Below are 52279 nucleotides of genomic sequence, written 5' to 3'. Positions count from 1 at the left end.
TTTGTGGAGCGGATCGATGCCCGCGCGCACCGGGCGCTGGTCCACCACGGCGGTGAACTCCACGTCGCTCCCCGTCACCTGCACCTTCTTCAGGTAGAGCGGCTTGCCCTCCTTGTCGAGCACGCCCACGTCCAGCCAGTCGGCGAGCTTCAGGGGCGACTCGGTGCCCGTGCCGGTGGCCTCCATCTTCTGCGCGTGGGCGGTGACCTTCACCTCGAACTTCCCGCCGGCCAGCTCGGTGTACGTGGCCTTGAGGGCGCGGTTCTCGTAGAGGGTAATCCGCTCGAAGAAATCGCCGATGAGGTACTGCAGGTGCTCGGGGGTCACGGCGCGCAGCTCGGCGAGAAACTCCGGCGAGTTCGTGAAGGGCGGCTGCTGGAAGGCCTTCTTCTTCAGGTACGAGGCCAGGGCGCGGTTGACGTTGTCCTCGCCCACGTAGTCCTGCAGCGCGTACATCACCAGGCTGCCCTTCTTGTAGTGGACGTAGGCCTGGTTCTCCACGCGCATCAGCGGCATCTCGCGTTTGCGCTCGAAGGCGCGCCCCTGCAGGTAGCCATCCAGCTCGTAGCGCAGGAAGCGGCCCATCTTCTCCTCGCCGTACTTCTTCTTCATCACCATCAGCGCCGAGTACTGGGAGAGCGTCTCGGCCATGAGGGTGGAGCCCTGCACGTTGCCGCCGATGACCTGGTGGGCCCACCACTGGTGCGCCACCTCGTGGGCCGTCACGTAATAGGGGTAGTCCACGTCCTCGGGGTCCTTCGGGTCCACCTTGGCGATGAAGCCGATGCTCTCGGAGTACGGAATGGTGTTGGGGAAGGACTGGGCGAAGGAGGCGTAGCGGGGGAACTCGAGGATGCGCACCTGCCGGTGCTGATAGGGCCCGAAGTTCTTCGTGTAGTAGTCGAGCGAGTCCTTCACCGCCTGAATCATCCGCTCGACGTTGTACGCGTGGCCCGGGTGGTGGAGCACCTCGATGGCCACGCCGTTCCACGCGTCGCGCTTCACCTCGTAGCGCGCGGAGAGGAACGAGTAGAAGTTCAGGATGGGGCTGTCCATCGTGTAGTGGAAGTAGCGGCGGCCGTTCTGGGTCCACTCGCGCTGGAGGTAGCCGGGTGCCATGGCGATCTGGTCCGGGGAGGTGCTCACCGTGGCCTCGAACGTCACCCAGTCCGAGTCCGAGGCGATGTACGTGTTGCGCCGGGCCTCGAGGTCGTTCACGTCGGCCATGCGCTGCACCTTGGGCGCGAGCCCCTGCTTCTTGCGCGCCTGATCATCGCTCAGCTCGTAGTCTTCCACGTAGCCGAGCCTCGGCAGGAGCGTGCTGTGCAGGAAGGTGCCGTTCTCCACGAGCGCCGTCTGCGCGCCGCTGTTGCGGAAGCCGTGCGGCTCCAGGCCCAGCTCGAACTGGAGCTCGGCCGAGGCCCCCGGCAAGAGCGGCGTGGGCAGCGTGTAGGTGAAGAAGCCCAGCCGCGTGTCCTGCTCGGAGGGGGACTCGGCGCCCGCCACCGCCAGCCGGTACACCTTCACCTCGGTGGGCAGGTTCACGTAGACGGTCTTCACCGGCTCGGCCGTCTTGTTGACGAGCCCGAAGGTGCCCCGGGCGCGCATGCGCGGCTCCTCCGGGAAGAGGTCCACCGCCACCTTCACCGAGACGATGCGCGGCTGCGCCACCTTCGCGAGCGGCTTGTAGTGCTTCTCGTAGTCGGCGGCCTCCGCCTGCTGCTCCTTCTCCGGCTTGAAGGGGTTGAGGCGGTTGGTGTTGTGGAAGATGAAGGCCCCCGCGGCCAGGGCGCCCACCACGGCCACGGAGAGACCCACGCGCACTGGCAATGAAGCCCGCGCGCCGGCCAGCCGCAGCCGCCAGTGGGCCTGGCTCTCCGTGCCTCGTACCCAGAGCAGGTGCGTGACGAAGGCGAACGCCAGCGCGACGAGGGCCCAGTACGCGCGAAACCACACCATCTGCGCGAGGAAGGGCCCGTAGCCATTCATGTCCGAGTAGGTGGCCGAGGGCGAGCTGCCGTAGTTGTAGAGGTTGTGCTCGAAGCCGAGCGCCGAGGCGAACTGGCTGGCGAGCAGGTAGAGCACCATCACGAAGTGGCCCACGTACTTGTTGTCCACCACCACGTGGACGAGCACCGCGAGCAGGCACAGCAGCCACAGGTCCACCAGCCGGAAGCCGAAGAGGTCCGCGACGTAGAGGCCGGGCTCCAGGTGGGTGTAGCCGTGGAAGAGCTGCACCAACACGCCGCACACGAGCAGCACGGCGCTGAGCAGCACCTGCACGCCCATGAGCGCCAGCAGCTTGGAGAGGAAGGGCAGCCACCCCGGCACGGGCAGCGCGTCGTAGAGCTGGTGCATGCGCGCGTCGCGCTCGCGCCAGATGAGCTCGCCCGAGTAGAAGGTGATGATGATGAGGTGGAAGAGGCCGAAGCCACCGCCCACCACCTCGAGCACCATGTACGTCACCGGATAGACGGAGGTGCCGTAGATGGCGCCGAGCATGCGCGAGGTGCCGAAGACCATGATGACGCCGGCCAGCACCATCACCAGGAAGTAGACGTTCTTCACCGTCTCCTTGAGGTCCAGCCACGCCAAGCGCGGGAGCAGCCGCAGGAAGGTGGCGCCCCGGAAGTCGCGCGTGACGGAAGGCGACGCGAGCGGCGCCCGAACGGCGGCGGTCTCGGCGGAGGACTCCGCGCGGCCGCCCGCCAACGCGTGGGACCGCTGGAAGCGCAGGAGCGTGAAGCCGAGCATGGCGGCGCCCAGGCCCACCCAGAAGAGGCGGTTGAGGAGGAGCCAGCCCTCGAGCGGCACCAGACGGACGTTCTTCTCCGCGGGCGTCCAGTACTCCATGGACATGCGCAGCGCGTTCATGCCGAAGGGGTCCAACAGCGAGGCCAGCCACTTCGTGTCCAGCTCGCGCAGCAGGTTGCCGGAGATGAGGTAGCCCACGAGCAGCACCACGCTGGTGACGTAGACGGGGAGCATGCGGCGGGTGAGCGCGGCCATGCCGAAGAAGAGCGCCCCGGTGAAGAAGACGTTGGGCAGGATGCTGATGAAGTAGGGCCACAGGTACGAGCCGGGCACGGTGGGGCCCACCAGCTCCTCCTGCAGGAAGGGCATGGTGGCGCCGAAGCGCGCGCCCAGGCCGATGCTCGAGAAGATGAGGACGAGCGTGAGGAAGGCGCCCAGGAAGCGGCCGAGCAGGTACTGCGTGCGCGAGATGGGCGTGGTGAAGAAGAGCGGGTGCGTACCGTGGGCGAAGTCCTGGTGGACGGACTGGCCCATCACCCCACCGGTGACGCTGACGCCGCACAGGCCCAGCATGGTGAAGACGTTGACCAGCGTGAAGGGCGAGTTGGCGAACACCTTGCCGCCGGCGCCGACCACGACGTTCTTGAAGGCGCCGCCCGCCGCGTTCATCGCGAGGCAGGCGAGCGCGAAGAAGACGCCGAAGTACACCCAGGTGGACAGCAGCTTGAGCCGCTGGCGCAGCTCGAAGAGGGCAATGGAGAGCATGGGTGGCGCCTCAGCTCGCGGTGGCCTGGAGGGAGGGAGCGGCCTCGTGCGCGAGGTGGCCCTTGATGGCGGCGAAGTAGGCGTCCTCGAGGTCCGCCACGGCCGGCGAGAAGGAGGCGTCCGGAGCGCTCGCGCTGAAGACGTGCACGAGCGTGCGGCCCATCAGCAGCCGGTGGGAGATGACGGGCAGCTCGGCCTGGAGCTTGGGCAGCTCCGCCTTGTCCACGAACTTCTTCCAGATGCGGCCCTCGAGGCGGGAGATGATGTCCTCGGGCGCGCCGGTGAGCAGCACCTTTCCCCCGTTGAGCACGGCCATCTGCGGGCACAGGTCGCGCACGTCCGAGACGATGTGCGTGGACAGGATGACGATGACGTCCTGGCCGATTTCACTCAGCAGGTTGTGGAAGCGCACGCGCTCCTCGGGGTCGAGGCCCGCGGTGGGCTCGTCCACGATGAGCAGCTTGGGGTTGCCGAGCAGCGCCTGGGCGATGCCGAAGCGCTGGCGCATGCCGCCGGAGAAGCCGCCGAGCTGCTTGCGGCGCGCGTGGTGGAGGTTCGTCTGGTGCAGCAGCGCGTCCACCACCTGCTTGCGCTCGCGCGCGCTGGAGATGCCCTTGAGGGTGGCCAGGTGGGAGAGGAGGTCCTCGGCCGTCACCTTCGGGTAGAGGCCGAAGTCCTGGGGCAGGTAGCCGAGCACGCGGCGCACGGCGTCCTTGTCCTTCAGCACGTCGATGCCACCGAGGAAGGCACTGCCGCTGTCGGCCTCCTGGAGGGTGGCCAGGGTGCGCATGAGCGTGGACTTGCCCGCGCCGTTGGGGCCGAGCAGTCCGAACATGCCGGGCTTGATGGTGAGCGTGACGTCCTGGAGCGCCTGGGTGCCGTTGGGGTAGCGCTTGGACAGGTTCTGGATGCGGAGCTCCATGAGCCCTCCGAAGTGAGGAGGGCATCATGACATCACGGGTTGAGACGGACGATCTCCTCGTTGAGTGCGCCGGCGAAGCCCACCCAGGCGAGGTACGGCGCCATCATCCACGCGGCCCCCGGGTCCACCTTGCGCGCCGTCGCGGTGTACGCGGCGAGGCTCACCCCGAGTGCGGCGAGGTCCGCGAGCGCCCACCGCTTGCGATGCTGGCTGAAGAAGAGCGGGGTCCACAGGGCGTTGAAGCCGAGCTGCATGCCCCACAGCGTGAGCGCCCACGAGCGCTTGGGCCCGGCGGGCCGGTTCCACACGCGCCACGCGGAGAAGGACATCAATCCGTACAGCGCCGTCCACACCGGCCCGAAGACCCACGCCGGCGGCTGGAAGGGAGGTTTGCGCAGCCGCTTGTACCAGAGCTGCTTGCTGCTCGAGGCACGTCCGCCCAGCAGGGCCGAGCCCGCGGAGAGCGCCCCGAAAGCGCCCAGGGCCAGCAGCGACTCCTTGCGCAGGGACGGATTGCTCAGGTTCGTCAGCGAAGGGCTGTCCAGGTTGTATGGCTCACGCATCGTGCGTTTCCCCCATCGCAATACCGTGCGGAGCTGGGTGCCCCCTCTCCCGGGAGGGAGAGGGGATATGTCCGCGAAGCTTCCTGTCGGGAATCAGGCCGGGGCTCCGGCGGCCTCTTCGCCGACCTTCGCCTCGAGCATCGTCCCCGCCACCAGCCAGCTGCGCACCAGCGCCAGGTGCTCCTGCTCCGCGTCCAGCGCCTGCTGGAAGTCCTCGGCGATCTCGTTGTGCCCCAGCTCGCGCGCCAGCTGGATGAGCAGCTCCCAGCTCGCGTTGTCCACGAGCTCGGCCGTCAGCAGCCCGTCCAGCGCCTGCAGCAGGTTCACCCGCGGATCCACCAGCATCTTCGGCACGCCTTCGGACATGTTCGCCTGCAGCTCCGCCGCGGGCGTGAGCGCCGTGGGGTCTCCCCCCAGCTTCTCGATGGTGTGCTTCACCAGCGCGAAGTGCGACAGCTCATCCCGGCGGATCTTCTCCAACTGCTCCCGCGAGGGCCCGCCCTCCCACGTGCCGAACACGTCCAGCTTGGACAGGGCCGCCTCGTACAGCCGCACGCCGGTGCGCTCGAAGCCGGCGCGCTGGCCCAGCTTGTCGATGAAGACCGTGGCCCGGCTGCCCTTCATCAATTTCACCGCCGCCTTCACCATTCCCTTCGGCGTCGGCGGTGGCACCGAGCCCAGTCCGTCCACCTCCCGCGAGAACTCCTGGCGCACCTTCCAGATGGCCGAGGCGTCTCCCTGGCTGCTCGGTGGCCGCTGCTCGGCGCCCTCTATCTCCTTCTTGCTCTGCACCGGGTGGGCGGTGATGCCGGTCCGGTTCAACCCCATCTTGCTCGCCTTGCGCTCCATTATTGGATCCTCCCTTCGGCCACGGTGCCCACGCGCTCGGCCTCATCCGAGAGCTCGGTGCCCGGACGCCAGCGGTAGCCCGCGGAGGCGATGTCCGACGGCGAGCCCTCCGAGTTGATCATCTCGCGGTAGCGCAGCGTGCGCTCGTGCTCCTCGGCGCGCGGCACGAACCCGGTGCCCTTGGCGCTCAGGCCCTCCTCGTCGCGCAGCACCTTGCGCACGAACTCGCGGTGGGTGTCGTAGCCGATGGGCTCGGGCAGCTCCCTGGGCAGCACCTCGGCCGGGTCGCGGCCCTCGAGCTGCTGGAAGAGCCCCATCACGTAGTGCAGGTGTCCCAGCTCGTAGTCCAGGAAGCGCTGCCACACGTCCTTGAGGACGGGGTTCGACTCGTAGTGCAGGCAGCTGTAGTAGTTGTAGACCTCGTTGGCCTCGTGCAGCAGCCACTTCTCCACCCACGACTCGTCCGGGTCGCACAGCGACTCGTACTGCGTGACGTGCTGCTCCTCGATGGAGGCGATCTCCGCGTAGAGCATGCGCGCCACCGGGTCCGTGAACATGGGCCCGATGTTCATGTAGTAGGTGTGAACCTGGTTCTCGGCCGAGACGATGGTCAGCGCGTTGAGCTTGCTGATCGCATCCGCGGCGCGCTTGTCGTAGGACCGGCGCACGTCGTCCAGCGGGTGGCGGTGCTCGAGCACCGTGGGCCGCCCGGGGATGATGTCCGTGTAGCTCTGGATGATGTAGTTGGGGTCCCTGCCCGTCAGCCGGTCGTACAGCGCCGAGTAGCGGTAGAGGTGATCGAAGTCCTCGAGCATGCCGAAGCGGTAGGTCTGCGCGAGGTACGGGTCGGGCTCGTGCTGGGCCACGCTCGCCGTCACCTCGATGGCCGTCTGCTCGTAGCCGAGCGTGGTCTCGAGCGGATTCTGGTTCGGCGGGTTCATCCAGTTGACCAGCGTCTGCTGGTGCTGCTCCACCCGGCGGATGAGGGCCAGCGACTCGCGCAGCTCGCGGTTCATCCGCGCGCAGGCATGGCTGAAGCGCACCGACTCGGATTCGATGCCGTTCATCAGGATGACGCGCACCCGCGTGAAGGCGTCGTCATCCAGCTTGCTGAAGGTGCGCCGCGTGAGGTCCTTCCAGGTGAACTTCTGGCGGTCCAGCGGGACACCCTTCTCCTTGAATAGATCCAGGGCCACTTCCAACTCCTTTGAGTTGCTCGGGGGTCATGGCTGGCCGGATGGTCTCCAGGCCCCTCGGGTTCGCCGGTAAAGCTCCGACTCACCTCCAGGGGCGGCAATGGACCCGGGATAGATGCGGCCATGGAGCCGGGCTCCTCCGCCTGGGGTACACGAGGGGCTGCGACGGAGTGCCCGCCCGGACGCTCCACGGACGGCCGGGCACGAAAAAGCCCGCCGGGTCATGAGGACCCAGGCGGGCTGGCGAAACCGCGGTGCGAGCGAGCGCGGCTAGTTCTTGCTGTCGTCGCCCTTGTCGTCGCCCGACTCGTCCTCGAGCTCGTACTTCTTCACCTTCAGCACGGGGTTGAGGCGGTAGGCGCAGGTGCCGGTGCCGGACAGCTTCTCCGAGTCCTTGAGCTTCAGGCTGATGACGGCGTGGTGCTTGCCACTGGCCTCGATCTTCATCGCCTTGAAGATGCCCTCGATCTTCACGCCCGGGTTGATGGCGCTGGCGGGCACGATGAGATCGCACACGGTGCCGTCGGTCTCCTCCACGGCGCCCGCGATGCGGTACTTGTCCGAGCCCTCCGCCGCGGTGCCCTTCAGCTTCAGGCGCATCTGCGTGATCTTCCCCTCGGGCACGGCGAGGTCGCCGAGCGGCTTCGTCGCGTCGTTGCGCACCGTCATGAGATCGAAGGAGTGCTCCTCGGACGACACCTGCTCCCAGTGCTTGGAGGAGTCCTCGATCTTCGAGCCCTCGACCTTGTCGTCGTCGGCCTCGTCCGTCTTGGTGGCCACGTCCTCGACGTGCACCCAGATTTCGCTGACGGTCACCGTGACCGACTTCACCGTGGTGAGGTCCACGGACTCGCTGAGCGAGGAGCGGACGGAGGAGAGCGTGGTGTTCTCGGCCGCGTCATCGCTGTTGATGTCGAGGCTGAGCGAGCCACCGCCACAAGCGGCGAGGAACAGCGGGGCAACGAGCAGAAAATTGCGCTTCATGTGAATGGTCCTTCCTACGAGTCCGGCCCTGAGACGGGAAAAGGACCCGGCCATTCATCGTCCGGCCACGGCCCCGGGGGTACCCTCCACGGGGCCAACGTGGGCGGATGTCAGCGCGTGACGGCCTGGCTGAGGGCGCGGTGCACGGCCTCGAGTGCCTTGCGGGCCTCGAGCAGCTCGGCGCGTTCGGCGGTGAGCGAGGCCACCTGCTGGGCCAGCACATCACGCTCGCCCTGGAGCGAGTCCACGGCGCGGCGCAGGGCGGCGGTCTCGTCCTTGGCGGACTCCAGCTCGCTGGCGAGCCGCTCCTCCTCGAAGAGGCTGTCGGCCAGGGCCTTCTTCGCCTCGGCGACGGCGGCCTCGAGCGTGGTGCGCTCCTGGGCGGAGGCCTGCATGGCCTGACGCGCCTCCTGAAGGGAGAGCAGGGCCTCGTCGCGCTCGCCCTCGAGGGCGGCCAGCTCGCGCTCGAGATCGGCCAGCAGCTTTCCCCGGCCCTCCATCTCGGTGGCGAGCCTGCGGGCCTCGTCCATGCGCAGACGGGCCTCCTCGGTGGCCTTCTCCGCCTGGCGCCGCGACACCTCCAGCTCCTGGGTGAGCGAGAGGTTGAGGCCCTTCACCTTGGTGAGCTCGGTCTGAAGCGCGGAGATGCGCTCCACCGCGCGCAGGCCCGCCTCGGCGACGCTGGCCGGCAGGGGCTCGGGGCGCGGGTTCTCGCGCACCGCCTTGAGGCGCTCCTTGAGGCGCTCGCGGCGGGCGGTGGTGTCCAGGTCCTCGCGGGGCGAGGCCGGCGTCTGCACCTCCACCTCGTCCTCGGGCGCCTCGGCATGGGCCACCGGCGCGGCGCGCACCGGAGCGGCGGCCTCCACGGCGCGAGGCTCCGGGAGCGAGGGCGCGCGCAGGGCGGCCTCAATCACCTCGGAGGCGGAGGGGCGCGGGGCACGGGCGCGCTCGATGCGGGCACGCACCTCGGCGGACAGGTCGTTGGCGGCGGCCACCGGCTCGGGAGCGCGGACGGGCGCGGCGGAGGCCACCGGCTCGGGCTCGGGCTGCTGGGCCACGGGCTCCTGGGCGAGGGCCTGCTCGGGCTCGCGCGGCTCCTCGGGCGCGGCGGGGTCGACGACGCCGGTGAATGCTCCCAGACGGAGGCGCGGCTTGGCGCGGGACACGTTCTGTTCGAAGGCCTTCTTCATGGGCGAGCCTGAAAGCGGAAGAGGAGGAGGGGGACGTCAACCGGCCTGCTGCGCACCGCTATCGCTACCGGGAGTCGCGCCCACCCGCAAGCGCGGAAGCACGTTCTGGATGAGGGCCTCGATGTCGTTGGCCCCCTTGGAGTTGGGGTCGGCGACGAAAACGGGCCGGCCCTCGCTGGAGGCCTGGGCGAACTTGGTGCACTGCCGGATGATGGTGGGCAGCAGGTACTCAGGGTAGTGCGTCTGGAGGGCCTCGAGCGCCTCCTTCGCCAGCTTGAAGGTGGCGTTGAAGGAGTTGACCACGATGAAGACGTGGTCCAGCACGTGGTTGAGGTCCTCCTCCAGGCTGTTCACCGTCTCGAAGAGCAGCTTGAGGCCGTGGAAGGAGAGGAAGTCGGCCAGCACCGGCACGAACAGGTCGTTGGCCGCCATCAGCGCGTTGAGGTTGAGCAGGCCGAAGGAGGGAGGCGCGTCGAAGACGATGACGTCGTATTGGGCCTCCACCTCCTTGAGGGCGTTGCGCAGCTTGAACTCGCGCCCCGACATGGGCATCAGCGCCAGGTCCACCGTGGACATGGTGAGGTTGGACGGGACGAAGTGCAGGTTGGGCAGGGCGCTCTTCTGGATGACCTCGCTCATGGGCGCCTTGCGCACCAGGACGTTGAGGAGCGTCTTCTCGAAGTCCTCGCCCTCGAAGCCCAGGCACTTGGTGGCGTGGCCCTGGCTGTCGAGGTCGACGATGAGGACGTTGTAGCCCAGCTCCGCCAGGCGCCAGGCGTAGGAGGTGGACAGGGACGTCTTGCCCGTGCCGCCCTTGAAGTTGAGGAAGAGCTGCTTGCGGCGGCCGAGCGACGGCGGGAAGGCGCCCAGCTGCGAGCGCAGCGCCCACACCTCGGTGCCGGAGTAGCTGTCCTGCTTCAGCGCCGAGGCGATGGACTTCGGTGGCAGGCCGAGCATCTCGGCCACCTGCTTGGAGCTGTACGTCGGCGCATCCATGAAGAACCCTTCGTCGAATCCCGGGGGGGGCGCATACCTTGCCTCAAGCGGCGAAGTATTTGAGCCCCCTCCTTATGATCGCCCCCCTGGCCACCAGCAGGGCGAGCGCCTCCTCCGCCAGCTCGGGGGGTGCGGAGATACCGGAAGCCAGCTCCCCGAGCGAGCGGCCCCGGATGGCGGCGCGAATCTCCGACATGAGGGGGCCGCACAGGGCCTCGGCCGGAGAGGCCGGCGTGCGCGAGGTGGGGCGCGGGGCGGGCTGGGTCGCCGCCTTGGCGGGAGCGGCGGAGGTGGCGGCGAGCCGGACGGCCTGGGTGGAGCTGCGCACGGGCGCGGCGGCCGGAGCCGGAGCGTGGTGGGCCGAAACGGGAGCCGGAGCGCGCGGCGCGGGAGCCGGGGCGGGCGCGGGGCGCACGGGCGCGGCGGCTACTGGAACCGGGGCCGGAGACGGGACGGACGCCACGGGAGGCTCCACGGCGGGGCGCGCGGGAGCCCTCGGCATGAGCGAGGCGCGCACGGGCTGCACGGGGAGCCCGGCGAGCCGGCGGATTTCGCGGCGGCGGCGGCCCTCGTCCATGTCCACCACGGCGGAGACGTCGTGGCCGAGGATGCGCGAGAGGCTCTGCGAGGCCGAGCGGCGCACGCGCACCTCTCCATCCTTGAGGGCCTCGAGCAGCAGCGCGCGGGCGTGCTCCCCACTGCCGGCCCCGAGCGCCAGGGCGGCGAGGCTGCGCACCTCGGGATCCGGGTCGTGAATGGCCTCCTCGCCCAGACGGCGCGCGTTCTCCCCTTCCAGGCCGAGCGCGAGCAGCGAGGCGCGCCGGCGCACGGAGCGGTCCGGATCCTTCACCGCCTGCGCGAGGTGGGGCGCGGCCTCCTGGGGCGAGAGGGCCAGCAGCGCCTTGAGGGAGGCGATGCGCACCTCGGGCACGGTGGAGGACAGCAGGGGCGACACCACCGAGGCGCCCTGCTCCTTGCCCACCTCGGCGAAGGCGGCGAGCAGGGCCACCTGCACGGTGGCGTCCTTCTCCGCGTGCAGCGCGGTGGCCAGGGCGGGCGCGGCGGCCGGCTGGCCCAGGGCCTTGAGGCGCTCGGCGGCGCGCACGCGCGAGGTGGCATCCGGCGCCGACAGCTCGCGCACGGAGAAGCCGAAGAGCGACTCGTCACCGCCGCCCGAGAGCTCCGCCAGCTGCCCGGGGCTCACCGCCAGCCGCCCCTCCAGGAAGAGGCGCTGCGCGTGCTGCATCACGGGCGACACCCCCGCCGTGGAGGCCACCCTCGCGAGCGCGGGAGCCGGCTCCACCTCGGCGGTGCGCGGCGGCTCGGACGGCGCGGGCCACGGATAGGCGGGAGCGGACACCACGGGACGCTCGAGCGCCTCGCTGCGCAGCTGCGAGATGAAGGAGGCGAGGTCGATGCCCAGGCCGTCCTCGTCGTCCTCCTCGCGCTCGCGGTCCGAGGTGCGGATGCGGCTGGCCTCCAGCAGCTTGCCCAGCAGCTGGCTGCGCTCGGTGCGCAGGGCCTGGTTGAGGCGGGTGAGCTCCTCGCGATCGGCGCCCATGCGGCCCACGCGGACCTCGAGCTCGGCCACCTCGCGCCGCAGCACCAGCTCGCGCTCCTCCGACAGCGACAGCTCACGCCGCAGGTGCTCCAGCTCCTCGCGCGTGGACGTCAGCTCGTGGTGGAGCTGCTCGGCACGGGCCTCGAAGTAGACAATCTTTTCGAGTGCGCTCTTGAGCAGCGCGTCCGGACGCTCGTCGCTCACAGCCTGACCAGCCCTCCCTACCGGGGCACGCCTGGAGCCCTGGCGCGCCTGGGAACGCGGGGGACTCCGGTACCCGGGGACCCCCGGGAGCCCGCCACCCTATGTCAGAATGTGATGATAGGTAAACCCCTGAAATAGTTGGGACTTTTCCGCCGCGCCCCCCCTCGGGGGTTGACAATCGCGCCGGAGCCGATTTCTCGGGCCTCCGAGCGATCGCGGCCTTCCCTCCCCCTCCCCTCCCGCCCGGCGGCCCCCTGGACGGCCCGGCCTCCAGCCCCCGGCGGGATGTCGATTCATGGCCGACTCCAAAAGTTATCCGCTGACACGTTACTCCTGGAGTCATATAACCCAGGGAGTCAGTGGACGGAGCCGAGGAACAAGCATGGCGTCGAAGACTACTTTTCCAGTCAAGTCAGAGCAGACAACCCATACCCGGCGTACCCCACGTGGCGGGAAGGAATCCCCGGATCGGGGCAAACGAGAGGCGAAGCTGAAGTTGTCCAAGGCCCTGGGAGACGGGGCCCGCAAGGCGCGGCAGCAGGCGGGGCTGACCCAGGCGGACGTGGCCGAGCGCATCGGCGTGGCCACGGAGGTGTACGGGCGGCTGGAGCGGGGGTTGCTGATGCCGAGCGTCCCCACGCTGCGCCGGTTGTGCGTGGCGCTGCGCCTGCAGGCGGATGTGCTGCTGTCGCTCGGCACGGGCATCCCCCCCCCCTGGGCCGAGCCGCTCCCCCCGCCCGAGAAGGAGGGGCCCCAGATGCGGCGGCTGATGCGCCATGTGCGCAAGCTGAACCCCGCGCAGCTCCGGGCCCTGTCCATGGTGGCGGCCACGCTGCTGCGTGAGGGCTGAGCCACCCCGTCCCCCTGTCCCGGCCAGCCCCCGGTGGGCCCTCCTGGAGGAGGGACTCGCCGGGGGCCTGGGTGGTCCGCCACGTCCGGAGCTATGCTCCCGCGCCGTGCGCTCCGCAGAAGGACTCGACGACTACCTCCGCGACCCCGTCGGCCGCTACCTGATGGGGGAGAGCTTCCTGCACTGGTACGCCTCGCCCGAGGTGTGCGGCTTCACCGTGTGGGGCCGGCCGGGGGAGGCGCAGATTCAGCGGCTCACCCAGGTGTTGGACGTGGAGCTGGCGCCCGCGGCGCCCCACGTGTCGCTGGTGGACGCGCGCCGGGTGGAGGCCCCGGACGCCAACGGCCTGGCCGTGCTGGTGAAGTACATGGCGCCGCGCATCTCCGCCTTCTCCCAGACGGTGAAGCGCCAGGCGCTGGTGCGTCCCGAGGGCATGGCGGGCGCGGTGGTGGGCGGCTTCTACAGCCTCGTGAGCTCCGGCTACCCCACGCGCGCCTTCGCGGACCCGCTCGAGGCGCTCGCCTGGCTGGGCCGTCCCCCGGACGAGTCGCGCGCCCTCATGGACGAGCTCAACGATCTCGTCACGCGGCTGATGGGCCAGTCGCCGCTGCTCAGCGAGCTGCACCGGGTGCTGCGCCACCGGCTGGTGGACGCCACCCTCGCGGACGTGGCGCGGGAGCTGGGCATGTCCGAGCGCACGCTCCAGCGCCGCCTGCGCGAGTCCGGCACCTCCTTCCAGTCCGAGCTCAACACCGTGCAGGTGCGCATCGCCCAGGCCCTGCTGCTGGAGAGCGATGCGAAGCTCACCGCCGTGGCCGTGGAGGTGGGGTGTGCCTCGCTCCAGCACTTCAGCAGCCTCTTCCGCAAGATGACGGGCGAGTCCCCCAGCGCCTGGCGCGCCCGGCACCGCAAGGCGGGCTAGTCGTCCCCGGACCTGTCTGGCCTCCTGCGCGGCGCGCGTAGGGCCGGGCATGACGCGTGCTCTTCCTCCCGGCGAACCCCTCTATTACCGACCTCACGGCGGGCCTCCACCTCGAGCTCCCTGGCGGCCCGCCCGGCCGTCAGGGCCCTCTCAGGCCGCCGCCGCCGCCGCGAGCTCCGCCACCGCGGGCAGTACCAGCACGAAGCGCGCGCCGCCCTCGGGACGGTTCTCCGCGTGGAGCGTGCCCCCGGCGCGGCCCACGTACTCGCGGCACAGCGCCAGCCCCAGCCCGGTGCCCTTGCCCGGCGGCTTGGTGGTGAAGAAGGGCTCGAAGAGCCGCGCCTGTACCTCGGCAGACAGCCCCGGGCCGTTGTCCTCCACCTCCAGCCGCACCGTGCCCTCCACCCGCCGCGCCCGCAGCAGGATGAGCGCCCGGCGCGCGGGCACCGCCATCTCCACCGCGTCCGCCGCGTTGAGCAGCAGGTTCACCAGCACCTGCACCAACCGCCGCTGCCCCAGCCTCACCGGGGGCAGTCCCGGCGCCACGTCCAGCGACACCTCGCCCAGGCTGCGCAGGCGCACCGACGCCAGCCGCTTCGCCTCGCACATGGCGTCCTCGGCCAGCCCCTCCTCCGCCGACTCCCCCGTCTCCTCGCGCGAGAAGCGCCGCAGGTCCATGACGATCTGCTGGATGCGCAGCACGCCCTGCTGCGTCTCCGCCAGCACGTCCGCCAGCTCCGCCCGGTCCAGCACGGCCTCCTCGCACAGCAGCTCCTGCTGGAGGAAGCCCAGGTTGGACTTCACGAAGGCCAGCGGGTTGTTCACCTCGTGCGCCACGCCGGCCGCCAGCTGCCCCACCAGCACCAGCCGCTCCACCTCGGCGCGCTCGCGCTCGGCGCGCACCCGGCGGCGCTCGCTCTCGGCCAGCTGCTCCAGCACCGCCAGCCGCTCGCGCTGCGCCTCCAGCACATGCCGCTGCGCCGCCGCCTCCGTGTCCCGCATACGCCGGTACGTCTGCGCCGCGAAGTAGGCCAGCACCCCCACGATGCCGAAGCCCGCGACCTGCAGCGCCAGCTTGCCCCACGGCATTCCGGCCAGCACGTCCAGCACCGCCACCGTCACCACCGTCGCCACGCTCCCCAGCACCGTGGGCACGCGCGTGTCCGGGGTGAACATGGCGATGAGCAGGGGCACCGCGGCCAGCAGCGGGAAGTAGGGACTGTCCGGCCCCCCGGTGAAGTGGATGAAGCCCACCGACGCCACCAGGCTCACCAGCCCCGCGTGCACCCCCGCCAGCCTCGGGGAGAGCCAGTCGCGGCTCATCCCCAGGCCCAGCACCACGAAGCTCGCGCTCCAGCCGCATTGCAGCAGCACGAGCTCCCCCACCACGCGCCCCGACACCACGCAATAGGGCACCGCGGCCACCATGAAGAGGGCCGCGCAGACGAAGTAGTTCTTCCTCTTCACCCGGAGCAGCGCCTGCAACTCGGAGGAGTCCGCCGTCATCGGGGGCCGACTGTAACACTCCGGCCATTCCCCGGGTGGGGACGCGCCACCCCTCCGGAGAAGTCGGACCCCCAAAGGCCCCAGGGGGCCGGCACGCTCAGTCCGCGTAGGCGCGTTGGGCCGCCGGGCGCGCCAGGTGCCGCTGCATATAGGACTGGAGCCCGGGGAAGCCGGCGAGCGCCCCGAACATGTTGGCGAAGGAGAGCGTCGCGCTCACGAGCACGTCCGCCACGCTGAAGCTCTCGCCGACGATGAACTCGCGGCCGCCCAGCTCCTGGTCCAGCACGCGCAGCGCCGGCTCCAGCTGCTGCCGGGCACGCTCCGCCAGCGCCGGCTGACGCTCGGCCTCGGGCAGGAAGCGCGTGTGCTGGGCGAGCGTGACGATGGGCGGCTCGAGCGTGGCCAGGGAGAACATGCACCACTGGTAGTACTCGCCCCGGTCGTGCGTGCCGGGCGCCGGGGCCAGCTTCTTGTCCGCGTACTTGTCCGCCAGGTAGAGGCAGATGGCGCCCGACTCCAGCAGCACGCCGTTCGAGTCCTCCAGCGCGGGCACCACGCCGAGCGGGTGCACCTTGAGGTACTCGGGAGACTTGTGCTCGCCCTTGCGCAAATCCAGCCGCAGCAGCTCGTAGGGGATGCCCAACTCCTCAAGCACCCAGCGGGGACGGTGACCGCGGGTGAACTGGCTGTAGTAGAGCTTCATCATGGCTTCTCCGTGCGCCGGCGCGAGAGCCGCCGCGTCTGGCCCAGGCGGATGCCGCCGGGGGTCCCCTTCTTCGCCGAGCCCGTGCCCCCAGACAAGATGGGATCCGGGCACACCGAGCGCAGCCGGCACCCGCGGCACTCGGCCCCACTCCACACGGACTCGTAGAGCGCCGTCACCCGGTCGATGACGTCGAAGTCCTCGGTGACGAAGCCCATTTCGAAGTTGCGTACGTCCTCGCCCTTGGCCCCCAGCCCGGCCCCAGTGAGGTTGGCGCTCCCCAGATAGGCCCACGCCCCGTCCACCAGCACCGTCTTGAAGTGCACCCGCGGGCACACCTTCAGCTCCAGGCCGCCCTTCACGAGGCGCGAGCGCTTGTCGAACTCCGCCCGGAAGGGCCGGCTCGGCAGCTCCGCGTGCAACAGGCGCAGCGCCACCCCGCGCGCCGCCAGGGCGTCGAGCACCTCCAGCAAGGGCACGAAGCGTCCGGCCTGCTCCACGTACATGGCCTTCACGTTGGCCGTCGAAATCCACACCGACTCGCGCGCGTGCGCCAGCTTGCCCAGCACCACTTCCCGGTACAGCGCGCCGCCGTCGAGCAACTCCGCCTGGATGGACCGCATACCCACATCCTCGCACATCCCCGGAGGAGGGGCGAGCTTCCCCAGGGCGGGGCGGGAGCTGACTCCGGGTCATTGACAACTGACCGGGGCTCACTTAATTGATGACTCATGGTCAGCAACAGCGCGAAGCGGGCGATGCCGCAGCGGGCGCGGAAGGAAGAGGACAAGGAGGCGCGGCGGCGCCAGCTGCTGGACGCGGCGCTCGAGCTGTACCGGGCCACCTCGTATGCCGAGGTGAAGATGGCGGACGTGGCGGAGCGGGCGCGGCTGGCCAAGGGGACGGTGTTCCTCTACTTCCCCACCAAGGAGGCGCTCTTCCTGGCGCTGCTGGAGGAGCAGCTCTTCGCCTGGTTCGCACGGCTGGAGGAGACGCTGGCGCGGGGCGAGGGCCGGTGGACGGGGGCGCGGGTGGCGCGCACGGTGGCCGAGTCGCTGGAGGGCGAGGAGCCGCTCACCCGGCTGCTGGCGCGGCTGCAGACGGTGCTGGAGCAGAACGTCACGGCGGAGCAGGTGCGCGGCTTCAAGGAGCGGCTGCTGGAGGCGGTGGTGCGGGCCGGCGCGCTGGTGGAGAAGCGGCTGTCCTTCCTCGAGCCCGGCGAGGGCGTGCGCTTCTTCCTCCATGCCCACGCGCTGGTGGTGGGCCTGCGGCAGATGGCGGACCTGGCCCCCGTGGTGCGCGAGGTCCACGAGGCCGCCCCGCATCTCGAGCCCCTGCGCGTCGACTTCATCCGCGAGCTGACCGAGGCCCTCGCTGGCCTGCTGCGCGGGCTCGAAGCGCGCTGAGCCCCGAGGCAGGAGCGCGTCCAGGCGTGAACATTCCCATCGCCCCTCCCCGGCCCGTTGGCTAGAGAATGACGTAGAGCCCGGGAGGGGCACGGTCCGAAGCGAAGCGAACCCCAGAGGAGACGAAGCGATGCGCGTGGTGAGCATGGACGAACAGGCTCGGAAGAACCCCTTCCAGGAGACCTTCGAGCGCCTGCGGGCCCGGCGCTGGGAGCTGGCGCAAACGAGCGCCAGGGAGAGCATCGCGCGGCTCAAGAAGCTGCGCAGCACGCTCGTGGAGCGGCGCGAGGCCCTCTACCAGGCCATCCACCAGGACTTCCGCAAGCCGGCGGCCGAGGTGGAGAGCAGCGAGATGTTGATGGCGCTGGTGGAGCTCGACCACGCCATCAAGCACCTGGGCAGGTGGATGAAGCCGCGCAAGGTGGGCACGCCCGTGCTGCTCACCGGCACGCGCAGCGAGGTGCGCTACGAGCCCAAGGGCGTGGTGCTCATCATCTCGCCGTGGAACTACCCCTTCCAGCTGGCCATCGCACCGCTGGTGGGGGCGGTGGCGGCGGGCAACTGCGTGATGCTCAAGCCGAGCGAGAAGACGCCGCACACGGCCGCCTTCATCGAGCAGCTGGTGCGCGACGTGTTCGACCCGTCCGAGGTGGCGGTGGTGCAGGGCGGGCCGCAGGAGAGCCAGGCGCTGCTGGAGCTGCCCTTCGACCACTTCTTCTTCACCGGGGGCCCGCGCGTGGGGCGCCTGGTGATGGAGGCGGCGGCGAAGCACCTGGCCGGGGTGACGCTGGAGCTGGGCGGCAAGTCGCCCGCCGTGGTGGACGAGTCCGCGGACCTCAAGGTCGCCGCCGAGCGCATCGCCTTCGGCAAGTTCCTCAACGGCGGCCAGACGTGCGTGGCGCCGGACTACGTGCTCGTGCCCGCCGCGAAGGAGGAGGAGTTCCTCACGCGGATGCGCGAAACCATCGAGCGCTTCTACGGAAAGACGGAGGACGCCCGGAAGGCCAACCCGGACTTCTGCCGCATGGTGGATGACGGGCAGTTCAACCGGGTGAACCGGCTGATGGAGCGCTCGGTGCAGGGCGGGGCGCGCGTGGTGGTGGGCGGCACGGTGGACGCGGCCAGCCACTACATCGCTCCCACGGTGCTCGCGGACGTGAAGCCCGAGGCCCCCATCATGGAGGAGGAAATCTTCGGCCCGGTGCTGCCGGTGCTGCGCTACGAGCGGCTGGACGACGCGGTGAAACACATCCGCTCGGGCACCAAGCCCCTGGCCATGTACATCTTCAGCCAGGACCGCCGGGCGGTGGACAGGCTCCTCTCGGAGACCTCCGCGGGCGGCACCTGCGTGAACACGACGATGATGCACTTCTCGCACGCGGACCTGCCCTTCGGCGGCATCGGCGAGAGCGGTGTGGGCAACTACCACGGCGAGTATGGCTTCAAGACCTTCAGCCATGAGCGCGCCGTGCTGCGTCAGGGGCCGCTGTCGTTCCTGCACACCTTCTTCCCGCCCTACACGCAGAAGGCGAAGAAGATGGGGCGCATGGCCAGCCGTCTCTTCGAGTAGAAAGGCGGCGTGCTGACCGTCGACCCCCACCCGCTGCTGGACGTGGTGGCCTTCGAGGCCACCTTCCCGTCTGCCCTGTCCGCCTCGCCCTCGCCCGAGTGGCTGGTGGCGCTGCTCGAGCCGGACGCGCCGGCGCCCCTGAGCGCCGATGACGCCGTGCGCGGTGCGGTGAGGGACTTGCTGCGCCACGGCGGTTACAAGCCCACGGGCCGGGGCAAGCCGGCCTCGGAGTACCTGGTGCGGGCCGCGGGGGAGGGCTCGCTGGGCTCCATCAACGCCGCGGTGGACGTGTGCAACGCGGTGTCGCTGCACAGCGGACTGCCCATCAGCGTGGTGGACCTGGACCTGGCGAAGCCGCCCCTGCGCATCGGCCTTGCTCCCGAGGGCGCCTCGTATGTCTTCAACGCCTCGGGGCAGAGCATCGACCTGGCGGGCCTGCTGTGCCTCTTCGACGCCGAGGGCCCCTGCTCCAACGCGGTGAAGGACGCGCAGCGCACCAAGACGCGGGGCGACACGCGCCGCACCCTCACCGTGCTGTGGGGGACGAAGGCCCTGGCCGGACGCACCGAGAAGGCCTTCGGCTGGTACCGCGAGCTGCTCGAGCGGCTGGGCGCGACGGTGGAGCGGCGGTCCTGAGCGCCCCCGAGCTCGCTCCCCTTCTGGCGAATGGAGCACGCGCGTTGTCGGCGGCCTGGGGCCGGCCGGTGCTGCTCGGTGCGCCCGAGTTGCTCAAGGCCGAGTCCCGCGCCGTGGTGGTGCGCGCCCAGGCACGCGGCGGCCCGGTGCCCACCGTCATCCTCAAGCACTTCCCGGACGAGCTGGTGTGCGGGCTCGACGACTGGGCGGGCGCGGAATTCCTCACCCGCCAGGGCTTGGACGTGGGGCCCCGCTTCCTCGCGGGCGACGTGGCCGCGCGCCTCTTCGTGTTAGAGGACCTCGGGCCCGGGCGCTCGCTGGAGGACGCGCTGCGCGGAGAGGATGCGCGCGCCGCCACCGGCGGACTGATCGCCACCGCGCGGCTCACCGGACAGCTCCACGCCCGGACGATGGGCTTGAAGTCCGAGTACGACCTCGTCCGCCAGGCGCTGCCTCCCCGGCCCCAGCGCGTGCGGGTGGAGAACGCGCGCTACCTGCTCGAGCACGAGGGACGGCTGCTGCGCTGGCTCGCGGCGGTGGACGCCGAGGCCGCCCCGGGCATGCACGAGGACCTCGAGACGGTGGCGCGCACGCTGGCGGACCCCGGGCCCTTCCTCACCTTCACGCATGGGGACCTCGCGCCGGGCAACGTCCTCTTCACCCCCAACGGCCCGCGCGTGCTCGACTTCGAGTACGCGGGCATGCGCCACGCGCTGTACGACGCGCTGATGTGGCTCGTCACCCTGCCCCTGCCCGACGAGCTCGTGTCCCGCGCGGACATCACCCACCGCATCACCCTCTCGTCGCAGTGCGAGGCGGCCCAGGTGGACTCTCAGTGGGCCCGGGCCCGAGCCACGCTGGCCCTCGCGCGCACGGTGAATCTCTTCCAGTGGCTGCCCCCGCGCGTGCTGGAGGAGGACAGGGAGTGGGCTCCGGGCCTCTCCGAGCGCGCCGCCCTCCTGCACCACCTCGCGCGCTGCCACGCCCTGCTCGCGACCGCGGATGGCTTCCCGGGGCTCGCCCGCACGCTGGAGTCGCTGGAGTCCCGCCTGCGCGAGCGCTGGACGGTGCCGCCCTTCGTCTGGCCCGCGCTGCGTCAGTCCGGCTTCTGAAGTCGGAGGTGTCCGCCAGAATGGGAATCACCCATTGGAGGCGCTGATGACGTCCACACGGCTGGTGGTGGTGCTGCTGCTCGCACTGACCCCGCTGTCCACCGGCTGCGTGTCGCTGACACCACCACCCGGCCAGGGGATGAGCCTGCGCTATTCGCCACGCGAGGCCGCCGCGCCCGTGGCGGCAGCGGAGCCGAGCGTCGAGTCCCCGCGAGCCCTCGCCTACCGCCCCGAGTCCAAGGCACCGCAACGGCTACACCGCCGCCGGGCCTCGCGTGAGGCCGTGACGGCGGTGGGCCCGGACAGCGCGGAGAGGGACGCGCGGCAGAGCGCTCTCGCGGCTCAACTGGCGTTTCGCGGTGCCCTTCGCGAAGTGTCCGACTCCACCCGCCGCATCTCCAGCGAGCTCGCCCGGCTCAATGCCAGTGAGTGGGGCCTTGCCCACGGAAACGGGGTCTTCCTCCGCTACGTCGGTTACGGCTCCGGGCAACTGCGGTGGATGGAGGCCCAGCTCGCCGCCGCCACCCGGCTGGCCAACGCCGCTTCGGAGGTGGACGACCCCGACATGCAGCTCGCCGTGCTGCGCGTGGCGGGCCCGCGGCTGGAAGCCGCCATGCTCGGCTCGCTCGTGCTCGCCGTCTGGGTGGACTTCCTCAACCTCGCCGACGTCGCGCTCAAGCAGCACCTCTACCCCGTGGAGACGCTGTTCGTGGACATGTGGCACTGGCAGGAGATGCTCGAGCCCGCCATGACGGCGCTGTCCTCTCGGGAGCACGAGCAGGTGGAGGCCGCGGCGCAAGACGTGCCCCCGCTGGTAGGCCACTTCACGGACGAATTCGCGCGAGCCCAGCAGCGCATGCGCGTGGCAGCGGAGAACCTCCAGAAGGTGCTGGTGCTCAAGGAAGCCATCGAGACGGTCACCATGCTCTCGACGTTGAGGTTTTCGCTGCCCTCGGCGCCACCGTCCGCTCCCGCCCTGGTCGGCATCGGACTGGCGGTAGGCGGCGACGGGGTGATGGTGGGCACGCGCATTGTCGTGTCCGCCGAGTGGGTGGAAATGGTGCGCCACCTGGTTCGCGCGGGCGTACTCTCCCTGCCCGTCGTCAGCGCGGCCGTGCGGATTCAGGCGGGCGGGGTGATGCTGGCGCAGGCACACGGCGAGCTGCCCGGGGGCGTGCGCGACGCGCTGGGTGACGGGCCCGAGGTGGGGGCCATGCACGAGACGGGCAAGGCGGGAGCTGGCATGGCCGAGCCGCCGCGGCACCACGTCATGCCGAAGGAGTTCCGCGAGTGGTTCGAGAGGCGCGGCTTCACGGGCGAGCTGGACATCGACGAGTTCTGCGTGGAGCTGGAGCAGGCGCACCACGAGGCCATCCACGGTGGTGGCGACTGGAAGCTGGGGCGCACGTGGGCCGGCGAGTGGAACCGGATGATCATGGATGCATTGGGCCATGCCGAGACCAAGGCGGGCCGGATGTTGACGCGGAACGAGGTCCTGGAGATCGTCGCAGAGCGCATGCAGGAATACAGGATCCGCATGAACTTCATTCGGTGGAGAGGGCCATGAGCGACGGACGTGCTTGGCAGGGCAACATGAAGGCGCGCCTGTACGAGCGGGTCCGTAAACTTGGTTACGATTCACTCACCGCCTTCGCGAACGCTCGCCCCACTGCCTCTTTGGTCGCGCTTGCCGATGAGCTTGGGAAGGATGACATCGCCGGAGTGCAGGTGTTGAGCGGGCTCCTCGCCGAGGCCGAGCAGCACAAGCAGGTCACACGCTTCGTGCGCGATGTGCTCGTGCGCATGTTGTGCCAAAGTCTGCCAAACGGCTGGCCAGCCGTGCTGGACGACACCCATCGGTTCAAGGTGGCCAAGGCGCTTGGCTCGTGGTTTGCCTACACCCCTGAAACCCATAAGGAGCGCGCCGACAAAGCCGGTGATGCTCTCCTCGCCACGCCGCCGCCGCCCGGCTGGCGCCCGCTCGGTCCTGACGACGAGTTGCTGCGCACGCTCCTGCCCGACGAGGAAGTCTGACGGATGCTCCCCCTCCAGGGGAAATCTTCGCGAGGTTGAGCGCAACGGCCTCCTGAACGGTTTCAAGGGCCCTCGCTGGAGACCCCTCACGACCCAGGGGAAACACCCCTCTGAAGGCCAAGCTCCCGGATGATCGTGTCCACCACCGTGTCCGGGTCCGCCGAGACGTCCACCGGCAGGGCGTCCTCCGGCACCTCCAGCGCCGCGAGCTGACTGTCGAGCAACACGGGCGGCATGTAGTGCCCCTCCCGTGCCTTCAGCCTGCTGGCGAGGAGCGCCGGAGACGCATGCAGATACACCCACCGCTGCCGCGCCGCGTCCACCCTCAGCCGCTCCCGGTAGGCGCCCTTGAGCGCCGAGCACGCCAGCACCAGGTCCTCCCCGGCCTCCAACGCGCCGCGCAACAGCTCGCGCAGCCGCGCCAGCCAGGGCGCCCGGTCTTCATCCGTGAGCGCAATCCCCGCGGCCATCTTCGCGATGCTCTCGGGGGCGTGGAAGGCATCCGCGTCGAGGAAGCGCCAGCCCAGCCGGGCCGCGAGCCGCTCGCCCACCGTCGTCTTCCCCACCCCGGAGACTCCCATCACGATGACGACCACGCGCGCATCCTCCGGCCCTACTCCGCACGACACCTTTTGCACATCCACCGTCGCTGGGCAGGCAGAGCAGAAGATCCATCGAAACCAGCGAGATGTGGAAGTTTTGATCAATCCTCCCCGTGCCCGGCTGAACGATTTGAGCATCCCCTGAGAGCGTCCGGCCGGCGTGCGCTGGTGGTCATTGCAATCGCTTGATTTCCCGGCACCGCACACAGCCCACGACACCCTTCACGGATTCTCAAACCGCGCACTGCTGGAGCATGGACCTTGCAAGTGTTGGTTGATCTCCATGCACTGCGAGCATTGTTCGTCAGAACATCCCGCGAGTCTGCCGTGCGACGCCCAGAACACCTGGACCGGCGCCGAGTCCTCGGACTCGTCTCCGCAGGTGCCCTCGACGACGCCCGCCCTGGTGGACCTGCGAGGCCGCACCCTGGGCCACTACCGGCTGACCCGGATGCTGGGCAGCGGGGGCATGGGCACGGTGTACCTCGCCGAGCAGACCATCATCGGCGCCCGGGTGGCGGTGAAGGTGCTGCACCCGTACCTGGCCCAGGACGCCCGGCTGCGCGCGCGCTTCTACGCCGAGGCGCGCACGGTGAACCTCATCGGCCACCCCAACATCGTCCGCATCTTCGACATCAACGAGTCGGAGGACGGGCTGCACTACTTCGTCATGGAGTACCTGGACGGCACGCCCCTCTCGCGGCTGCCGCGTCCGGTGGAGCCGGGGCTGGTGGCGTGGCTGCTCGCCCAGGCCTGTGACGCGCTCGAGGCCGTGCACCGCAGCGGCGTGGTGCACCGCGACCTCAAGCCGGACAACCTCCTCATGATGGAGCGCCCGGGCGAGTCGCCCACGCTCAAGGTGCTCGACTTCGGCGTGGCCAAGGCACTGCACGACACCGTCGGCCAGGAGCAGACCTTGGCCGGTCAGGTGCTCGGCACCCCCGCGTACATGGCCCCGGAGCAGTGGGCCGGCCAGCCCGTGGATGGGCGCGCGGATGTCTACTCGCTGGGCGTGACGGGCTACCTGCTCCTCACCGGGCAGCTGCCCTATCCGCGCGGACAGCTCGCCGAGCTGGTGCTCTCGCCGGAGCCGCCGCCCCCGCTGCGCGCGCCCCACGAGCTCGTCCCCGCCGTGCCCGAGGGCCTCTCCCGCGTCCTGCTGCGAGCCCTCGCCCGTGCCCCGGGGGAGCGCTTCGCCACCGCGCTCGACTTCAAGAAGGCCCTGCTCACCGCCGTGCGTCCCGCGCCGCGCTCGCCGGGGCGCCATACCGCGCCCGCGCCTCATGCGGCCAACCAGGCGCCCATCCCCACGCTTCCACCCCTGCCCGAGCCCAATGATCCCACCCCGCCGCCCACCTGGACGGCCCGCGTGCGCCTGGGCGAGGGCGCCGGCTCCGTGCTGGTGCACTGCAACGAGCTGAGCCGCGGCGGCGTCTTCATGTGCTGCGCCCAACCCTTCCCGCCCCTCTTCACCAGGCTCTCCTTCACCCTGCAGATTGGCGGCGAGGAGCTCGAGTGCGTGGGCGAGGTGGTGCGGCATGTGGACCTGGCCCAGGCGCGTGCCTGGCGCATGTCGCCGGGCGTGGGGCTCCAATTCCTCAACCCCTCGCCCCGCCTGCGCGACTTCCTCACGCGGCTGCGCCCTCCGCGCCAGCCGTCCGCGGCCCCCCCCTCCGCGCCGCTCCAGGAAGCCCTCGCGCAAGTCTGAACCCCACCCGTGTCCACCCTCCGTCACCCCGGGAGCCGAACCGTCTCCTGCTGGACGGTGGCGTGATGGGAGCACGACGCGCGCTGTGCGCCGTGGATACCCTCATGTGCGCATGATGCGCGGAGCCGCTAGGGAAACCCGGGGGGGTTGGAGAGCGCTCGTGTGCGCTCTATTGCTCGTGAGTGCCTGCCGGGATCCGGCCAGGGCCTCGGGAACGGCGCTCTACGTCACCACCGAGTTCGACCCCACCCAGCTGCTCACGCAGGTGCGGGTGTGGGGCGAGGTGGAGGGCGGACAACCGTTTGGACCGCAGGTGCTCCCGGAGCAACCGGCGCGGCTGCTCTACAGCGGCGAGACACTGCGCGTGCTGCTGGGCGACGTGCCCAACGGCACGCAGGCGAGGGTGTCCGTCGAGGGCCTGCGCAACGGCACCCTGGTGGCGCGGGGTGAGGGCGTCGCGAGCATCCGCGACGGGTACGAGGTGGACGTCAGCGTGCGGTTGGAGCCCGTCTCCCCCGAGCCGCCCGGCGGAGGCGACCCGGATGGGGGGACGTTCTGCGTCGGGTGTGAGGGCTGCTGTGTGCAGGGCCAGTGCACGACGCGGACCTTCCAGACCTGCGGCACGGGAGGCGTGGCCTGCGCGGCGTGCGATGCCGTGCGGGCCGACACCTGTGACTCCCGAGGCGTCTGCGTCTGCGGCGCCAACCCGGCCTGCACCGGCCTGGGCGTGGACCGCTGCGTGGGTGGACAGTGCCGGTGCGGCAGCGGAGCGGCCTGCGGCGCGGGACAGGAGTGCGTGGACGGAGCGTGCCGCTGCACGGCGAATTCCTGCTCGGGGTGCTGTTCGAACAACCAGTGCGTGGCGGGCAACACGCAGAACGCCTGCGGCAAGGGCGGCCAGGCGTGCGTGAAGTGCAACAAGACCTGCCAGGCGGACCGGACGTGCAAGTGAGCGCCCCGAGGCGCGGGCTCACCGCACGGTGAAGGAGCGCGAGGTGCCCCGGTAGGGGCGCACCCGGCCATCCCAACCGGACTTCCAGTCGCCCTCGTGGACGAGGCGGTAGGTGCCCGGCGCGGCCTCCGGGGGGATGGTCCACTCGAGGATGACGTGCGAGCACGCCAGGGTGGGCAGGCAGTACGCGCGCCGCCACGTGTACTTCGTCTCCCAATCCCAGTCGTACGCCACGTCCCGCCACAGCAGGCCCGTGCGGCGCTGCACGCGCAGGTAGGTGCCCTGGGTGTGCAGGTTGTTCTTCGGGTGCCCGCCCCAGAAGCTGACGTGCACCGTGTCCCCGCGCGCGTAGGACGCGTGCGCGTCGACGAGCACGTCCCCGAAGTGCGACAGCAGCGGCTTGTCGTCGAAGAGGACGCCGGGCCGCAGCCGGGTCTGCTGGGAGCAGAGGTCGCGCGGCGTGGGGCCCGGAGGCAGGGGCGAGCCCTCGCGCAGGGCGTGCGCCAGCGCGTCGAAGTGTTGCTGGAGGGCCGCCAGCGTCCAGGGGCCGAAGTGGGTGGAGGCGCCCTCGTACTCCTGCCCGGCGTACTCCTCGCGCGTGGCGACGTAGCCGGAGTACGCGTTGGCCAGGCCGGCGATGACCACCTCCGTCACGCCCGCCGGTGCCAGCTGCGCGCGCACCGTCTCGCGCAGGCGGCGCCCCGCCATGGTGGTCAGCTCGAAGGGCACCGCCACCAGCGCCACGTTCCCCACGGTGACGAGCTGCAGGGGCAGCACCTCGGGACTCCACGGGAAGGGCTTCATCGCGCCCATCTCCAGGACGATGGGCTTCTCCGCCTGGCAGGGCGTGGTGGTGGTGGTGCAGGTGATGGCGCTCACCACGTCATGCATGGCCGCGCAGGTGGCGCCCTCGCCGCCCACGCCCGGCCCGTCCTCCGCGCCCGCCAGCATGGAGAGGCCGATGGCCGCCGGACAGGTGTGCCCGGCCATGCCGCCGGTGAAGGCGGGCTCGACCTCCACGTCGTCCATCTTCACGTACACGTGCCGGTAGTCCACCCCGCCGGTGAGGGGCGTGGTGGCGCTCGCCCAGAGCGAGGCGGCGCGCTCGTATTGCTTGCGGCCGGAGAGCTCCGTGCTCTCGAAGTCGTCCTTGCCGCCGCCGTCCTCGCCCCCGTGGATGTTGGGCGTCACGTCGCCCTCGTTGGCCTGCGCGAAGGCGGCCACGAAGGTGTCCCCGCTGTCCGTGTAGCGCGTGCCCCGGGCCTTCTCGAAGAGATAGGAGGCGTACCCCTTGTTGTCCCCGCTGATGTAGCGGTACTGCATGCCCATGGACGTGGCGTGCACCGCGAACCAGTTGATGAGCCCCACCTCCTGGCCCGACTCCTTCGTGAAGCGCAGCAGCGTCATCCGCTTGTCCGTGTCGTACGCGTAGCGCGCGCGCTCCTCGGGCGGGTTGAGGCGGTAGGCGTCCGGCGAGCGGTTGCGGCTCGTGTCCAGCAACTCCCCCGCCGCCAGGGTGATGTGGCCCGGCGCCAGGTGCTCGTGCGCCAGGACGATGGACTGGTAGATGCCGTTGACGATGACCTCGAAGTTCTGCGGCACGAAGCCGAACGTGCTCAGGTTGTAGAGCGCGTAGTGCGAGAAGCCTCCCGGCCCGCTGTGCGTATGGGTGGCGCTCACGAGCACGTTGTCCTCGGAGTAGAGCCGGCCAAAGGTGGCCCGCAGCCGCTGCACCACCTGCTGCTTCACGCCCTGGAACACCATGCCCAGGTCCGCGCTCACCACCACCACGCGCTTGCCATTGCACGGCGAGGCGATGACGAAGGCGCGCGAGCGCAGACGCTGGTGGATGCCCGCCGTCTGCTGCTCCAGCTCCACGTAGCCCAACATCCCCACCTCGGCGGCGGGGCCGGTGATGTCATAGATGCCGCTGCCGATGAGGAATGACTGCTGCCCGGCGCAGGAGCCTCCGAGCCCCTGCCCGCCCTGCCCCGTAGGGAGAGCGGCTCCGGCCTGGCCCTCGCGCGAGCCCCGCTGGCCGCACGCGGCGAGCACCACCGCCAGCACGAGCGCCCCCAGGCGCAGGACGGATGAACGACGCACACACACCTCCAAGACGGGCGGCGCGGCCCTTCTTGGGAGGGTAGGACTTCAGGAGACCATCGGCAGCGTCACGCGGAAGACGGTGCCCCGGCCCACCAGGGACGTCACGGTGATGCTCCCTCCGAGCGAGCGGACGATGTCCCGGCACACGGAGAGCGTCGGCCCGGGCTTCGCCTCGCGCTCGGTGTAGAGCGGCTCGAAGACGTGCGGGAGCTGCTCGGGGGGGATGCCGGGGCCGGTGTCATGCACCTCGACCACCACGTGGCCCTCCCCGTCCTCGCGCGTGACGAGGCGCACCTCGTGCTCCTCGGTGTCCCCGTTGTCGGGCAGCGAGAGCACCACGTGGAGGACGAGGTTGAGCAGGGCCTGGCGCAGCGCGCTCTCGGTGCCAGCCACGAGCGCCCGGGCGCCGTAGTCGCGCACCAGCCGTCCGCGCGAGCGCAGCGTGCTGCCCACCATCTGCCCCACCGTGTCGAGCAGCGTGTTCACATCCACCGGCCCGTGGCCCGACTCCCCGCGGAAGCTGCGCAGGTGGCCGATGATTTGACGCAGCCGCTCGGCGCCCTCGCGCACCTCGCCGGCGGCCTCGCGCCACTCGGCCACCTGGGGCGCCGGAGCCGAGCCGGCGATGTCCCCCATGCTGGAGAGCAGGTAGTCCAGGTTGGCGAGCATGAAGGCCAGCGGGTTGTTCATCTCGTGCGCGAAGCCCGGCACGAGCATGCCCAGCGTGGCCAGCCGGTCGGACTGCTGCAGCCGCGCCTGGAGCTGCCGGCGCTCGGTGGTGTCGGTGAGCGTGCCGAGCACCTCGCCCTGCCCGGTGGGCGAGCTGTGGGCGGCGAGCTCCACCCAGCGCGGGCCCCCGGAGGCCAGCAGCCGCAGCTCGAGCCGGAAGGAGGCCTGCACCCGCGCGGCGATGGCATCCAGCAGGGCGCGCACGCGCGGCCTGTCTTCCGGGTACACCATCTCCACCAGCGGCTGGCCGAGCACGTCCTCCACGGCCAGGCCGGTGAGCGACGTCCACGTGGGGCCCAGGAAGGTGAGGTTGCCCAGCCCATCCAGGTGGAAGACGACCTCGCTGAGCTGCTCGGCCAGGAAGTGGTAGCGCAACGCATCGGCCGACAGTCCCGAGCGCATGCTCGCGGCGAGCGCCAACATCCCCATCCGAGACGGTGCAACGGGCTCCTGGCTCTCGGTATCGAAGGCGATGGCCTGCGAAAGCTGCTGAAACCCCATGACCGCGCTCCTTTCCCCCGGGGAGACGGCTGCGGCTGCGAAGACGGATTCCCCAGCCGCTTCGTTCACGAGCATAAGGCCCGCGAATGAAACAGCGTCAAATCAGGGAGCGGATTCCGCTTCCGTTTTCTCAGGAGTTGACGGGAAACCCTGGAATAGTCGGACAGTTAGCCTTCGGAATCGTCAGGTGGTGGCCAGGAGGGGTCTGGAGCGCCGGAGCGGCGGCGCTCGCGGCGGTCGCCGATCACCCGTGCGGGGACGCCGGCGACGATGGCCCAGGCGGGCACGTCGCGGGTGACGACGGCGCCCATGCCCACCACGGCATGGTCCGCGATGCGCACGCCGTCGGTGATGCCGGCGTTGGCGCCCACCCACACATCCTTGCCGAGCACGATGCCGCGGGAGGTGACGGGCTGGGAGCGCACGGACCTGTCCGGGGCGAGGCCGTGGTCGAAGGCATAGAGGGTGGCGCCGGTGGCGATGCGGCTGCCCTCGCCGATGTGGAGGCCCCCGGCCCCGCCATCCAGGCTGACGCGCGCGTTGATGCTGACGCCGGCCTCGAGCACCACGGGCCCGTGCACGAAGGCATGGGCGGCGATGCTCACCCCGGGACCGATGATGCGGATGGGGCGGCCGGGCTCGGCGAACAGCGCCGCTTCCGGGGAGATGAAACAGCCCTCGGCGATCTCCACCGTTTCGAGCTCGCGCAGGTTGTCCTGCACCTCCTTCTGCCAGGCCTCGGCCCAGGCGCGGTGGCGCGGCTTGAGCGAGAAGTAGAGCCACGGCATCCACGAGAGGCGCTGCTTGTGCTGCTCACGTCGGCGGGCGTCGAGATCGTCCACGGCGTTTGACTACCACGACCGCGCGCGGTCAGCCCTTGGCGATGGCACGGGGGCGTTGGTCCAGGTCACAGCGCGTGCTATGGCGCCCGCCCTCCCCGGCTGCGGACCCCGGCCTCCGCGAAGACCCTCATGACGCCAGCAAGGCTCATCGCCTCGACCCTCAGCATCCTGCTCGTCTCCTGCGGCACCACCCGCTCGATCATCGCCCCCGCCGCCGAGGAGCTCACCCGTTACGTGCTCGTCCTCGAGGAGTCAGCCGGCGGCCAGATCACCGAGCACTGGCGGCGGGCCGAGGAGTTCGACCTCTCGTGGTACCGGTTTCCCACGAGCGCCCGTGAATCGACGTATGGACGCATCGTGCGCGTCGCGAAGACCTACCAGCGCGACTGTGATGCGGAATTCGATGATTGCGTCGACAACTGTGTGGCTCGTCCTCTTCCGCGGGGGTTCGGACACATCACAGCTGGGGGACGAGGGATGGGCGGTAAGAAACGATGGTGCCGCGAGCAATGCCAACAAGCTTACGATGATTGCCGGGAGTTGGAGGGCCGTCAGCGCCAGGAGTTCTCAGCCATGGACGACGCCGTCGACTGGTTGAAGCGCCATCACCAGGGCCTCCTGGTGGGCAGCATTGTCGTCATCGCCGGAGTGGCCTTCGTCACGGTTTCCGCTGGGGCTGGGCTTATCGTCCTCGCCCCCGCGGTGCTTCTGGCATCCTGATGAGCCCTGCGCGGCTCCATATCGTCAAGGCAGCACATGAGACCCAAAAGCCCCATCTTCGAGGCCATGAATCTCCTCGGCCTGATTCATGAGAAGACCGAGTCCGCGGAGGAGAAGGAGCTGCTTCTCACCGCGGCCGAGGCGCTCCGATTCATCAATGCGACGGGCCAGCAGTATGAATTCGATGACTACCGCCAGGAACTCAGGACCGAAGGGCCCGAAATGGTCGTCGCTTCTTTCGCAACGCGCGAAGAGGCGGAGGCGTGGCTGAAGAACCACCCCAAACCTCCCTACATGACCCTCGTGCTGATCGCGGACCAGTACCACCTCGTCAGGTATGACCGTGATAGCAACTTCCGCAAGCTGGTCCCCACTTACTCCGTCGAGTACCACTTCGAGGAGATGATGAAGGACGGCCGTCCACCGCCGCCTGTAGCCAGCTTCGACACCCGGGAGCAGGCCCGGGCGTGGTTCTACGGCCTGCCCGAGCGGCCCTCCCAGGCCGTCATCCAGCTTGGGGGCGAGCCCTACCTCGCGGCGTACCATCGCAACATCGACCATCTCGCCTTCCACCCCTTCTCCCTCTTCGAGCGGTTCCTGGAGTGGCGCAAGACGCTGAAGGAGAAGAAGGACACCGAGGAGCCCGAGCCGCACTCCCAGTAGAGCCCAGGCCCGCTCCCGCGTGCCTCCGGAGGGTCCACGGCCAGACAGGCGGCCCCCCGGAAAGAAAGCCTGGGCCGCTTTGCCGTGGTCGGGCATGGTTGGCGCGAGTCTCCTCTTTCGGAGAACGAACCCATGAAGGTTGCCCCGCCCCATCCCCAGGAGGATGCGCGCCTCGCCGCGCTGGATAGCCTCGAGATCCTCGACACCCTGCCGGAGGCCGGCTTCGACGACCTGACGCGTCTGGCCTCGCAGCTGTGCGGGACGCCCATCGCGCTGGTGTCGCTCGTGGACCACTACCGCCAGTGGTTCAAGTCCCGCGTCGGGCTGGACGCGCCCGAGACGCCGCGCGAGCAGGCCTTCTGCGCCCACGCCATCCTCGGCGAGGACCTCTTCGTCGTGGAGGACGCCTGGCACGACGAGCGCTTCCACGACAACCCGCTCGTCACCGGGGCGCCCCACGTGCGCTTCTACGCCGGCATCCCCATCCGGGGCCTCGGCGGCCTCAACCTCGGCACCCTGTGCGTCATCGACCACGAGCCGCGCCACCTCACCCCCGAGCAGACCGAGGCGCTGGCGGTGCTCGGACGCCAGGTGGAAGCCCAGCTCCTGCTGCGGCTGCGCGTGCGCGAGCTGGAGCGGCGCGAGGAGCAATTGCGCTCGCAGCGAGACACGCTCGCCAGCGTCCAGCGCCAGAAGGACGCGCTCATCCAGCGGGTGATGCGCGACTTCAAGCCCCCCCTCTCCAGCATCCTCACCAACGCCACCTTCACGCTCTACCGCCCGCACCTGCCCGAGGAGCTGCAGCGCTCGGCCCGTGACATCCGCGACGCGGCCGACGGCCTGCAGCGCACCGTGTCCAACCTGCTGGACGCCAGCGGCGGCGAGGACGCCCTCCCCCTCCACCCCGCCCTCTTCGACACCCACCTGCTGCTCTCCGAGGTGACGCGCGACTTCCAGCAGCGGCTGGTGAGCTCCCCGCGCCGCTTCGTCCAGGCTGTGAAGCTGGTGGAGCCCCTCATCACCGCGGACCGCGAGCTGCTGCGCCGCGTGCTCGTCAACCTGCTGGACAACTCCTTCCAGTACACCGCGCTGGGCAGCAGCAAGATTACGCTCGAGGCCTCCAACCCCGAGCCCGGCCTGCTGGAGCTGCGCGTGCGCGACGAGGGCCCCGCCATCTCCCCCTCCGCGCGCGCGCACCTCTTCGACGCCCACCTCCCGGACGAGCACACCCCGGGCTCCGGCCGGGCCGAGGGCGGCAACCGGCTCGCGCTCGCCTTCTGCCGGCGCGCCGTACAGGCCCACGGCGGGTGGATATGGGCCGAGGACAACCACCCCAAGGGCGTGGCCTTCTGCCTCCGCCTGCCCGTGCGCCCCCACGGGCCCCTCTTCACCCACTCCTGAGGGCGCTCAGGAGGGCGCTGTCTCTCCCCGGGACTCCTCGCGCAGTCCGGGGCTGCGCCGCCGCGCCGCCCGCGCCACCAGCGCCGACAGCAGCGCCCACCCCAGCCCCGCCATCCACCCGCCCAGCACGTCCGTGGGGTAGTGCACGCCCAGGTACACCCGCGTCACCCCGATGAGCAGCGTGAGGCTCAGCGCCACGCCCACCAGGTACGCCTTGAGCCAGCGCCGCTCCACCAGCTGCGCCAGCAGCGCCCCCAGCGTCAGGTAGACGATGGCCGAGAGCATCGCGTGCCCGCTGGGAAAGCTCTCCGTCAGCACCCAGGTGAGGTGCGGCACCACCGAGGGCCTCGGCCGGGCGAACACGCTCTTGAGCAGGCTGTTCACCCCCGCCCCGCCCACCGTCGAGCCCACCACCAGCACCAGCGTCCTCCAGCGCCGCACCAGCACGAGGAAGCCGCTCACCGCGAACACCACCAGCGTCAGCACCGACACGCTGCCCAGCGACGTCACATCCCGCGCCGCCTCCGCCACCCACACCGGCCCCAGTGGCTGCTCCGGATGGCCCGGGGTACGCAGCGCCAGCAGCACCCGCTCGTCGAAGTGTTGGGTTTCCTTCTCCCGCACCTCGTCCGACAGCTCGATGAAGCCCAGCCCCAGCGCCATCAGCCCGAGCAGCGTGGCCAGCAGGCCGAGCCCTCCCGTCCCCTTCCACCTCTGAAGGCGCTCGCGCAGATCGCCCGGTGAGAGTCCCATCCCCACACCCTAGGTGCTCTCCCACCGGAGCGCACCGGGCATCCGTGCGCTCCCCGACATTGCGCCGGCTCCTTTCGTGCTCCTGATGGCAGACGGGTCAGCTCGCACTTGGGAATGGCGTCGGGGATCACCAGATTGGGCACCAGCCTCATCGTGAGTCCTGTGTGTGCCGGGCACGTCAGCCGCTCGGAATAACCTTTGCCGAGCACCCCTTCCGGCAAGTTTTGGGAGTGAGATCCCATGTCCGCTTTCGCTTCCGTTTCCATTCCTCCGCCCACCTACAAGACGGGCCTCATCAACCGGGTCTTCTTCATCCGCTGGGAGCAGCCGCCCAGCCCCCAGGATTTGATGATGGTGGCCATGCGCTTCCGTGAGGCGTACGAGGCCTACCGGCAGCAGCTGTGCGTCGTCGTCATCACCGGGGCCAAGGCCCGGGTGCCCAACAGCGAGCAGCGCAAGGGCCTCTTCCAGCTGCTGGAGGACAACCGCAAGTACATCTGCGAGCTGCACCTCGTCATGGAGGGCAACGAGCTGCAGCACAACCTGCAGCGCATCATCGCCTCGGCGCAGCTCATCGTGACGCGCATCTACGACAACAACTACGCGCGCCTGCACAAGGACGCGGCCAGCATCGCGCCCTTCCTCTCCAACCGCCTGAAGTCGGACGGCAACCGCATCATCAACGATGCGCGCCTGCTGGGACTCGTCAGCTAGTCCCAGCGGCGGCGGGGGGAGGGCGCGGGGTGACTACCGCGCCATGCAGACGTAGTAGTTCTCGCCGTAGTAGTCGTTGCCGTCGGCCGCGAGCGGGCGCGAGAAGCCCAGGCGGCGCAGCGTGTCCACCAGCGCGTCCGGCTGGAAGAAGGTCACCATCTCGTTGGGGTCGGTGACCAGGCGGCGCGTGACGTCGGCGTGGTAGGCGGTGGCGGCCTGGAGCGCCGCGTCCCAGCGGCCCTCGGCCTTCCACTCCGCGATGGAATTCTCCATCACCTTGCGCAGGTCCGGCCGCTGCCGGGGCCCGGCGGTGATGACGACGCCGCCGGGCTTGAGGTGCTCGAGCGCCTGGCGCAACACCGCCTCCGGCTCGCGCACGTAGAAGAGGACGTTGTTGAGCACCACCGCGTCCGCCTCGCCCGGCACGCCCGCGGGGAAGGTGCGCACGTCCCCCTCCAGCACCTTCCAGCGGCGCCGCACCTCCTCGGGCGCCGCGGCCTGCCGGGCCAGCGCCAGCCCGAGCATCGCCGGGTTGTTGTCGAAGCCCACCACCGTGTGCCCGCGCTCGACGAGCGGCTGGCTCACCAGCCCCGTGCCACACCCCGCGTCGATGACGTACTTGCGGCCCTCGGTGTCGCGGAGGATTTTCGCCACCATCCGCCGGTAGCAATTGAGCTGGGAGCAGATGACGTCATAGCTCCTGGCGAACTCGGTCCAGATATTGTCGACCACGGTGGGGCCCTCGCTGGCTGCCCGGGGTTGTCTTCGGGCGCGGGCTCTCAATCTAAGGAGCCAGGAAAGAGCGGGGAGCCCCCCCAAAAAAACGGGCCCCGCGTCTTCCGCGAGGCCCGGGCACTGGGGTGACGGCAACACCCCGCGCTCAAGGTGGCTGGCTCAGTGCTTCTTCATCCAGCGGTAGATGGGCGCCCAGACGGACTGCTCCGCGTCGCTGGCGAGGAACAGGTCCACATGGCCGTAGTCGGCGACGCGCTGCGACTCCGTCAGCCGTTGCACCCGGACGATGGAGACGTCCTGGCTGCCCAGCAGGTTCGTCACCGCGTACTCGCCGTAGCGGCCGAAACCGCCCCCGGCCCCCACGTACAGCACCGGCACCTTCACCTCCGACAGGTGGTCGTCGTACGGCAGATCCTTGTCACCGCACTGCATCTGCTCGCCCTCGACGATTTCCGCGAAGTCCTGGTAGGGCCGCGCCGCGCTGAGCAGGGAGAAGAACTGCTCCGGCTGCACGTACTGCAGCCCCGTGGGCACGCCCTCGGGGCTGAACACGCCCGCGGAGAAGTGGTAGGCGGGCACCGTGGGGTAGATGCCGTGGTTGGCGTCCGTGAGGAAGGAGAAGGTGGCGGCGCCCACGGCGAAGCCCAGGTTGCGGTAGGGCAGCGGCGGCAGCGGCGGCTGCGCGACGGCGTCCGGCCAGTAGGTGGCGGCCTGGCCCACCTGCATGATGAGCACGCCCGCGCCGGGGCCGGACAGGTTGCCCTCGAGCTGCCCGGCCTGGCGCAGCTGCTGGGCCACGGCGGCGCGCGTGCACGCCCACTGGCGCTGCTGCTCGGCCTCGGGACCGAACTTCACCACCATGTCCACCGGGATGAAGCCGCTCACGCTGCGCTGGCCCGGGGGCAGCTGCGTCTCGGCGTTGAGCCAGGCGTAGGACACCATCGCCCCGCGGCTCCAGCCCAGCAGGTTCATCTTCCCGTAGCCGCTGCCCGTCGCCCGGCGCAGCGCGCGCGCCACCCGCAGGCCCGTGCCCACGTCCTGGGCGTGCGTGCCCAGGTTCCAGCCCGCCATGAAGGAGAAGTCCTGCGTCCCCAGCGGCACCTGCGTCCAGCGCAGGTCGATGCCCCACACGTCCACGCCCTTGCCGGCCAGGTACACGGCGATGGAGTGGTCCGCGTCCACCCCGCTGCCCGGCAGCGTGCTGGCCATGAAGGCGCCGCGGAAGTCCCAGGCGTCCCCATGCACCAGGAAGACGGACTCGGCGCTCTTCTCCGGCACCCCCGCGGCCTTCTCCTTCACCACGCGGTGCAGCGCGATGACGTCGTGCGCGTCCGGGCCCACCTGCAGCTTCAGCGTGTAGTGGTAGATGTCGCCCGTCACCTGCTCGCGCTCGACGCCGTCCACGAAGCGCGCGCCGTCCGTGCCCGCCAGGCAGCCGGGGCACCCGGTGGCCCGCAGCATGGACCGCGCCTGTCCCACTTCCTCGGCCTCGGCGGCCGGCGCCTCCGTGTTGGGAGTCTCGGCACCGCAACCCACCAGCGAGAGCAGGGCGATCGGGACGATGTGGCGGAGATTGAAGCGCATGAGTTCCTCAGCAAAGAGTTCTTCTGGACCAGAGAAGCAACGTTGCTGCCACCCTCCTGGTCCCACTTGCGCGAGACAGAGAGCAGGAACCGCGCCAACCCCCCAAGCCCGCGAAAACACAGGAATGCCCCGAGGGACATGCCGTCATGGATGAAATATGCCGCCAATAGTAAACAAAGGAAAGCCCGATTTTCAGAAGGAACCGAGATTCCGCGTCGAAATTGAAACTCATGCTTCAAGATTGAATCAGAAATCTTGCAATCTCGGCAAGCCATGACACCCATGTCTTCTCGGGAGGGTGCGGCACCGCGACAGCGGTGTCCGGAAGGCCGCGCGCGGGCCCCGGGCGGCCTCCCGGACGGCTTGTGGGCCCCCGGAGCCGGACCCACACTCCGCGCCCGGGAGGAGAACCCCCATGGCCTTCGCCACCATCGACCCCACCACCGGCCGGACGCTGCGCACCTTCACCGCCCACTCGCCCGGGGAGGTGGAGGCGCGGCTGCGGCTCGCCCAGGAGACGTTCCCCACCTTCCGCCACACCTCCTTCACCGAGCGTGCCGGGTGGATGAACCGGGCGGCGGAGCTGCTGGAGGGCGAGGCGGAGCGCTACGGGCGGATGATGACGGAGGAGATGGGCAAGCCGCTGGAGGCCGCGCGCGCCGAGGCCCGCAAGTGCGCCAGCGCCTGCCGCTACTACGCCGAGCACGCCGAGCGCTTCCTCGCGGACGAGCCGGTGGAGACGCCGCCGGACACCAGCTACGTGCGCTACCAGCCGCTCGGGCCGGTGCTGGCCATCATGCCGTGGAACTTCCCCTTCTGGCAGGTGGTGCGCTTCGCCGCCCCGGCGCTCATGGCCGGCAACGTGGGGCTGCTCAAGCACGCGCACAACGTGCCCCAGTGCGCGCTCGCCCTGGAGGATCTCTTCCTGCGCGCGGGCTTTCCCCAGGGCGCCTTCCAGACGCTGCTGGTGGACTCCAAGGCGGTGCGCGGACTGATTGAGGACGCGCGCATCAAGGCCGTCACCCTCACCGGCAGCGAGGGCGCCGGGCGCGACGTGGGCCAGCACTCGGGCCGGCAGCTGAAGAAGGTGGTGCTCGAGCTGGGCGGGAGCGACCCCTTCATCGTCCTGCCGAGCGCGGACCTGGAGCTGGCGGTGGAGGCGGCGGTGAAGGCGCGCCTCATCAACAACGGCCAGTCCTGCATCGCCGCCAAGCGCTTCATCGTCCCGGACCCGCTCTACCCCGAGTTCGAGCGCCGCTTCGTCGAGCGCATGCGCCGCGCCGTGGTGGGGGACCCGATGGAGCCGCGCACGGAGGTGGGCCCGCTGGCCACCGCGGGCATCCGCGACGGGCTGCACGAGCAGGTGGAGCGCAGCGTGGCCGCGGGAGCGAAGCTGCTGCTCGGCGGCCTCAAGCCCTCGGGGCCGGGCTTCTGGTACCCGCCCACCGTGCTGGCCCACCCGCCCCCGGGCTCGCCGGCCTACACCGAGGAGATGTTCGGCCCGGTGGCCGTGCTGTTGCGCGCCAAGGACACCCGGGACGCGCTGCGCATCGCCAACGACTCACCCTTCGGGCTGGGCTCCAGCGTGTGGACGCGGGACGAGGCCGAGCAGCGCCTCTTCATCGACGGGCTGGAGGCCGGCTCGGTGTTCGTCAACGGCATGGTGGCGAGCGACCCGCGGCTGCCCTTCGGCGGGGTGAAGGCCTCGGGCCACGGGCGCGAGCTGGCGCGCCACGGGCTGCTCGAGTTCCTCAACATCAAGACGGTGCGCCGGGTGTCCGAGGCCTCGACGGTGCCCCTGAAGACGCAGGCGCAGGCTAACGAGTAGGCACGCGCTCGCGGGGCGGGGCGTCGCGGTGCACCTCCTCGAGGGCCTCGGCCACCGCGTCCATCTCCAGGCCGAGCTGCTCCACGCTCCGGCGCAGCCCCGCGCCCGCCACGTCCGCGCTCGCCGCGTCCGCCGAGCGCACCCGCAGCACCTGCGTGTAGAGGTTCTCCAGCGTGTAGTACAGGCGCATGTGCTCGGCCTCCAGCCGCGAGGCCGACGTCGTCAGCTCCGCGCGCTGGCGCCGCTGCTCGTCCAGCAGGCCCAGCGTCTTCTCCAGCCGCTCCTTCACCACCGCGTCGGGCTCGGAGGCCACACGCGCCGCCAGCTTGCGGTGCTCCTCCTCCAGCCGGCGCTCGTCCTCGGGCGTGCTCAGGGCGCGCAGCTCGCGCTCCCGGCGCGCCAGCTCGTGGCAGCTCTTGCGCAGCCCCTCCACCGTCTGCTCCGGCTGGTGCACCACGTCCCGCAGCACCCCTGGCCCCGCGCGCAGCTCCGCGAGCAGCTTGTCGCACAGCGCGTTCACCCGCGCCGTCCTCGGGTCCTCCGAATCGCGGGGCGCCTCGCGCCGGGGCGCGGCCTCGGGCGGCACGGGCACCGCGTCCCGGGCCTCCTCCCGCGCGGGCGTGCCCTGTCCCGCTCCCTCCTGGAGCCGGGCACGCTCGATGCGCCGGGCCTGGCCGAGGATGCCCGCCGCCGATGAGCCCATGCCGAACGCCACGAAGATGAGCCACCACTTGCCGGGCACCGTGACGGCCATGCCCGCCAGCACCAGCGCCGCCAGCGCGAACACCCAGCCCATGAAGGGGTTGGCCTGCTGCTCGGCCAGCCGTTGCCGCTTCAGGGCCAGCCGCTCCTCGCGCAGACGCTGGCGCTCCCTGCGCCGCTCCCACTTGCGCTGCTGCTTGCGGCTGATGTGCTCCGCCGCCGAGCCCACGTGCTCGGCCCACTTCTCCACCCCCTTCGCCCACCGCTCCACGCCCCTGGCGTGCTTCTGCGCCCACTGCTCCATCCCCTGGGCGTAGCGCTCGGCCCACTCCTCCCACCCCTGGGCGTGCTTCTGCGCCCACAGCTCGCGCTCCCGGGCGTCGTACTGCTCCCACTGGCGCTTCCACTCGGTGTGGCGCCGCTCGCCCTCGGCAACCGCCGCCAACATGCGGCGCAGATGCTTCTGGAGCGGGGACTCGGGCGGGGGACCGGGCGGCTGCGGAGGAAAGGCCATACCGGAAACGATACACATTCCGGCGCGGATTCCACTTCTACGTGCGCGGAAGCAAAAGTTGCATCCGAAATGCACTTCCACGCGCGTAGAAGTGAAACCGGGCCCCTCCATTCCGCTTCTACGCGCGTAGAAGTGAAACCGGGCCCCGTCGAATCGTCCGCCCGCGCGCTCTCTCCCACATCCAGCGCGCACCTCCCTCCCTCACGGCCAGTAGGCTCCCTTGCCCACCCCCCACGTGCTTTCGAGGGATGGATGAAGCGGGCTCGCCTGTTCGCAGGGTTTGCCCTTCCCCGGCAGATGTTCCATGAAGAGGGCGCGGGTGGGGGGCCGTAAGGGGGCAGGAGTGCCGGTGTCGAGCAATGAAGCACACCCATTCGGACCCGAGGCGATTCGTGCCCTGCGCGGAGAGCTGAGCCGGGCGGCGTTCGCCCGCCAGCTCGGTGTCACCCCCCTTACCGTGTACCGCTGGGAGCTTCCCGAGGCCGCACCTCAGGCCCGTCGGCCGAGGGGCCGTGTGGTCGAGGTGCTGCGTCAGCTCGCCGAGGGCGGCCAGCCAACCCTGCCCCCGCCTCCTCTGGGAGCCAGCGCCCTCCAGCGGGAACTGTCGCGCGAGGAGAAGACCCGGCTGACCCCCTGCCTGACGCTCCTGCAGCGGGGCGACTGGCGAGCCGCGGAGAACGCCCTGCTGGGGATGCTGGCCTCGGGCGAGCTGCGCTCCACGGGCGCGCGCGCCCTGGCGTCGGCGGGCCTGGCCTATGTGTACCGCTGGGGCTTCGAGGACGTGCGGCGCGCCTTCACCGTGCTGCGGCCCCACCTGGACGAGGCCGAGACGGGCCTGCTGCCCACGACGGCCGAGGTGCACGTGCGCGCCATGGCCGCCAATCTCTTCGCCTCGCCGGACGGCCGCATCTTCGACGCGGGCAAGGTGAACGTGCACGTGGCGCGCGCGGAGGCGCTGCTGCGGCCCCACCACTTCTCCAGCGCCGAGGCGCGCTGCCAGCTGCGCATGGCGGAGCTGGCCGCGGCCTTCTACCTGGGCGCCCCCGAGCTCATCGCCCGCCAGTACGGGCGCCTGGAGGAGTCGCTCGCCGGGGTGACGGACCCCACGCTGCGGCTGATCGCCTCGCACGGGATTGCCCACGAGGCCGCCATCCGGGGAGAGGCCTCGCTGGCCACCCGGCGCTTCCGCGAGCTGGCCCAGAACGCGGCGCGCGCGGGCTATGATCTCCTCGAGGCGCGCAGCCTCGCCTTCCTCGCGCAGCGCCGGCTGGACGAGGCGTGCGAGCCCGATGAGGCGCTCGCGCTGGTGCGCCGCGCACGCGAGGTCGCCTGGAGCGGGCGGCAGGAGCGGGGCGTCTCCTTCATCTTCGCCGCGCGCGCGGAAGCCGACGCCCTGCTGCGACTGGGCCACCTCGCCGAGGCCGAGGCGGTGCTGGAGGAGGGCAACGCGGTGGTGGAGGAGCTGGGCTGGACCCCGCACCACCTGGTGCTGCAGCGCACCCGCCTCCTCTATCTCACCGGCCGCTACGCGGACATGCGGCGGCTGGCCTCCCGCCTCTCGGGCTATGACGGGCCCATCCAGCAGGCCCTCACCCGCGTCTATGGGGGCTGGGTGGAGGCGCTGGTGGACTGGGCCGAGGGCAACGCCCCGCGCGCCTCGGAGGGCTTCGCCACCACCCATGCGCGCGTCCTGGAGGTGGGCGGCTGGCCCTACCTGCGGCGCGACTGCGCCGTCTGCGAGGTGGGCACGCGCGCCGCCGCCGGGCAGCTCCCCGAGGCCCGCGCCGCGCTGCGCCGGGCCCGGGCCCTGCTCGAGCAGCACCCCTCCGCCTGGAGCACCGCCCTGCTGCACCGCCACGAGGGCTGGCTGCTCGCGCGCGAGGGCCGCCCGCGCGAGGCGCGCGAGAAGCTGGAGGCCTCGCTGGCCACCTTCACCCTCGCGGGAGACCTGCCGGAGATGGCCCTCACCCGCCGCACGCTCGCCCTGGTGGCGCGCATCACGGGAGAGCCGGGCGCCGAGACCTGGCTCCAGCAGAGCGAGGACGAGCTGCGCCGCTACGGCATCACCCCGCCCCCGGACTTCAGCGCGGACGTGCGCCTCGCCCAGGAGGCCCCGCCCCCGCCCCCGGACGCCTTCCCCCGGCTCGGCGCCGAGGCACTGGTGGTGCCCTTCGAGCGGCTCGCCGTGCGCGGCATGGGCGCCCCCCTCATCCAGCGCGAGCTGGTGGCGGTGCTCGAGGGGCTCTTCCCCGGCCTCGCCCCGCGCCTGGAGGAGCTGGACTCGCAGGGCCAGGCCACGGGGCTGCTGGGCGAGCGCCACGTGCCCGCCAGCGAGTGGGTGGAGCTCAGCGACGGGTGCGGCCGCCGGCTGCGCGTGGGCGTGGCCGGCCCCCTGCCCGCGGATGGACGGGCGCTGCTCACCGCGCTGGCGCGCCTGGCCGGCTTCGCCCTGGAGGTGTCCGTGCTGCGCGGCTTCGCCCAGGCCGAGCCCCCGCTGCGCGAGCCCGAGAGCGGCGCGCCCGAGGTGCCCGGCTTCATCGCCGCCTCGCCCGTCATGCGGCGGTTGAAGGTGGAGCTGGCGGGGCTGAGCGGCTCGCGCGCCACCGTCATCGTCACCGGCGAGTCCGGCAGCGGCAAGGAGGTGGTGGCGCGTGGCCTCCACCGGCTGTCCGCCCGTGCCGAGCGGCCCTATGTGGCCTTCAACTGCGCCGCCGTGCCGCGCGAGCTCTTCGAGGGCCAGCTCTTCGGCCACCGGCGCGGCGCCTACACGGGCGCGGCCACGGACCACCCCGGCGTCATCCGCGCCGCCCACGGCGGCACGCTCTTCCTCGACGAGATTGGCGAGCTGCCGCTCGAGGTGCAGCCCAAGCTGCTGCGCTTCCTGGAGAACGGCGAAATCTTCCCCCTGGGCGAGACGCGGCCGGTGCAGGTGGACGTGCGCGTCATCGCCGCCACGCACCGCGACCTCGGCCAGCTGGTGCGCGAGGGCCGCTTCCGCGAGGACCTCTACTACCGGCTGCAGGTGGTGCCCGTGCACGTGCCCCCGCTGCGAGAGCGGCGCGAGGACATCCTCGTCCTGGCGCGCCACTTCGTCGCCCAGCTCACCCCCGAGGGACAGGAGCCGCCGCAGCTCGGGCCGGACGCGATGGCCGCGCTGGTGGCCCACAGCTGGCCGGGCAACGTGCGCGAGCTGCGCAACGTCATCGAGCGCTCTCTCGCCTTCGGGCCGCTGCCCTCCCTCCTGGGCGCGGACCGGCTGCGCATCGCCGGCTGAAACGAAGAAGGTCCCGGCACCTCGCCTGGCGCCGGGACCCTCGAAAAGAACACCGCGGGCCAGGACAGGGGGCGAACCTGACCCGCGATGCATGGCTACAACGACAGCCTCTAAAAGATGCGCTCGTGGGCCGGAGTGGGGGGGCCTCCGACCCACGGAGCGCTTCGGGCACCAAGGCGCCCGAACTCGAAATCGTTTCCGACCAGACACCTAGCAGGGGGCGTGCCAACGATTTCGGGCCCCTGGAAGCGGATTGGAAATCATCCAAGGCCCTTCCAGGAGCAGGCGGGCATATCCACCCCCCCATCCAATGGAAGCCGGGGGGGTTTCCGGACACCCGGGTGGATACGAGCGCTGGAGGCCCAGGCGAGCATGCGGGGGGAGCGGCCGGGGACGAAGTGGGTTAGGGAGGGAGCCGCCGATGAGCTCCTCCGTGTCCTCCCGTGCCTACCGCCGCTTCAGCTGGTCCACCCTCGTCCTCACGCTGGCCGTGGTGCTGTGGGGCGCCTTCGTGCGCGCCACGGGCTCGGGGGCCGGGTGCGGAGAGCACTGGCCGGTGTGCAACGGCGAGGTGGTGCCACGCGCCCCGAGCGTGCAGACGCTGATTGAGTACACGCACCGGCTGACGAGCGGCCTGGTGATGGTGCTGGCGGTGGTGCTGTGCGTGTGGGGGCTGAGGGCGCACGCCAAGGGGCACCCGGTGCGCAAGGCGGCCGTCTTGTCGCTCGTCTTCATCCTGACGGAGGCGGCGGTGGGCGCGGGGCTGGTGCTCTTCAAGATGGTGGCGGGCAACGAGTCGCTCGCGCGGGCCTGGTGGATGGCGGCGCACCTCATCAACACGTTCCTGCTGGTGGGGGCGATGACGCTGACGGCCTGGTGGGCGGGAGGCCGGGAGCGGCTGACGTGGCGGCGCCAGGGGCTGACGGGGTGGCTGGTGGTGGGGAGCCTCGTGGGGCTGCTGGTGCTGGGCGTGAGCGGAGCCATCGCCGCGCTGGGTGACACGCTCTTTCCCGCGTCGAGCCTCGCGCACGGGCTGAGCCAGGACGTGTCACCGGGCGCGCACCTGTTCGTGCGCCTGCGGGTGCTGCACCCACTGCTGGCGGTGCTCGTGGGCGCGCTGGTGGTGTTCGCTGCGGGGATGGTGGCGAAGCTGCGGCCGTCTCCGGCGGTGAAGCGCGCGGCGCTGCAACTGGGCGTGCTGTACGCGCTGCAACTGGTGGCGGGTCTGGTGAACGTGCTGCTGCTCGCGCCCGTGTGGATGCAGCTCGTGCACCTGCTGCTCGCGGACCTGGTGTGGATGACCCTGGTGCGGCTGAGCGCGGCGGGACTCGCGCTGGGTGCCCCGAGGGCGGACGTGGCGCCGGCCTCGGAGCTGTCGCCCGGCTGAGCGCCGCACCAGCGCCCGCTCGCGTCACCCGCGCTCCAGCTCCTCCGCGATTCCCCTCAACGCCTCGAGGGCCCGCAGCGGCAGGCCAATGCCCCCGGCGGGCACCTGCGGCTCGCGCACGTTGATGCGAATCAACGTCCCCTTCCGGGCCGCCGCCACGCTCTCGCAGAAGCGCCGCACCGAGGGGATGGCCGTGCCCGCGCCGCACTCGATGACGGCGAGCGAGCCGGACGGCACCGCGTCCAGCCACCCGGTGAGCCGCTCCTCCTGCTCCCGGGTGCGCGCGTCGTTCCACCCCCAATCCCCGAACATGAGGATGTTGGGGCGCACGAGCGAGCCGCAGCGCGCACAGCCAGGCAGCGGCGGCCGGGCGCGGAACGTCTCCGGGTCCACCTCCACGGTGTACGGCGCCGCGGACGCGATGTCCGGACAGGAGCCCAGGCACTGCACGAAGTGGATGGAGCCGTGGACCTCGAGCACGCGCTCCCCGTCGAAGCCCGCCTTCTGGAACTGGCCGTCGACGTTGGAGGTGAAGACGAAGGCCCCGTGCCTCATGCGCGAGGCCCAGGAGCGCAGCAGCTCGAAGCCGGGGTGGGGAGCCGTCGCGCGGTACAGCCCGAGCCGGTGGCCGTAGAACCCCCAGGCGAATCCGGGGTCCCTCTCGAACCACTGCGGGTTGGCCATGGACGCGAAGTCGAGCCCGAGCTTCGCGTAGGCCGGATAGGCGCGCCAGAAGCCCTCGGTGCCCCGGAAGTCGGGCAGCCCCGAGTCCACGCCCATGCCGGCCCCCGCTCCAATGACGAGCGCCTGGGCGGAACGAAGCACCTCGGCGGCACGGCGGAACTCCTCACGCTTCATCGCAACCTCCCTGGCTCCCAGGGACGGTAGCAGTGCCGGAGACTCGCGTTGAGCCGGGAGACCCGTCAGGTCGCGTGGAGGGGTGGGTCTGACATCCCAGGTTGGGGCGGAGGACCCATAAAAAAGGGCCACGTCAGGGCCCGGGGAATGTCAGACCCATTGGGTATTAATTGCGCATGGCCGCCCGAGAGGGGGCCGAGCATTCAACCGCTACACCCAGGCCCTACCTGAGAGGGCCCACACCCAACCTGGAGCATCACGCCATGGCCAAGAGCACCTCCGCCCGCACCGCCGCCCGCAACCGTTCCGCCGAGCAGACCAAGGCCGCCTTCGAGGAGCTGGCCCGCAAGAACCGCAACAAGCCCGTGGTGCCCGCCAAGGAGCAGGAGGCGCGCCAGTCCCACGCCAAGAACGTCCTCACCGACGTCTCCGGCCTCACCGCCGAGTCCGCCGTCAAGAAGGTCACCGAGGCCGGCCTCACCATCAACAAGACGCTCGCCGGCATCAACGAGCAGGTGATGTCGCTCGTCGAGGAGCTCAAGAAGCTCGACGAGGCCATCCAGCTCAAGACGGACGAGCTGGGCGAGCTGCACGGCAAGGACATCGCCGCGAGCGCCGTGGACGTGCTCGTCGCCGAGTACGACCGCAAGAAGGAGGAGCTCCAGGCGGAGATGGAGCGGCTGCAGAAGGAGATCGCCGACACGCGCTCGAAGTTCGCCACGGACCTGGCGGCCGAGCGCGACGCGCTCGAGGTGGCGCGCAAGCGGGCCGAGGAGGAGTACACCTACGACACCCAGCTGCAGCGCAAGAAGGAGCAGGACGCCTTCGTCGAGCAGCTGCGCCAGCAGTCCGCCACCGAGCGTGACCGCAAGGAGAAGCTCGAGAAGGAGTGGGCCACGCGCGAGGAGGCGCTGAAGCTGCGCGAGAAGGAGCTGGAGGAGCTGCGCAAGCAGGTGGCGGACTTCCCCTCCGTGCTCAAGAAGGAGACGGACACGGCGGCGGCCATCGCGGGCAACCGGGTGAAGTCCGAGTGGGAGCTGAAGTTCACGCTCGCCCAGAAGGACGCGGAGACCTCCCAGCGCGTGTCCATCATGGAGATTGGCTCGCTCAAGGAGACCAACTCCAAGCAGGCGCAGGCGATTCAAGCGCTGCAGACGGAGCTGAACGAGGCCAAGCGCCAGGTGCAGGCCATCGCCGAGAAGGCCCTCGAGTCCGCCTCGGGCGCCCGCGCGCTCGCCGAGGTCCAGGGCGTCATCGCCAACCGCGACTACACCAAGGGCAAGTAACCCGGCTCATCTTGCGCGAGCGGGCACCCCACCCCCAGCTTCCAGGGACGGGGCCGCGAGAATCGCGCGCCGGGGGTTGCCCGCTTCCTCGGAAGGACTCCTGGCACGGCCAAGGCCGTGGCTCCCGGGCGTGGTCTCCACGCCCTTTCCCGGAGCTGCACCATGCCCACCCGTGCCCGGAAGACTCCGCTCCGCAACACCCGCTCCCTCCCCCGCTCCACCAGTCCCCGAGTCGCCCGCGCACCCAAGGGCTCGCGTGCCCGCACGGCCGCCCGGGAGAAGTGGGTGTACCTCTTCGACGAGGGCCGGGGGGACATGAAGGACCTCCTCGGCGGCAAGGGGGCCAACCTCGCGGAGATGACGCGCATCGGCCTGCCGGTGCCCCCCGGCTTCATCGTCACCACCCGGGCCTGCAACGCCTTCCTCGCCGCGGGCAGCCGGTTTCCCGAGGGCCTCTGGGAGCAGGAGCTGGCCGCGCTGCGCAAGCTGGAGAAGCGCGCGGGCCGCTCGCTGGGGGACGTGGAGAAGCCGCTGCTCGTGTCCTGCCGCTCCGGCGCGAAGTTCTCCATGCCCGGGATGATGGACACCCTCCTCAACATCGGGATGAACGACGCCGTCGCCGAGCGCCTCGCCGTGCGCACCGGAGACGCGCGCTTCGTCTATGACGCGTACCGTCGGCTGGTGCAGATGTTCGGCACGGTGGTGCTCGGCGTGCCCGGCGAGCGCTTCGAGCACGTGCTCGAGCAGCACCGGCGCCAGCGCGGCCTGGAGAACGACGCGGCCCTACCCGCCGAGGACCTGAAGGAGATGACCCAGGCCTTCAAGGGAATCGTCCGCGAGAAGACCGGCCGCGACTTCCCACAGGAGCCCGTGGAGCAGCTGCGGCTGGCCACCGAGGCGGTGTTCCGCAGCTGGAATGGCAAGCGCGCGGTGGACTACCGCAACGCGGCGGGCATCGCGCACGACCTGGGCACGGCGGTGAGCATCGTCACCATGGTGTTCGGCAACCGGGGCGAGGACTCGGGCACGGGCGTGGTGACCACGCGCAACGTGTCCACCGGCGAGAAGGAGATGGAGGGCGACTACCTGTCCAACGCCCAGGGCGAGGACGTGGTGTCCGGCACGCGCCCCACGCTGCGCATCGCCGCGCTGAAGGAGCTGCACCCGAAGCTCTACGCCCAGCTCGAGCGCTACTGCCAGAAGCTGGAGCGGCACTTCCGGGACGTGCAGGACGTGGAATTCACCATCGAGCAGGGCAAGCTCTGGATGCTGCAGACGCGCGACGCCAAGCGCACGGCGCAGGCCGCGGTGCGCATCGCGGTGGAGCTGGCCGGGGAGAAGCGCATCACCCGCCAGGAGGCCGTGCTGCGGGTGAAGCCGGAGCAGATTGATTTCTTCCTGCACCCGCGGTTCACCCCGGCCGACAAGAAGGCGGCCCAGGAGCGGGGGGACCTGCTCGCCAAGGGTTTGAACGTGTCGCCGGGCGCGGCCAGCGGCGTGGTGGCCTTCGACGCGGACACCGCCGAGCGCTGGAGCAAGGAGGAGAAGAAGGCCGTCATCATGGTGCGGCCCGAGACGAAGCCGGACGACGTGCACGGCATGCTGGCGGCGCAAGGCATCCTCACCAGCCGGGGCGGGCGCACGAGCCACGCGGCGCTGGTGGCGCGGCAGTTCGGCAAGCCCGCGGTGGTGGGCGTGTCGGAGATGGAGGTGGACTGCGAGAAGCGGCAGCTCACCGTGGCCGGGCGCGTGCTGCGCGAGGGCGACACCGTCTCCATCGACGGCACCACGGGCGAGGTCTTCGCGGGCACGTTGGAGACCGTCATTCCGGACCTGAAGGACCCGCACATCCTCGAGCTGCTGGAGTGGGCCGACGGCTTCCGCGAACTGGGCGTGTACGCGAACGCGGACTACCCGAGGGACGCGCAGCGGGCCCGGGAGCTGGGCGCGGAGGGCATCGGGCTGTGCCGCACCGAGCACATGTTCTTCGAGACGGACCGCCTGCCGCACGTGCAGCGGATGATTCTGGCGCGCACCGACGAGGAGCGGAACGAGGCGCTCGCGAAGCTGCTGCCCTTCCAGCGCGAGGACTTCCTCGGGCTGTTCCGGACGATGGATGGCCAGCCCGTCACCATCCGCCTCATCGACCCGCCCCTGCACGAGTTCCTCCCCAGCCACGATGAGCTGCTGCACGACGTCACCGAGCTGGAGACCCGGCTGGAGCTGCTGAAGGGCCGGATGGAAGCGTCCGGGATGGAGGCGGAGCTCGCCCGGAAGCGGCGCATGCTGGACGCGGTGCATTCCCTGCGCGAGACCAACCCCATGCTCGGCCTGCGCGGGGTGCGGTTGGGCATCCACCTCCCGGCGCTCGTGCGCATGCAGGTGCGGGCGCTCTTCGAGGCGGCCTGCCAGTGCACTCGCGAGGGCGTGCGCGTCTTCCCCAAGGTGATGATTCCGCTCATCGCGCACAGCAACGAGCTGCGCGTGGAGAAGGAGACGCTCGAGGCCGAGGCCCGGGCGGTGATGAAGGAGCAGGGCCTGGAGGTGGCCTACCAGCTCGGGACGATGATCGAGATTCCCCGGGCGGCGCTCACCGCGGATCAGCTCGCCCAGGACGCGGAGTTCTTCTCCTTCGGGACGAACGACCTCACACAGACGACCTATGGCATCTCGCGCGATGACGCGGAGACGAGCTTCCTCGGCGAGTACCTGCGGAAGCGCATCCTCCCGGAGAACCCCTTCGCGACCCTCGACCAGCGGGGCGTGGGAGCGCTCATGGAGCTGGCGGTGAAGCTCGGCCGGAGGACACGGCCCGGGCTGGACATCGGCATCTGCGGCGAGCACGGCGGAGACCCGAAGACGATTGAGTTCTGCCACCGCATCGGGCTCGACTACGTGTCGTGCTCGCCGTACCGGGTGCCCATCGCGCGCCTGGCCGCGGCCCATGCGGCGCTCGCCACCGCGAAGTAGCCCCCGGGCTTGGGGCGGAGGACGAGGCCCGTGCACAATGTTCCCCTCCCTGGAGTGCACGAGGCCCCATGCGATCCGCCCCTCCGCCGTCCTGCCGTCTCTTCGGCATCCTCGCCAGCGAGGCCCCGGTGGCCGTGCTCCTGCGGCGCGGCCCCACGGATTGGGTGGAGTTCATCCGCTGGGACACCGCGGGCGACACCTTCGAGCGCGGCCAGTGGTTCCACGGGCGCATCTACGAGCGGCGCGGTGACCTGAGCCCGGACGGCGCGCTGTTCGTCTATTTCGCGGCCCGGCACGGCGCGCGCCAGAGGGACTCCGACTACACGGAGACCTGGACGGCGCTCAGCCGGCCCCCCTGGCTCACCGCGCTCACGCTGTGGCCCAAGGGTGACTGCTGGGACGGTGGCGGCCGCTTCGACACCGCGCACCCGTGGCGCAGCGGGACGTACGCCCTGCACCTCAACCACTTCGGGCCCGTACCCACGCACCCGAAGCATCCCGCCCCCAAGCACCTGCGCGTCACCCCCAACACCCACGGACGCGGCGAGGACCTGCCCATCTACGACGACATCCTCCAGGGCAAGGGCTGGCGGCGTGAGGAGGCGGGAAACTCGAAGGGAGAGCTCCGGGCGCTGCGGGGCTCCCACGTGTGGACGAAGCCCGAGCCCCAGGGCCGGCTGGTGCTGCGCATGGAGCTCGAGTCGATCGACTTCCGCCGGCCCGGCGGTCCGCTCCACTTCGGCTTCGCGCTGCTGCGCGCCTCGGATGGCGAGCTCGTGGACGTGCTCGACGCGCAGTGGGCCGACTGGGACCAGGCCGGACGCCTCGTGCATTCGAATGGCGGGAAGCTCTTCGCCACCCGGGTGGCGGGCACGAAGGGGCAGCACCGCGACACCGTCGAGCTCGCCGACTTCACCGGGGACACACCCGCCCAGGTCATCGCTCCCGAGCGCGCGACCCGGTGGTAGGAAGCGTGGGTGGGCGTCCCGTGCCTCGCGCTCGCCGGGGGGCAACGCTCCGTGTAGGTTCAGCGCGCTCCCGAGGACTTTCATGGCCCCTCACACCGCTCCCCTCGCCCGCCTGCGCTGGCTGCTCGCCTATGTCGCGCTCCTCTCACTCACGGGCTGCTTCGACCTGCTCCAGGAGTTGTGGATTCTCCCCGATGGCTCGGGGCGGGTGGTGTTCGACGTGGGCCTGCCCAGGTCGTTCCTGGACCTGGCGCGGGCCCAGGGAAAGGACCCGCTCGAGCAGCTGCGCGTGGAGGCCCGGGCCACCGAGGAGGACCTGAAGAAGGACCCGGACGTGACGAAGTTCGAGTTCCGCGAGTACGAGGAGGAGGGGCAGCAGCACCTCGTGTATGACCTGACGGTGCGGGACGCCACGCGCCTGGGCGAGCTGCAGAAGCGGGCGATGGAGCACAGCTCCTCGATGAAGAAGCAGGGGAACGTGGATCTCGCCTTCCACATCGAGAAGCACGTTGGCCTCGGGGAGTACGTCTTCGTCCAGCGGCTCGGCGAGCCGGAGGGCGCGGCGGGCCCGGCGAAGGGGACGCGGAATCCCTCTCAGCAGGCGGCGCAGGACTTCGGGACGCAGATGGCCAAGGCCCTGCTGGGCAATCACTATTACACCGTGCGTGTGCATGGGCAGGCCATCCCCGAGACCAATGGCACGCTCAACGACAAGAAAGACACCGTGGAGTGGAAGTACAGCCTGGTGGACCTGGCGAGCGAGGCCCAGCGGGGCACGGAGCTGCGCGCGGTGGTGCAGGCCGCGCCTCCGCTCTGGCTGTGGCCGGTGGTGGTCGGCGTGCCGCTGCTCGTGCTGCTACTGGCGGTGACGGCGGCCGGGCGGCAGCGGGCCCGACGTGGCGCGTAGGGCCTGGGGGGATGCCTCCGGCGGGAGTGGCTGGGTATAGTGCCGCCCATGCTCAAATCCTGTCCCGCCTGGGTCGGCGTGCTCGTGAGTGCCGCGACCCTCTCGGTGTCCTCCCTGGCGTCCGCGGACCAGCCCATCCAGCCCGCTTCCGTGGTGACGACCAGCACGCAGGTCTCGTGTCAGGCCGCGAAGTGCAATCCCAACTTCCCCACGAAGATCACGAGCGAGCTCGCACAGTTGTCTCCGGACTACTGTGCCATGCCAGTCCAGGCCAACCTCGACTTCTACGCGTGGCGTGAGTTCATCGCGCTGAACTGGCCCGCCGATACCGGCACGTGCGAGGCGGATCTCGAGAAGACCATCCTCGACAGCACGGGCCCCCGCGTCTGGCAGACCTGGTTGTCGGGCGCCGAGGTCATGGTTCCCAACGGCTCCAAGCCCTCGGCCTGGTGCGCGGCCTCGCGGACGGCGCAAACCCAGACCTTCACGTACAAGGACACCCTGCAGCCCGTGGACGGGGTGTTGATCGACCAGAACGGCCGCTTCGCCCGCTACGAGGCCCGGTTGAACGAGGATACGTACAACTACCTCGTCGCCAACAATCTCTGGAACAAGGCCGGCCAGAAGAACGCGCGGATCAACATGCCGGCCGGTCCGAAGGACCTGCTGTGCAATGGCCAGTGCTGCGGTGCGACGGGCTCCATCCAGGTGAAGGCGTCCTGGAAGATCCTGGGCCCCAACGACGACAAGAGCCGCTTCTATACCCTGCAGGCCATTCTCCTCGACGACGGCTCGAAACCGGCGGCCGGCACGAAGACCCCCGAGCCCACGCTGATGGGCCTGGTGGGCCTG

General features: G+C 70.6%; 43 protein-coding genes. 22 read left to right on the top strand and 21 right to left on the bottom strand.

All coding sequences use genetic code 11. The features are described from left to right. From ACJ8AN_RS28695 to ACJ8AN_RS28655, 9 genes are all read right to left on the bottom strand, one after another. A partial coding sequence (locus ACJ8AN_RS28695) for an ABC transporter permease/M1 family aminopeptidase (protein ID WP_407758685.1) occupies window positions 1–3519 on the bottom strand: 3519 nt, incomplete at its 3' end. Window positions 3520–3529: 10 nt separating this feature from the next. Next, the gene (locus ACJ8AN_RS28690; protein WP_407758684.1) at window positions 3530–4441 is read right to left on the bottom strand and encodes an ABC transporter ATP-binding protein; all 912 of its coding nucleotides are present in this window, start codon (window positions 4439–4441) and stop codon (window positions 3530–3532) included. A gap of 32 nt (window positions 4442–4473) precedes the next feature. Next, on the bottom strand, window positions 4474–5004 hold the full coding sequence (locus tag ACJ8AN_RS28685) for a TspO/MBR family protein (RefSeq protein ID WP_407758683.1): 531 nt from the start codon (window positions 5002–5004) through the stop codon (window positions 4474–4476). 93 nt (window positions 5005–5097) lie between these two features. Continuing rightward, window positions 5098–5853: a ferritin-like domain-containing protein gene (locus ACJ8AN_RS28680; RefSeq protein ID WP_407758682.1), complete on the bottom strand. Its 756-nt coding sequence runs from the start codon at window positions 5851–5853 to the stop codon at window positions 5098–5100. Next, window positions 5853–7049, bottom strand: a complete 1197-nt coding sequence (locus tag ACJ8AN_RS28675; RefSeq protein ID WP_407758681.1) for a hypothetical protein — start codon at window positions 7047–7049, stop codon at window positions 5853–5855. Before ACJ8AN_RS28675 ends, ACJ8AN_RS28680 begins: the two co-directional genes overlap by 1 nt. Before the next feature lie 270 nt (window positions 7050–7319). Next, window positions 7320–8033 carry a DUF4382 domain-containing protein gene (locus tag ACJ8AN_RS28670; RefSeq protein WP_407758680.1) on the bottom strand — a complete coding sequence of 238 codons (714 nt, stop codon included), beginning with the start codon at window positions 8031–8033 and terminating at the stop codon, window positions 7320–7322. A gap of 110 nt (window positions 8034–8143) precedes the next feature. Next, a complete protein-coding gene (locus tag ACJ8AN_RS28665) occupies window positions 8144–9223 on the bottom strand; it encodes an extensin-like protein (RefSeq protein ID WP_407758679.1) in 1080 nt (359 codons plus the stop codon). A 36-nt stretch (window positions 9224–9259) separates the two neighbouring features. Next, window positions 9260–10219 (bottom strand): ParA family protein, encoded by a 960-nt coding sequence (locus ACJ8AN_RS28660; protein ID WP_407758678.1) that lies wholly within the window; start codon window positions 10217–10219, stop codon window positions 9260–9262. A 43-nt stretch (window positions 10220–10262) separates the two neighbouring features. Beyond that, entirely contained in the window at window positions 10263–11984 is a 1722-nt protein-coding gene (locus ACJ8AN_RS28655; RefSeq protein ID WP_407758677.1) for a HEAT repeat domain-containing protein, read from the bottom strand. 496 nt (window positions 11985–12480) lie between these two features. Here ACJ8AN_RS28655 and ACJ8AN_RS28650 point away from each other — a divergent pair, with 496 nt between their 5' ends. Both ACJ8AN_RS28650 and ACJ8AN_RS28645 read left to right on the top strand, forming a co-directional pair. Then, complete coding sequence (locus ACJ8AN_RS28650) at window positions 12481–12834, top strand: helix-turn-helix transcriptional regulator (RefSeq protein ID WP_407758676.1); 354 nt, start codon at window positions 12481–12483, stop codon at window positions 12832–12834. 244 nt (window positions 12835–13078) lie between these two features. Next, window positions 13079–13756, top strand: a complete 678-nt coding sequence (locus tag ACJ8AN_RS28645) for a helix-turn-helix domain-containing protein (protein ID WP_407758688.1) — start codon at window positions 13079–13081, stop codon at window positions 13754–13756. A gap of 150 nt (window positions 13757–13906) precedes the next feature. Here ACJ8AN_RS28645 and ACJ8AN_RS28640 read toward each other — a convergent pair whose 3' ends face one another. The 3 genes from ACJ8AN_RS28640 to ACJ8AN_RS28630 form a co-directional block, all read right to left on the bottom strand. Beyond that, on the bottom strand, window positions 13907–15262 hold the full coding sequence (locus ACJ8AN_RS28640) for a sensor histidine kinase (protein WP_407758675.1): 1356 nt from the start codon (window positions 15260–15262) through the stop codon (window positions 13907–13909). A gap of 97 nt (window positions 15263–15359) precedes the next feature. Beyond that, window positions 15360–15968, bottom strand: coding sequence for a glutathione S-transferase family protein (locus ACJ8AN_RS28635; protein WP_407758674.1), 609 nt, complete (start codon window positions 15966–15968; stop codon window positions 15360–15362). Next, on the bottom strand, window positions 15965–16588 hold the full coding sequence (locus ACJ8AN_RS28630) for a phospholipase D family protein (RefSeq protein ID WP_407758673.1): 624 nt from the start codon (window positions 16586–16588) through the stop codon (window positions 15965–15967). The genes ACJ8AN_RS28635 and ACJ8AN_RS28630 overlap by 4 nt, the downstream gene beginning before the upstream one ends. Before the next feature lie 108 nt (window positions 16589–16696). Between ACJ8AN_RS28630 and ACJ8AN_RS28625 the strand changes: the two genes are divergently transcribed. From ACJ8AN_RS28625 to ACJ8AN_RS28600, 6 genes are all read left to right on the top strand, one after another. Further along, a complete protein-coding gene (locus ACJ8AN_RS28625; protein ID WP_407758672.1) occupies window positions 16697–17371 on the top strand; it encodes a TetR/AcrR family transcriptional regulator in 675 nt (224 codons plus the stop codon). Between the two features lie 130 nt (window positions 17372–17501). Further along, a complete protein-coding gene (locus tag ACJ8AN_RS28620) occupies window positions 17502–18941 on the top strand; it encodes an aldehyde dehydrogenase family protein (protein WP_407758671.1) in 1440 nt (479 codons plus the stop codon). Between the two features lie 9 nt (window positions 18942–18950). Continuing rightward, entirely contained in the window at window positions 18951–19577 is a 627-nt protein-coding gene (locus ACJ8AN_RS28615; protein WP_407758670.1) for a phenylalanine--tRNA ligase beta subunit-related protein, read from the top strand. Window positions 19578–19621: 44 nt separating this feature from the next. Beyond that, a complete protein-coding gene (locus ACJ8AN_RS28610) occupies window positions 19622–20689 on the top strand; it encodes a phosphotransferase family protein (RefSeq protein ID WP_407758669.1) in 1068 nt (355 codons plus the stop codon). A gap of 46 nt (window positions 20690–20735) precedes the next feature. Further along, a complete protein-coding gene (locus ACJ8AN_RS28605) occupies window positions 20736–22256 on the top strand; it encodes a DUF2380 domain-containing protein (protein ID WP_407758668.1) in 1521 nt (506 codons plus the stop codon). Further along, window positions 22253–22723, top strand: coding sequence for an NUDIX hydrolase (locus ACJ8AN_RS28600; protein WP_407758667.1), 471 nt, complete (start codon window positions 22253–22255; stop codon window positions 22721–22723). The genes ACJ8AN_RS28605 and ACJ8AN_RS28600 overlap by 4 nt, the downstream gene beginning before the upstream one ends. Window positions 22724–22809: 86 nt before the next feature. On the opposite strand, the gene ACJ8AN_RS28595 is transcribed toward ACJ8AN_RS28600, so the two are convergent. Continuing rightward, window positions 22810–23319 (bottom strand): gluconokinase, encoded by a 510-nt coding sequence (locus ACJ8AN_RS28595; protein WP_407758666.1) that lies wholly within the window; start codon window positions 23317–23319, stop codon window positions 22810–22812. A 289-nt stretch (window positions 23320–23608) separates the two neighbouring features. Here ACJ8AN_RS28595 and ACJ8AN_RS28590 point away from each other — a divergent pair, with 289 nt between their 5' ends. Both ACJ8AN_RS28590 and ACJ8AN_RS28585 read left to right on the top strand, forming a co-directional pair. Further along, on the top strand, window positions 23609–25033 hold the full coding sequence (locus ACJ8AN_RS28590; RefSeq protein ID WP_407758665.1) for a serine/threonine-protein kinase: 1425 nt from the start codon (window positions 23609–23611) through the stop codon (window positions 25031–25033). Between the two features lie 160 nt (window positions 25034–25193). Continuing rightward, a complete protein-coding gene (locus ACJ8AN_RS28585) occupies window positions 25194–25985 on the top strand; it encodes a hypothetical protein (protein WP_407758664.1) in 792 nt (263 codons plus the stop codon). A gap of 18 nt (window positions 25986–26003) precedes the next feature. On the opposite strand, the gene ACJ8AN_RS28580 is transcribed toward ACJ8AN_RS28585, so the two are convergent. From ACJ8AN_RS28580 to ACJ8AN_RS28570, 3 genes are all read right to left on the bottom strand, one after another. Further along, window positions 26004–28088, bottom strand: a complete 2085-nt coding sequence (locus tag ACJ8AN_RS28580; protein ID WP_407758663.1) for a neutral/alkaline ceramidase — start codon at window positions 28086–28088, stop codon at window positions 26004–26006. A gap of 48 nt (window positions 28089–28136) precedes the next feature. Next, window positions 28137–29321, bottom strand: a complete 1185-nt coding sequence (locus ACJ8AN_RS28575; RefSeq protein WP_407758662.1) for a two-component system sensor histidine kinase NtrB — start codon at window positions 29319–29321, stop codon at window positions 28137–28139. Between the two features lie 167 nt (window positions 29322–29488). Then, window positions 29489–30109: an acyltransferase gene (locus tag ACJ8AN_RS28570; RefSeq protein WP_407758687.1), complete on the bottom strand. Its 621-nt coding sequence runs from the start codon at window positions 30107–30109 to the stop codon at window positions 29489–29491. Window positions 30110–30292: 183 nt separating this feature from the next. On the opposite strand from ACJ8AN_RS28570, the gene ACJ8AN_RS28565 reads away from it, so the two are divergent. The 3 genes from ACJ8AN_RS28565 to ACJ8AN_RS28555 all read left to right on the top strand — a co-directional run bounded on the left by ACJ8AN_RS28565 (window position 30293) and on the right by ACJ8AN_RS28555 (window position 32947). Next, on the top strand, window positions 30293–30883 hold the full coding sequence (locus tag ACJ8AN_RS28565; RefSeq protein ID WP_407758661.1) for a hypothetical protein: 591 nt from the start codon (window positions 30293–30295) through the stop codon (window positions 30881–30883). A 36-nt stretch (window positions 30884–30919) separates the two neighbouring features. Further along, on the top strand, window positions 30920–31546 hold the full coding sequence (locus ACJ8AN_RS28560) for a head protein (protein WP_407758660.1): 627 nt from the start codon (window positions 30920–30922) through the stop codon (window positions 31544–31546). Window positions 31547–31678: 132 nt separating this feature from the next. Next, a complete protein-coding gene (locus ACJ8AN_RS28555; RefSeq protein WP_407758659.1) occupies window positions 31679–32947 on the top strand; it encodes an ATP-binding protein in 1269 nt (422 codons plus the stop codon). A gap of 6 nt (window positions 32948–32953) precedes the next feature. Here ACJ8AN_RS28555 and ACJ8AN_RS28550 read toward each other — a convergent pair whose 3' ends face one another. Beyond that, window positions 32954–33610: a phosphatase PAP2 family protein gene (locus tag ACJ8AN_RS28550; RefSeq protein ID WP_407758686.1), complete on the bottom strand. Its 657-nt coding sequence runs from the start codon at window positions 33608–33610 to the stop codon at window positions 32954–32956. Window positions 33611–33940: 330 nt separating this feature from the next. On the opposite strand from ACJ8AN_RS28550, the gene ACJ8AN_RS28545 reads away from it, so the two are divergent. After that, window positions 33941–34414, top strand: coding sequence for a DofA protein (locus ACJ8AN_RS28545; RefSeq protein ID WP_407758658.1), 474 nt, complete (start codon window positions 33941–33943; stop codon window positions 34412–34414). Between the two features lie 33 nt (window positions 34415–34447). Here the strand turns inward: ACJ8AN_RS28545 and ACJ8AN_RS28540 are convergent, their stop codons facing one another. Both ACJ8AN_RS28540 and ACJ8AN_RS28535 read right to left on the bottom strand, forming a co-directional pair. After that, entirely contained in the window at window positions 34448–35146 is a 699-nt protein-coding gene (locus tag ACJ8AN_RS28540; protein ID WP_407758657.1) for a class I SAM-dependent methyltransferase, read from the bottom strand. 162 nt (window positions 35147–35308) lie between these two features. Next, on the bottom strand, window positions 35309–36733 hold the full coding sequence (locus ACJ8AN_RS28535; RefSeq protein WP_407758656.1) for a hypothetical protein: 1425 nt from the start codon (window positions 36731–36733) through the stop codon (window positions 35309–35311). A gap of 415 nt (window positions 36734–37148) precedes the next feature. Between ACJ8AN_RS28535 and ACJ8AN_RS28530 the strand changes: the two genes are divergently transcribed. Next, window positions 37149–38561 carry an NAD-dependent succinate-semialdehyde dehydrogenase gene (locus ACJ8AN_RS28530; protein WP_407758655.1) on the top strand — a complete coding sequence of 471 codons (1413 nt, stop codon included), beginning with the start codon at window positions 37149–37151 and terminating at the stop codon, window positions 38559–38561. Here the strand turns inward: ACJ8AN_RS28530 and ACJ8AN_RS28525 are convergent. Continuing rightward, a complete protein-coding gene (locus ACJ8AN_RS28525; protein ID WP_407758654.1) occupies window positions 38551–39777 on the bottom strand; it encodes a hypothetical protein in 1227 nt (408 codons plus the stop codon). The two genes, ACJ8AN_RS28530 and ACJ8AN_RS28525, sit on opposite strands and share 11 nt — an antisense overlap. A gap of 349 nt (window positions 39778–40126) precedes the next feature. Here ACJ8AN_RS28525 and ACJ8AN_RS28520 point away from each other — a divergent pair, with 349 nt between their 5' ends. After that, window positions 40127–43051: a sigma 54-interacting transcriptional regulator gene (locus tag ACJ8AN_RS28520; RefSeq protein WP_407758653.1), complete on the top strand. Its 2925-nt coding sequence runs from the start codon at window positions 40127–40129 to the stop codon at window positions 43049–43051. Between the two features lie 421 nt (window positions 43052–43472). Beyond that, window positions 43473–44438: a COX15/CtaA family protein gene (locus ACJ8AN_RS28515; RefSeq protein ID WP_407758652.1), complete on the top strand. Its 966-nt coding sequence runs from the start codon at window positions 43473–43475 to the stop codon at window positions 44436–44438. 24 nt (window positions 44439–44462) lie between these two features. On the opposite strand, the gene ACJ8AN_RS28510 is transcribed toward ACJ8AN_RS28515, so the two are convergent. Next, window positions 44463–45296, bottom strand: coding sequence for an SIR2 family NAD-dependent protein deacylase (locus ACJ8AN_RS28510; protein WP_407758651.1), 834 nt, complete (start codon window positions 45294–45296; stop codon window positions 44463–44465). Between the two features lie 263 nt (window positions 45297–45559). Between ACJ8AN_RS28510 and ACJ8AN_RS28505 the strand changes: the two genes are divergently transcribed. The 5 genes from ACJ8AN_RS28505 to ACJ8AN_RS28485 form a co-directional block, all read left to right on the top strand. After that, a complete protein-coding gene (locus ACJ8AN_RS28505) occupies window positions 45560–46582 on the top strand; it encodes a kinetoplast-associated protein (protein WP_407758650.1) in 1023 nt (340 codons plus the stop codon). Window positions 46583–46744: 162 nt separating this feature from the next. After that, window positions 46745–49552 (top strand): pyruvate, phosphate dikinase, encoded by a 2808-nt coding sequence (gene ppdK / locus ACJ8AN_RS28500; RefSeq protein ID WP_407758649.1) that lies wholly within the window; start codon window positions 46745–46747, stop codon window positions 49550–49552. Between the two features lie 68 nt (window positions 49553–49620). Next, entirely contained in the window at window positions 49621–50520 is a 900-nt protein-coding gene (locus ACJ8AN_RS28495) for a hypothetical protein (RefSeq protein WP_407758648.1), read from the top strand. 82 nt (window positions 50521–50602) lie between these two features. Continuing rightward, window positions 50603–51427, top strand: a complete 825-nt coding sequence (locus tag ACJ8AN_RS28490; RefSeq protein ID WP_407758647.1) for a hypothetical protein — start codon at window positions 50603–50605, stop codon at window positions 51425–51427. A gap of 48 nt (window positions 51428–51475) precedes the next feature. Next, window positions 51476–52279, top strand: an 804-nt coding sequence (locus ACJ8AN_RS28485; RefSeq protein WP_407758646.1) for a hypothetical protein, incomplete at its 3' end; no start/stop codon positions are given.

The organism is Archangium sp. (genome assembly GCF_045802675.1).
Lineage (GTDB): Bacteria > Myxococcota > Myxococcia > Myxococcales > Myxococcaceae > Archangium.
This window is presented reverse-complemented; position numbering and strand designations above follow the sequence as displayed.

Bases quoted from the DNA above. Each gene is read 5' to 3' on its own strand.
- ACJ8AN_RS28510 (WP_407758651.1), bottom strand. From the start codon at position 45,296: ATGAAGCGTGAGGAGTTCCGCCGTGCCGCCGAGGTGCTTCGTTCCGCC.
- ACJ8AN_RS28680 (WP_407758682.1), bottom strand. From the start codon at position 5,853: ATGGAGCGCAAGGCGAGCAAGATGGGGTTGAACCGGACCGGCATCACC.
- ACJ8AN_RS28495 (WP_407758648.1), top strand. From the start codon at position 49,621: ATGCGATCCGCCCCTCCGCCGTCCTGCCGTCTCTTCGGCATCCTCGCC.
- ppdK (WP_407758649.1), top strand. From the start codon at position 46,745: ATGCCCACCCGTGCCCGGAAGACTCCGCTCCGCAACACCCGCTCCCTC.
- ACJ8AN_RS28530 (WP_407758655.1), top strand. From the start codon at position 37,149: ATGGCCTTCGCCACCATCGACCCCACCACCGGCCGGACGCTGCGCACC.
- ACJ8AN_RS28620 (WP_407758671.1), top strand. From the start codon at position 17,502: ATGCGCGTGGTGAGCATGGACGAACAGGCTCGGAAGAACCCCTTCCAG.
- ACJ8AN_RS28625 (WP_407758672.1), top strand. From the start codon at position 16,697: ATGGTCAGCAACAGCGCGAAGCGGGCGATGCCGCAGCGGGCGCGGAAG.
- ACJ8AN_RS28560 (WP_407758660.1), top strand. From the start codon at position 30,920: ATGAGACCCAAAAGCCCCATCTTCGAGGCCATGAATCTCCTCGGCCTG.
- ACJ8AN_RS28525 (WP_407758654.1), bottom strand. From the start codon at position 39,777: ATGGCCTTTCCTCCGCAGCCGCCCGGTCCCCCGCCCGAGTCCCCGCTC.
- ACJ8AN_RS28515 (WP_407758652.1), top strand. From the start codon at position 43,473: ATGAGCTCCTCCGTGTCCTCCCGTGCCTACCGCCGCTTCAGCTGGTCC.
- ACJ8AN_RS28660 (WP_407758678.1), bottom strand. From the start codon at position 10,219: ATGGATGCGCCGACGTACAGCTCCAAGCAGGTGGCCGAGATGCTCGGC.
- ACJ8AN_RS28690 (WP_407758684.1), bottom strand. From the start codon at position 4,441: ATGGAGCTCCGCATCCAGAACCTGTCCAAGCGCTACCCCAACGGCACC.
- ACJ8AN_RS28505 (WP_407758650.1), top strand. From the start codon at position 45,560: ATGGCCAAGAGCACCTCCGCCCGCACCGCCGCCCGCAACCGTTCCGCC.
- ACJ8AN_RS28640 (WP_407758675.1), bottom strand. From the start codon at position 15,262: ATGACGGCGGACTCCTCCGAGTTGCAGGCGCTGCTCCGGGTGAAGAGG.
- ACJ8AN_RS28605 (WP_407758668.1), top strand. From the start codon at position 20,736: ATGACGTCCACACGGCTGGTGGTGGTGCTGCTGCTCGCACTGACCCCG.
- ACJ8AN_RS28550 (WP_407758686.1), bottom strand. From the start codon at position 33,610: ATGGCGCTGGGGCTGGGCTTCATCGAGCTGTCGGACGAGGTGCGGGAG.
- ACJ8AN_RS28570 (WP_407758687.1), bottom strand. From the start codon at position 30,109: ATGCCGTGGCTCTACTTCTCGCTCAAGCCGCGCCACCGCGCCTGGGCC.
- ACJ8AN_RS28590 (WP_407758665.1), top strand. From the start codon at position 23,609: ATGCACTGCGAGCATTGTTCGTCAGAACATCCCGCGAGTCTGCCGTGC.
- ACJ8AN_RS28565 (WP_407758661.1), top strand. From the start codon at position 30,293: ATGACGCCAGCAAGGCTCATCGCCTCGACCCTCAGCATCCTGCTCGTC.
- ACJ8AN_RS28600 (WP_407758667.1), top strand. From the start codon at position 22,253: ATGAGCGACGGACGTGCTTGGCAGGGCAACATGAAGGCGCGCCTGTAC.
- ACJ8AN_RS28630 (WP_407758673.1), bottom strand. From the start codon at position 16,588: ATGCGGTCCATCCAGGCGGAGTTGCTCGACGGCGGCGCGCTGTACCGG.
- ACJ8AN_RS28665 (WP_407758679.1), bottom strand. From the start codon at position 9,223: ATGAAGAAGGCCTTCGAACAGAACGTGTCCCGCGCCAAGCCGCGCCTC.
- ACJ8AN_RS28685 (WP_407758683.1), bottom strand. From the start codon at position 5,004: ATGCGTGAGCCATACAACCTGGACAGCCCTTCGCTGACGAACCTGAGC.
- ACJ8AN_RS28670 (WP_407758680.1), bottom strand. From the start codon at position 8,033: ATGAAGCGCAATTTTCTGCTCGTTGCCCCGCTGTTCCTCGCCGCTTGT.
- ACJ8AN_RS28575 (WP_407758662.1), bottom strand. From the start codon at position 29,321: ATGGGGTTTCAGCAGCTTTCGCAGGCCATCGCCTTCGATACCGAGAGC.
- ACJ8AN_RS28490 (WP_407758647.1), top strand. From the start codon at position 50,603: ATGGCCCCTCACACCGCTCCCCTCGCCCGCCTGCGCTGGCTGCTCGCC.
- ACJ8AN_RS28635 (WP_407758674.1), bottom strand. From the start codon at position 15,968: ATGATGAAGCTCTACTACAGCCAGTTCACCCGCGGTCACCGTCCCCGC.
- ACJ8AN_RS28545 (WP_407758658.1), top strand. From the start codon at position 33,941: ATGTCCGCTTTCGCTTCCGTTTCCATTCCTCCGCCCACCTACAAGACG.
- ACJ8AN_RS28535 (WP_407758656.1), bottom strand. From the start codon at position 36,733: ATGCGCTTCAATCTCCGCCACATCGTCCCGATCGCCCTGCTCTCGCTG.
- ACJ8AN_RS28555 (WP_407758659.1), top strand. From the start codon at position 31,679: ATGAAGGTTGCCCCGCCCCATCCCCAGGAGGATGCGCGCCTCGCCGCG.